General features: G+C 61.5%; 55 protein-coding genes and 1 tRNA gene (1 of these 56 only partly in view). 31 read left to right on the top strand and 25 right to left on the bottom strand.

The genetic code is table 11. From position 1 onward, the window contains the following. Positions 1-229 precede the first annotated feature (229 nt). On the top strand, positions 230-667 hold the full coding sequence (locus C6Y62_RS12530) for a universal stress protein (RefSeq protein ID WP_173954188.1): 438 nt from the start codon (positions 230-232) through the stop codon (positions 665-667). A 432-nt stretch (positions 668-1,099) separates the two neighbouring features. Here the strand turns inward: C6Y62_RS12530 and C6Y62_RS12525 are convergent, their stop codons facing one another. Together C6Y62_RS12525 and C6Y62_RS12520 are read right to left on the bottom strand one after the other, a co-directional pair. Then, complete coding sequence (locus C6Y62_RS12525) at positions 1,100-2,719, bottom strand: sugar transferase (protein ID WP_173954187.1); 1,620 nt, start codon at positions 2,717-2,719, stop codon at positions 1,100-1,102. A gap of 217 nt (positions 2,720-2,936) precedes the next feature. Beyond that, positions 2,937-3,416 (bottom strand): hypothetical protein, encoded by a 480-nt coding sequence (locus C6Y62_RS12520; RefSeq protein WP_173954186.1) that lies wholly within the window; start codon positions 3,414-3,416, stop codon positions 2,937-2,939. A 347-nt stretch (positions 3,417-3,763) separates the two neighbouring features. Here C6Y62_RS12520 and C6Y62_RS12515 point away from each other — a divergent pair, with 347 nt between their 5' ends. Together C6Y62_RS12515 and C6Y62_RS12510 are read left to right on the top strand one after the other, a co-directional pair. Beyond that, positions 3,764-4,285: a hypothetical protein gene (locus tag C6Y62_RS12515; RefSeq protein ID WP_173954185.1), complete on the top strand. Its 522-nt coding sequence runs from the start codon at positions 3,764-3,766 to the stop codon at positions 4,283-4,285. Positions 4,286-4,511: 226 nt separating this feature from the next. Then, a complete protein-coding gene (locus C6Y62_RS12510) occupies positions 4,512-5,306 on the top strand; it encodes a hypothetical protein (protein ID WP_173954184.1) in 795 nt (264 codons plus the stop codon). A gap of 40 nt (positions 5,307-5,346) precedes the next feature. Here the strand turns inward: C6Y62_RS12510 and C6Y62_RS12505 are convergent, their stop codons facing one another. Both C6Y62_RS12505 and C6Y62_RS12500 read right to left on the bottom strand, forming a co-directional pair. Further along, positions 5,347-6,693: a PQQ-dependent sugar dehydrogenase gene (locus tag C6Y62_RS12505; RefSeq protein WP_173954183.1), complete on the bottom strand. Its 1,347-nt coding sequence runs from the start codon at positions 6,691-6,693 to the stop codon at positions 5,347-5,349. An 11-nt stretch (positions 6,694-6,704) separates the two neighbouring features. Beyond that, on the bottom strand, positions 6,705-6,911 hold the full coding sequence (locus C6Y62_RS12500; RefSeq protein ID WP_173954182.1) for a hypothetical protein: 207 nt from the start codon (positions 6,909-6,911) through the stop codon (positions 6,705-6,707). Between the two features lie 474 nt (positions 6,912-7,385). Between C6Y62_RS12500 and C6Y62_RS12495 the strand changes: the two genes are divergently transcribed. The 5 genes from C6Y62_RS12495 to C6Y62_RS12480 all read left to right on the top strand — a co-directional run bounded on the left by C6Y62_RS12495 (position 7,386) and on the right by C6Y62_RS12480 (position 10,819). Further along, on the top strand, positions 7,386-8,969 hold the full coding sequence (locus C6Y62_RS12495; RefSeq protein WP_173954181.1) for an AMP-binding protein: 1,584 nt from the start codon (positions 7,386-7,388) through the stop codon (positions 8,967-8,969). A 350-nt stretch (positions 8,970-9,319) separates the two neighbouring features. Further along, positions 9,320-9,520 carry a hypothetical protein gene (locus C6Y62_RS12490; protein ID WP_068461208.1) on the top strand — a complete coding sequence of 67 codons (201 nt, stop codon included), beginning with the start codon at positions 9,320-9,322 and terminating at the stop codon, positions 9,518-9,520. Between the two features lie 184 nt (positions 9,521-9,704). Then, a complete protein-coding gene (locus tag C6Y62_RS16655; protein ID WP_276510022.1) occupies positions 9,705-9,833 on the top strand; it encodes a hypothetical protein in 129 nt (42 codons plus the stop codon). A gap of 268 nt (positions 9,834-10,101) precedes the next feature. Next, on the top strand, positions 10,102-10,491 hold the full coding sequence (locus C6Y62_RS12485) for a VOC family protein (protein WP_173954180.1): 390 nt from the start codon (positions 10,102-10,104) through the stop codon (positions 10,489-10,491). Between the two features lie 7 nt (positions 10,492-10,498). Then, positions 10,499-10,819 (top strand): DUF1801 domain-containing protein, encoded by a 321-nt coding sequence (locus tag C6Y62_RS12480; protein ID WP_173954179.1) that lies wholly within the window; start codon positions 10,499-10,501, stop codon positions 10,817-10,819. On the opposite strand, the gene C6Y62_RS16840 is transcribed toward C6Y62_RS12480, so the two are convergent. Continuing rightward, positions 10,799-11,038 carry a helix-turn-helix domain-containing protein gene (locus C6Y62_RS16840; RefSeq protein WP_420844162.1) on the bottom strand — a complete coding sequence of 80 codons (240 nt, stop codon included), beginning with the start codon at positions 11,036-11,038 and terminating at the stop codon, positions 10,799-10,801. The two genes, C6Y62_RS12480 and C6Y62_RS16840, sit on opposite strands and share 21 nt — an antisense overlap. Positions 11,039-11,198: 160 nt before the next feature. Between C6Y62_RS16840 and C6Y62_RS12470 the strand changes: the two genes are divergently transcribed. Beyond that, complete coding sequence (locus tag C6Y62_RS12470) at positions 11,199-11,942, top strand: arginyltransferase (RefSeq protein WP_173954177.1); 744 nt, start codon at positions 11,199-11,201, stop codon at positions 11,940-11,942. A gap of 100 nt (positions 11,943-12,042) precedes the next feature. On the opposite strand, the gene C6Y62_RS12465 is transcribed toward C6Y62_RS12470, so the two are convergent. After that, on the bottom strand, positions 12,043-12,750 hold the full coding sequence (locus C6Y62_RS12465; RefSeq protein ID WP_173954176.1) for a hypothetical protein: 708 nt from the start codon (positions 12,748-12,750) through the stop codon (positions 12,043-12,045). A 432-nt stretch (positions 12,751-13,182) separates the two neighbouring features. Between C6Y62_RS12465 and C6Y62_RS12460 the strand changes: the two genes are divergently transcribed. Then, the gene (locus C6Y62_RS12460; RefSeq protein WP_068461352.1) at positions 13,183-13,470 is read left to right on the top strand and encodes a DNA methyltransferase; all 288 of its coding nucleotides are present in this window, start codon (positions 13,183-13,185) and stop codon (positions 13,468-13,470) included. Between the two features lie 498 nt (positions 13,471-13,968). Here the strand turns inward: C6Y62_RS12460 and parC are convergent, their stop codons facing one another. The 5 genes from parC to C6Y62_RS12435 form a co-directional block, all read right to left on the bottom strand. Next, entirely contained in the window at positions 13,969-16,224 is a 2,256-nt protein-coding gene (gene parC, locus C6Y62_RS12455) for a DNA topoisomerase IV subunit A (RefSeq protein WP_173954175.1), read from the bottom strand. A gap of 177 nt (positions 16,225-16,401) precedes the next feature. Beyond that, positions 16,402-17,208 (bottom strand): tellurite resistance TerB family protein, encoded by an 807-nt coding sequence (locus C6Y62_RS12450; protein ID WP_173954174.1) that lies wholly within the window; start codon positions 17,206-17,208, stop codon positions 16,402-16,404. Positions 17,209-17,389: 181 nt separating this feature from the next. Beyond that, on the bottom strand, positions 17,390-17,839 hold the full coding sequence (locus C6Y62_RS12445; RefSeq protein WP_173954173.1) for a CoA-binding protein: 450 nt from the start codon (positions 17,837-17,839) through the stop codon (positions 17,390-17,392). Between the two features lie 40 nt (positions 17,840-17,879). After that, entirely contained in the window at positions 17,880-18,719 is an 840-nt protein-coding gene (locus C6Y62_RS12440; protein ID WP_173954172.1) for an enoyl-CoA hydratase, read from the bottom strand. Between the two features lie 90 nt (positions 18,720-18,809). Further along, complete coding sequence (locus tag C6Y62_RS12435; RefSeq protein WP_198491404.1) at positions 18,810-19,364, bottom strand: hypothetical protein; 555 nt, start codon at positions 19,362-19,364, stop codon at positions 18,810-18,812. Positions 19,365-19,729: 365 nt separating this feature from the next. Between C6Y62_RS12435 and rplM the strand changes: the two genes are divergently transcribed. The 4 genes from rplM (at position 19,730) to argC (ending at position 22,701) form a co-directional block, all read left to right on the top strand. Beyond that, a complete protein-coding gene (gene rplM, locus C6Y62_RS12430; RefSeq protein ID WP_068461163.1) occupies positions 19,730-20,191 on the top strand; it encodes a 50S ribosomal protein L13 in 462 nt (153 codons plus the stop codon). Positions 20,192-20,196: 5 nt separating this feature from the next. Then, positions 20,197-20,676: a 30S ribosomal protein S9 gene (rpsI, locus tag C6Y62_RS12425; RefSeq protein WP_068461161.1), complete on the top strand. Its 480-nt coding sequence runs from the start codon at positions 20,197-20,199 to the stop codon at positions 20,674-20,676. A gap of 296 nt (positions 20,677-20,972) precedes the next feature. Further along, on the top strand, positions 20,973-21,614 hold the full coding sequence (locus tag C6Y62_RS12420) for a TerC family protein (protein WP_246274707.1): 642 nt from the start codon (positions 20,973-20,975) through the stop codon (positions 21,612-21,614). Between the two features lie 151 nt (positions 21,615-21,765). Next, on the top strand, positions 21,766-22,701 hold the full coding sequence (argC, locus tag C6Y62_RS12415; RefSeq protein WP_173954169.1) for an N-acetyl-gamma-glutamyl-phosphate reductase: 936 nt from the start codon (positions 21,766-21,768) through the stop codon (positions 22,699-22,701). A 127-nt stretch (positions 22,702-22,828) separates the two neighbouring features. On the opposite strand, the gene C6Y62_RS12410 is transcribed toward argC, so the two are convergent. The 3 genes from C6Y62_RS12410 to C6Y62_RS12400 form a co-directional block, all read right to left on the bottom strand. Next, on the bottom strand, positions 22,829-23,908 hold the full coding sequence (locus tag C6Y62_RS12410; RefSeq protein WP_246274662.1) for a COX15/CtaA family protein: 1,080 nt from the start codon (positions 23,906-23,908) through the stop codon (positions 22,829-22,831). Positions 23,909-24,147: 239 nt separating this feature from the next. Continuing rightward, a complete protein-coding gene (locus C6Y62_RS12405; RefSeq protein WP_173954168.1) occupies positions 24,148-25,215 on the bottom strand; it encodes a polysaccharide deacetylase family protein in 1,068 nt (355 codons plus the stop codon). A gap of 178 nt (positions 25,216-25,393) precedes the next feature. Then, positions 25,394-27,517, bottom strand: coding sequence for a GumC family protein (locus C6Y62_RS12400; RefSeq protein ID WP_173954167.1), 2,124 nt, complete (start codon positions 27,515-27,517; stop codon positions 25,394-25,396). Between the two features lie 157 nt (positions 27,518-27,674). Here C6Y62_RS12400 and C6Y62_RS16470 point away from each other — a divergent pair, with 157 nt between their 5' ends. The 4 genes from C6Y62_RS16470 to C6Y62_RS12380 all read left to right on the top strand — a co-directional run bounded on the left by C6Y62_RS16470 (position 27,675) and on the right by C6Y62_RS12380 (position 32,913). Then, positions 27,675-28,652 (top strand): polysaccharide biosynthesis/export family protein, encoded by a 978-nt coding sequence (locus C6Y62_RS16470; protein ID WP_246274660.1) that lies wholly within the window; start codon positions 27,675-27,677, stop codon positions 28,650-28,652. A 96-nt stretch (positions 28,653-28,748) separates the two neighbouring features. After that, on the top strand, positions 28,749-29,858 hold the full coding sequence (locus C6Y62_RS12390; protein WP_173954354.1) for a glycosyltransferase: 1,110 nt from the start codon (positions 28,749-28,751) through the stop codon (positions 29,856-29,858). 105 nt (positions 29,859-29,963) lie between these two features. Next, the gene (locus tag C6Y62_RS12385; protein WP_173954166.1) at positions 29,964-31,466 is read left to right on the top strand and encodes an undecaprenyl-phosphate glucose phosphotransferase; all 1,503 of its coding nucleotides are present in this window, start codon (positions 29,964-29,966) and stop codon (positions 31,464-31,466) included. A gap of 37 nt (positions 31,467-31,503) precedes the next feature. Continuing rightward, entirely contained in the window at positions 31,504-32,913 is a 1,410-nt protein-coding gene (locus tag C6Y62_RS12380; RefSeq protein WP_198491405.1) for an O-antigen ligase family protein, read from the top strand. Between the two features lie 24 nt (positions 32,914-32,937). Here C6Y62_RS12380 and C6Y62_RS12375 read toward each other — a convergent pair whose 3' ends face one another. Both C6Y62_RS12375 and C6Y62_RS12370 read right to left on the bottom strand, forming a co-directional pair. After that, on the bottom strand, positions 32,938-34,086 hold the full coding sequence (locus C6Y62_RS12375) for a DUF1513 domain-containing protein (RefSeq protein ID WP_173954164.1): 1,149 nt from the start codon (positions 34,084-34,086) through the stop codon (positions 32,938-32,940). Further along, entirely contained in the window at positions 34,076-35,185 is a 1,110-nt protein-coding gene (locus tag C6Y62_RS12370; protein WP_173954163.1) for an imelysin family protein, read from the bottom strand. Before C6Y62_RS12370 ends, C6Y62_RS12375 begins: the two co-directional genes overlap by 11 nt. Positions 35,186-35,490: 305 nt before the next feature. Between C6Y62_RS12370 and C6Y62_RS12365 the strand changes: the two genes are divergently transcribed. Together C6Y62_RS12365 and C6Y62_RS12360 are read left to right on the top strand one after the other, a co-directional pair. Continuing rightward, entirely contained in the window at positions 35,491-36,759 is a 1,269-nt protein-coding gene (locus tag C6Y62_RS12365) for an imelysin family protein (protein ID WP_420844166.1), read from the top strand. Positions 36,760-36,803: 44 nt separating this feature from the next. Next, on the top strand, positions 36,804-38,264 hold the full coding sequence (locus C6Y62_RS12360) for a di-heme oxidoreductase family protein (RefSeq protein WP_173954353.1): 1,461 nt from the start codon (positions 36,804-36,806) through the stop codon (positions 38,262-38,264). A 67-nt stretch (positions 38,265-38,331) separates the two neighbouring features. Here the strand turns inward: C6Y62_RS12360 and pgi are convergent, their stop codons facing one another. Continuing rightward, complete coding sequence (gene pgi, locus C6Y62_RS12355) at positions 38,332-39,978, bottom strand: glucose-6-phosphate isomerase (protein ID WP_173954161.1); 1,647 nt, start codon at positions 39,976-39,978, stop codon at positions 38,332-38,334. A 217-nt stretch (positions 39,979-40,195) separates the two neighbouring features. Beyond that, entirely contained in the window at positions 40,196-41,272 is a 1,077-nt protein-coding gene (tal, locus tag C6Y62_RS12350) for a transaldolase (RefSeq protein ID WP_173954160.1), read from the bottom strand. Between the two features lie 442 nt (positions 41,273-41,714). Between tal and C6Y62_RS12345 the strand changes: the two genes are divergently transcribed. From C6Y62_RS12345 to C6Y62_RS12310, 8 genes are all read left to right on the top strand, one after another. Further along, positions 41,715-42,743: an aldo/keto reductase gene (locus C6Y62_RS12345; protein ID WP_173954159.1), complete on the top strand. Its 1,029-nt coding sequence runs from the start codon at positions 41,715-41,717 to the stop codon at positions 42,741-42,743. A gap of 253 nt (positions 42,744-42,996) precedes the next feature. Next, complete coding sequence (locus C6Y62_RS12340) at positions 42,997-43,827, top strand: alpha/beta fold hydrolase (RefSeq protein ID WP_173954158.1); 831 nt, start codon at positions 42,997-42,999, stop codon at positions 43,825-43,827. 318 nt (positions 43,828-44,145) lie between these two features. Then, entirely contained in the window at positions 44,146-46,053 is a 1,908-nt protein-coding gene (locus C6Y62_RS12335; RefSeq protein WP_173954157.1) for a methanol/ethanol family PQQ-dependent dehydrogenase, read from the top strand. Positions 46,054-46,192: 139 nt separating this feature from the next. Continuing rightward, positions 46,193-46,879, top strand: a complete 687-nt coding sequence (locus tag C6Y62_RS12330) for a pentapeptide repeat-containing protein (RefSeq protein ID WP_173954156.1) — start codon at positions 46,193-46,195, stop codon at positions 46,877-46,879. A 71-nt stretch (positions 46,880-46,950) separates the two neighbouring features. Beyond that, positions 46,951-47,367 carry a hypothetical protein gene (locus C6Y62_RS12325; protein ID WP_157066667.1) on the top strand — a complete coding sequence of 139 codons (417 nt, stop codon included), beginning with the start codon at positions 46,951-46,953 and terminating at the stop codon, positions 47,365-47,367. After that, on the top strand, positions 47,364-47,792 hold the full coding sequence (gene pedF, locus C6Y62_RS12320; RefSeq protein ID WP_068461134.1) for a cytochrome c-550 PedF: 429 nt from the start codon (positions 47,364-47,366) through the stop codon (positions 47,790-47,792). The genes C6Y62_RS12325 and pedF overlap by 4 nt, the downstream gene beginning before the upstream one ends. An 18-nt stretch (positions 47,793-47,810) precedes the next feature. Continuing rightward, positions 47,811-48,611, top strand: coding sequence for a quinoprotein dehydrogenase-associated SoxYZ-like carrier (locus C6Y62_RS12315; protein WP_173954155.1), 801 nt, complete (start codon positions 47,811-47,813; stop codon positions 48,609-48,611). 23 nt (positions 48,612-48,634) lie between these two features. Next, entirely contained in the window at positions 48,635-48,940 is a 306-nt protein-coding gene (locus C6Y62_RS12310) for a hypothetical protein (protein WP_210258061.1), read from the top strand. Positions 48,941-49,017: 77 nt separating this feature from the next. Here C6Y62_RS12310 and C6Y62_RS12305 read toward each other — a convergent pair whose 3' ends face one another. The 5 genes from C6Y62_RS12305 to C6Y62_RS12285 all read right to left on the bottom strand — a co-directional run bounded on the left by C6Y62_RS12305 (position 49,018) and on the right by C6Y62_RS12285 (position 52,564). Beyond that, complete coding sequence (locus C6Y62_RS12305; protein WP_173954153.1) at positions 49,018-49,215, bottom strand: cation transporter; 198 nt, start codon at positions 49,213-49,215, stop codon at positions 49,018-49,020. A gap of 53 nt (positions 49,216-49,268) precedes the next feature. Next, the gene (locus C6Y62_RS12300) at positions 49,269-50,006 is read right to left on the bottom strand and encodes an outer membrane protein (protein WP_173954152.1); all 738 of its coding nucleotides are present in this window, start codon (positions 50,004-50,006) and stop codon (positions 49,269-49,271) included. A 794-nt stretch (positions 50,007-50,800) separates the two neighbouring features. Next, the gene (locus C6Y62_RS12295; protein ID WP_068461121.1) at positions 50,801-51,136 is read right to left on the bottom strand and encodes a P-II family nitrogen regulator; all 336 of its coding nucleotides are present in this window, start codon (positions 51,134-51,136) and stop codon (positions 50,801-50,803) included. 4 nt (positions 51,137-51,140) lie between these two features. Next, complete coding sequence (locus C6Y62_RS12290; protein ID WP_246274658.1) at positions 51,141-51,872, bottom strand: DUF1538 domain-containing protein; 732 nt, start codon at positions 51,870-51,872, stop codon at positions 51,141-51,143. Beyond that, positions 51,869-52,564, bottom strand: coding sequence for a DUF1538 domain-containing protein (locus tag C6Y62_RS12285; protein ID WP_173954151.1), 696 nt, complete (start codon positions 52,562-52,564; stop codon positions 51,869-51,871). The genes C6Y62_RS12290 and C6Y62_RS12285 overlap by 4 nt, the downstream gene beginning before the upstream one ends. Before the next feature lie 366 nt (positions 52,565-52,930). On the opposite strand from C6Y62_RS12285, the gene gad reads away from it, so the two are divergent. Together gad and C6Y62_RS12275 are read left to right on the top strand one after the other, a co-directional pair. Further along, on the top strand, positions 52,931-54,343 hold the full coding sequence (gad, locus tag C6Y62_RS12280) for a glutamate decarboxylase (protein ID WP_173954150.1): 1,413 nt from the start codon (positions 52,931-52,933) through the stop codon (positions 54,341-54,343). Between the two features lie 200 nt (positions 54,344-54,543). Next, positions 54,544-54,618: transfer RNA gene (locus C6Y62_RS12275), tRNA-Lys, on the top strand. Between the two features lie 10 nt (positions 54,619-54,628). On the opposite strand, the gene C6Y62_RS12270 is transcribed toward C6Y62_RS12275, so the two are convergent. Beyond that, positions 54,629-55,423: a pseudouridine synthase gene (locus C6Y62_RS12270; protein ID WP_173954149.1), complete on the bottom strand. Its 795-nt coding sequence runs from the start codon at positions 55,421-55,423 to the stop codon at positions 54,629-54,631. A gap of 371 nt (positions 55,424-55,794) precedes the next feature. Between C6Y62_RS12270 and C6Y62_RS12265 the strand changes: the two genes are divergently transcribed. Next, positions 55,795-56,778, top strand: coding sequence for a DMT family transporter (locus C6Y62_RS12265; protein WP_173954148.1), 984 nt, complete (start codon positions 55,795-55,797; stop codon positions 56,776-56,778). An 8-nt stretch (positions 56,779-56,786) separates the two neighbouring features. On the opposite strand, the gene tgt is transcribed toward C6Y62_RS12265, so the two are convergent. Next, positions 56,787-57,391: the 3' portion of a tRNA guanosine(34) transglycosylase Tgt gene (tgt, locus tag C6Y62_RS12260; protein ID WP_173954351.1), read on the bottom strand. 529 nt of this gene lie beyond the right edge of the window; 605 of the gene's 1,134 nt are visible here — the last part of the coding sequence; the start codon falls outside the window, past its right edge; the stop codon is at positions 56,787-56,789.

The raw sequence follows: 57,391 nt of genomic DNA, 5'->3' as shown, positions 1-57,391 counted from the left end.
ATCCCTCGCGTTGTGAGCCCGCAGCACGATCCCCAGTTGCAAACCGTTAGGGAAGATCGGGTTAGCAACTTAGGTGCGAGAGCCGATGCCACGCATTGAATGATTGTGCAGGCGGTTGATGCAGCGCAATGGCGGTGCCACCGAACTGACTATGAATGGACATCGGCCACATTAAGCCGCGCTCGCGTTGCAGTACCACCCAGCAATGCCTTCATCAGTGGAGCTCCCGATGTATTCCCACATTCTGATTGCCACGGACGGATCGGAACTGGCGCAGCGTGCCGTCGAACAGGGTCTGGCGCTGGCCAAGGCGCTGAACGCCAAGGTGACCGCGATTACCGTTACGGAGCCATGGACGGCCGCTGTCTCCGGCGAATGGGCCGTTTCATTCCCGATCGAGGAATACGAAAAGGGTGCCGCCGCAGGCGCGGAGAAAATTCTTGTCGCCGTGCAGGAAACCGCTGAGCGCATGGGCGTTCAATGCAATGGCGTTCACATCAAGGATCAATATCCCGCCGAAGGCATCGTCGAGGAAGCCAAGGCCCTCGGCTGCGATCTGATCGTCATGTCATCGCACGGCCGGCGCGGCATCGCCAAGTTCATGCTTGGCAGCCAGGCATCGCGCGTGCTGGCACAAACAGCCGTGCCGCTGCTGATCGTCCGTTAAGGCGATCAGACAACAGCGCCGCGCGTGTATTGCACGCGATTGGGCTGTTACAGTTCTTCATGGTGCGGAGGACGATGACCTTCGCACCATCCTCAACGCAGCGTCATACAAGCCACTGCGCGTCTGCCGGTGCGCAAATGGCGGCCGGGCTAATACACAGCGAGGCCGCAACGACGCTCACCGAACTCACGCCGAACCAAATTCGATTGCACATTCTGTCCGAAACCGCAGCAGTCGGATGAGCATGCTTGTTGCGCGCCATACGCACTTGGGCGTCGTCGCCTCGCTAGCACGACTTCAATGCCATCGAACAAGGTGTTCGACAACGTGAAGCACCGGCGACACGGCTCCTCTCAATCCATCTGCACAAACCAGCGCGTGCGCCTAAATACTAAGCGGCGGTCGGCGATCAACGGCAGCGGTGCAACGAACTTAAGGCTTCGCTTGCGATCCTAAATCCTTCAGCGGTCCAATATCTTGCCACGCGTCACTGATCGCCTTCTGATTGGTCCGATCGCCAAACAGGACGAGCGGCACAGTCCGCGTGACGACCTTCAGATCCGTCTTAAAAGACGCGTTCCGAATATAACTGATGTCGAGAGCGGCTTTATCCAACGGGGATATCTCGCGTCCGCCGGCCACCTGGGCCAAGCCTGTCAGGCCCGGTCGCACCAGTAATCTGGCCTCGTAGCCTGGACTTTGATCAATCGGGAGTAAGGGCCTCGGACCGACGAAAGACATGTCCCCGATCAGAATGTTGTAGAGCTGCGGGATCTCGTCCAGTCGCGTGCGGCGAAGGAAATGCCCGACGGCAGACACCCGCTCTTCGTCGCTGAGCTTGCGCCCCGATGGATCATAAGCGCGCCCCATGGTGCGGAACTTGCACAGCCAGAACGGGCGCCCGTTCTTCCCCGGACGTCGCTGCCAGAACAAAACCGGCATTCCCACATCCACCGCGGCTATCAGAGCAACAGTCAGCGCCAACGGCAGCGTGACGACAGAAAGTGCAAGAGCGCCCAGTACGTCAAACAGGCGCTTGACCGCGAAGTATGGGCGTCGGCTCAAGCCGTCGACGGCACGAATACTGTCATTGGTTGCTGCCGACATTGACGTTTCGCTCGGCTTCTCGAGCCATGGCGCTTCCAACGCCGTAAACCCCAGTTTCTCGGCAATAAACTCAACCTTGACATTGCCTTGCTCTGTGACGGTGCAAAGTGCGTTGCGCGCCAGCTCGGACAACTCCTCAAGCTTCATCAGTACGATGATGCGCTTGACGGCAATGCCTTGAACCGCAAGCGATTTCATAACTTCATTGACGTCTTCAGGACGGCCCAGAACCGGCAGCGAATGGATTTGGCGTCTCTCTTGTCGTGCGCCGTATCCAAGAATGCCCACGACATCATCGCGGCCACCACCCATCTGGACCAGCGCGCGCAGATACAGGTCTGTCAGCGGCCCCGTGCCAACAAGAAGATCCGACGCATGATCAAAACGCGGAACGGATGAGGCCTGAAGCGCAGACCTACGACGCACATGGTGCAAGCGACGCATCACGCGCAAGCTGACAAGCACAGCGGCCATCAAGAGGAATTGGACGATAGGAAGCGATTGCGGCACCGCGTCCCAGAGCTGCATCCAGAACGTTATCCCCGTCGCCAGAATGACGACTATAAAGGCCATACCGACAATGCGTAGATAGTCACCCAAACCACTGAATCGCCAGATATACCGATAGCTGCCGATCCACACGAAGACTGGAAGTGACACAGCCAGCGTAACCGTCAGATAGCTTGCGACTGCGCTGGTTGCGTAAATAGCGAAATCCATATTGCTGCAAACTATGAAGGCAAGGATTGTGGCAATTACCACTGCAGCAAGGTCAATAAGTAAAACAAGCGGGCGATAAATAAGCCCTCGCGAGATCAATCTCGACACAACAAATACCCCCGTATAGCCAAAAGCGGCGTTTTTTACAGGATGCAACCACTGATATACATCGAGTAGCGAATGCGTTCGAGACGCGCCGCAGCAACTATCAACAACAAACGACATGCGGTACGCAGCAGGCGGCCGCTCCATCACACCTATGGGTTGAACGCCGCTGTTGCTCCGGACCGACGCGACCAGCCCGCACCGAGACGCTATGCTCCTGAGGGTCGTGCCAGGCACAGGGCGCGACGCGCGGTCGTTGGCAAGCCGGAGCGTGCATAGGACGGGCGAGCCAGCCACCGCTCGCCCCGGCCGAAGCATCTAGCCTTGAGCTGCTCCGTTATGGGCTGGCGGGCTTGTCTGAACCGCCACCCTGACTGAGGGCAATGGCTGCGGCTACGGCGCCGCCTGCGATCAACCCGCCCACAACGAGCGTAGTGGTGCCGATGCCGCCCTCTGCCGCCGGAGCGCCATCGGTACCAACACCCGGAAAATCCTCAGCGTTTCCAACGTCCGGCGCGCCCTGATTCATGCGGACGGCGAAATCTAGCGTTTCGCTCTCGGCCCCACACGGCTGCTTGGCCAGCACATCCCAAACCCCCGATCCGAGCCGCACCCGGCAGGTTGTCGAATAGACGAGCAGCGCCTTTGCTTCGGAAGCGACGAGAATTTTTGAACCGGGCAGCAGCACCGTAGGCGCACCAACGGGACGATATCCATTGCCGAAGTTGACATGAACCGCACCCGCCTCCGGGTACAGGCTGGCGGCCGAAGCTGCCGTTACACCAGCACTCAAAACGGCCAGGATGACCGTCCCCAACCTGCGCATCTCACACCCCATCATGCCAATGTTGCACGTTAACACATACAGCCTATGGTTGACTCACAACACAATGTCAACGTGCATCAAGAGCACGTTAACAACCCATCCGCGTGCTACGCCGATGGGGGCTGGAGATCCGCTCGCCCGAATGCTGGTACCCCCCTAAGGTTGCATAATCTTTTTTGCATTAAACTCCTAAAGCTATATCGGTTGTTGTTTATTGGGCAACTCAATTGCTGTGTTTATGTTTTTCAGTATTTATTTTAAAAGGCCCATTGCTCGCATGTTTCATCTGCTCCATTCAGAGAAACATTGTTTTTTTGATTCTATGGAGTGCTAGGGCAATGAAGGCCTTTTATCTGGCTGCTGGCGCATCGTTCCTGATGATTTCGACCTCGTACGCTGCGACCGTAAAAGTTGCGGAAGGAACCGTTTTACTCCAGGATGGGCATGGCAATTTTAAATCCGTTGTTTTTGGAACAACCTCTGTCAATCCGGGCGACAAAATCGTTATTCGCTCCGGCGGGGTCGCTGTCGTCGACTACGGCAACGCCTGCACGGTGCGTCTGCCCGCAGGTATCTGGACCATCAAAGCCGCAGCGCCCTGCAATGACAGCGCGGCTAACATCGATTTTACATCCAGAATGAACCAGGCTGGGCCGCCGGAAGGCGGAGACCTGCCGATTGAGGACACCGCGTCAGCTCCCGCCGCCGACATGACACCGTGGATCATTGGTGGCTTGGCTGTGGCAGGTGGCGTCGGCATCGCGATTGCCGTGAGCAACAGTGGCAACGATAAGGATGATCCGGCACCACCGACGCCGGATGTAACCCCAACACCCCGCGACCTCCCTATCAGCCCTTAGCTGAGCCGTTGTCGGCAACGTGCTCAAAAGCTGGCAAGCGCGCCCTGCGTCTTTCCAGACAGCGCTGTTGTGTCAGCCGATGTGTCGATTGATACGCATCAACTTGCCCGACTGTTTCCGCCTGCTAGTGTCGTGCGGAACAGATCAGCGACGGCGCATGCATCGCGTGCATCGCACCCGCTGAACATTAGCGGGGCGCCACCGCCGGGTAGCAAGGATGCGCACAATGTCTGGCAACTTCATATTCCGCACAGCCACCGCGATAACGCTGACGGCGGCGCTGGTTCTTTCAGCAAGCGCACTTTCCGCAAGCGCGGAGCCAACAGACATCACCGTGCGCGTGCTGAGCAAGGATGCCAAGTTCATCGGCACCAGCATGGGCAGCGTCCGCGTCACCATACGGGATGCTGACACAGGCGAGCTGCTTGCTTCCGGTCTGACGCAGGGCGGAACGGGCGACACTAAGCGGCTTATGCATACCGATGCTGGCAGACGCTCGCCCCTTGCAGATGACAGCGCCGCAAAATTCAGCGCGACCATTGACCTCGACGCCCCGCGCCGCATTGAAGTGGAAGCCTATGGACCGCTTGCCCAGGCTCAGTCCGCCCAGCGCGCCAGCTCGACGCAGTGGGTCATTCCCGGCAAGCATGTCAGCGGCGGTGACGGCTGGACGCTGGAGTTGCCGGGATTCGCCGTGGACGTTCTTGCTCCGCCCGCGCATCAGAGCATCACAGGCCCGACAACGGTGAACGTGCGTGCCAACGTGGTCATGATGTGCGGCTGCCCCATCACACCCGGCGGGCTGTGGGACGCGAATGGTTATGAGGTTGAAGCCATCGTGCTCCGCAACGGCAAACAGATCGGTCGGATGCCGATGAAATACGCCGGCGAACCAAGCCAGTTTGCAGGCGATGTGGAGGTCACCGAGCCGGGCATGTACGAAGTTGTCGTTTACGCTCACGATCCGGCAAACGGAAACACCGGATTGGACCGCACGACGTTCAACGTCGCAACCAAGTAGCCCCGCGGGACGAGCCGCAACGTCGGATGTTGCACAGCGGTCATTCCGATGATGGCACTAGCCGCCAAACTTTGCCGGTCGAACCGTAAGGCCCCATGGTCTCGTTGGTCAGCACATAGATCTCGCCATCGCGATCTGCGCTCAGCCCGATGATGCGTGAATCAGATTGCAGCAATTGCTCCAGCGGCCACAACCCGTCTTCGCTGGCTGCTGCCGGATCGGCGACGAAAAGTTGACCAGACGGCTGCTTGAAATCGGCACTCCAGTCTGAAACCAGCAACTTGCCGCGCAAGGCAGTTGTCTTCTCGCCGTCATACTTGCGTGCACCGGTGATCGCGGTTCCCAACCCCTTACGCCCGACATTTGTATCGGGATGCGATGCCTGCATGTTGGGATATTCAACAACCGGCAGCTGGAGCGGATCGCCTGCTGCATCTTTGCGGGCGCAGTCCGCTGGCGGCTGGCGCGGCTTAAGGCGGTCGATGCAATGGGTGCCTTCGAGCAGCGGCCAACCATAGTTGCCGGGCGCGCTGACCTGATAGGCGGCCTCCCAAAGTGTTTCAGCCGTCGCGGTGGCATAGAGCCCGCCAGCCTTGTCGAACGCCAGCCGATAGGGGTTGCGAAACCCTGACGCCCATACCTCCGGCATACCGCGTCCCGCAGCCGATGCGCCTGATGCAAACGGGTTGTCGGGCGGAATTGCATAGCCGGGAAAGCCGTGATCGACATCAATGCGCAGGATCTTGCCAAACGGCGAATGCATATCCTGCGCAACGCGATCCCACGTCAACGCTTCGGCGGGCACGTTGAAGGCATCCCACGTCACATCTTTGCCGATGCCATGCGAGGCGCCGCCATCGCCAAGGCCGATGTAAAGATTGCCGTCCGGCCCAAACGCCAGACCGCCGCCGTTGTGTTTGCGGCTGGGCCAGTCAACCTCCAGCAGCACGCGCTCAGACGCCGGATCTATTCGGGACAGATCGCCGGGCCTCGCGGTGAATTCCGACACGCGGCGGGTGTGGTTCCAGCCTTGCGGCGCACCGGCCCGCAACGGCGCTGAATAGGATGCGAACACGCGTCCGTTGCGCGCGAAATCGGGATGCAGCGCAAAGCCCAACAGCCCGCGCTCTTCAAAGTCCTGCTGCAACGGCAACAGGCGATCGCGCAGGTCAAGAAACGGTTCGGGCTGCAATTTGCCATCCCGGTCGAGCACGCGGACAACGCCATCCTGCTGCGCGATCAATCGGCGGCCGCTGCCATCGTCGGGTTCTTCAAGCTGGATGGGTGCTGTCAAACCGGAGGCGACCGGCTCAAGCTGCACGCCCGCGCCCATCGCCACGTGAGCTTGAAAGACGACAGCGCAGACGACAACGAAAAACCAGCGCATGGCACATCCCGCTAACATTGATGCTGCGCGCCGGCGGTCACTGCATCATCAACCGGATCAGATGGCGCGCGATACATAATGAGATCGGGCGTGGTCGTTACTCGCACAATGGCATCGATCACGCAAAACCCTGTGAAATTTGCCCGGATGTAATTGGCAGGGGAAGAACGGCCTTCGCTGCGGACAAATTGTTGAAAATATTCATATAGATGACGCATCAGGTTATGCATGAGGGGACGCGCAGCGCAGCGTCCTGCGCTTCACTTCAATCCCGCAATGCCTGCCAGATATCGTCTTCGGCAGCGTTGCGTGTTGCCGATGCGCGCTGGCCCTTGGATCGACAAGGAGCGCAATGCCCATCCGGACGACCACCGCGCTTACAGTTCTTTCATTGATGTCGATGTCGGCCAGCGCGCGCTGACGGTACCGTTTGCTCCAGCGCCTCAGAGCCTTACAACTGGAGCGGCGCTTATGTCGGCGGAACATTCAGCTGTAAGCGCGCTGGCGCATGGCACAGGTCGAGGCAGGTTTGCGCTGATGGCGCGGCGCGTTGATTTTCTGCGGAATTACCAGGGTGTGCGATGCCTAGCGAGGTTGTCTTGGTCCCGGTATGACGATCGGTGATTGCGCTGCGCCGTCCAGCCGTTACAACGGAGGACGATGTCAACGCAGAGTGCCAGATCGATCCGATAATGACCGCACCGTTCAATGCCGCCGATGCGCGCCGCAGCCTGTTCTCCGGCCTTGTAGCCGCCGCCACTGCCTATGGCCGCGATGGCAAGGGTGAGCGTGTCATTCTTGAGGATGCCGACGGCAATACGCTGACCTACAAGCGGCTGATCCTGTCCAGCCTGGTGCTGGGGCGAAGGCTGGCGAAGCTTGCGCGCGAGGGTGAGAACGTCGGCGTGCTGCTGCCCAACGCTGCCGGGTTGCCGGTGACGATACTGGGCCTCAACGCCTATGGCCGCGTTGCTGCGATCTTAAACTTTTCGGCCGGGCGGCGCGCGCTGACCTCCGCCATCGCCACCGCACAACTGCGTACGGTTTTGACGTCGCGACGGTTCATTGAAGCAGGCGGCTTCGAGGATCTGATCGCAGCCCTTTCAGCGGCGGAATATGCGCCCGGACAAAAGACGCGCATCGTCTATCTGGAGGATGTGCGGGCCAGCATCGGCATCGTCGACAAGATCGCGGGCGCCCTGCGCGCATTGCGGGCGAAAAGCATCTATCGCGCCAATCCGGCCGATGCGGACCGCCCCGCCGTGGTGCTGTTCACCTCCGGCACCGAGGGCGCGCCCAAGGGCGTGGTGCTGACCAACGGCAATATCGTTGCCAACGTCAATCAATCGCGCGCGCATCTGGGCAAGGTACTGTCGCCGGGCGAGGCGCTGCTCAATCCACTGCCGATCTTCCATTCCTTTGGACTGACCGCTGGAACGTTTGTGCCGATCTTCGCCGGGGTGAAGTGTGCGCTATATCCCAGCCCGCTGCATTACAAGCAGATCCCCAAATCCATCCGGAAGACGCAGGCGACGCTGATGGTGGCGACGGACACGTTTGTGTCGGCCTATGCGCGCGCGGCGGAGCCCGGCGTGAAATATGCCGTGTGCGGCGCCGAGAAGGTGAAGGAGCCGACACGCCAGCTTGTGGCGCCGACCGGCGTTGAAATTCTGGAAGGTTATGGCGTCACGGAGACGTCGCCGGTGCTGGCCTGCAATCTGCCGGAGACGAACCGCTACGGCACCGTTGGCCGTCTGCTGCCGGGCATGGAGGTGCGGCTGGAGGATGTGCCGGGCCTCAGCGACGGCAAGCGGCTTTATATTCGCGGGCCGAACGTGATGGCCGGATACCTGCTGCCGGATCAGCCCGGCGTTCTCGTGCGCCCGCGCGATGGCTGGCATGACACCGGCGATATCGTTTCCATCGACGACGGCTTCGTGAGCATTCGCGGCCGCGCCAAGCGCTTCGCCAAGCTGGGCGGCGAGATGGTGTCGCTGGCGGCGGTGGAAAGCCTCGCCTGCGCGCTGTGGCCGGATGCGCAGCATGTGGTGCTGAGCTTCCCCGATCCGCGCAAGGGCGAGCAGCTGCTGCTTGTCACCGACCAGCCAAACGCGAGCAAGGACGCCCTGCTGGCCCACGCCCGAGGCGAAGGCTTCTCGGAGTTGTGGGTGCCGAAATCCATCCTGATCGTCGATGCCGTACCTTTGCTGGCGACCGGCAAGGTCGACCTGCAGGCAACGGTTGAAATGGCCCGCCCCGCGCAACCGGCGCTGTAGACGAAGCCCGAGAATCGCGCATCGGCACGGGCGAATTGAGATCGGCTATGCTCCGGCAGCCGATGGGTCTGCACGTACCCAAGTCAATGATATTACGCGTATTTACGGCAACGCCAAAGCCGCACTTGGGCACGAACTCAACGCCTGTCGGAGGGGCATTGATATATCGTGCAGTGCGCAAGCGTTGCTGCGCCACCACGGGCCAACGGGAGATCGCGCCAGCCTCGTTAAGAATTCTTGACCCCGGCCCCGCCGTTCTTCATGGATGTTGATAACAGGTGCAGCGCTCAAGCGTTTCGCCTTGGGGAAACACCAAGAAATTTCCACACACAACGAGAGTACGAACAGCCATGTCGACGACCACGGCGCCTGCGCGCGTTGAGGGCACGGATGTTGTTCTGCGGCGTCCGACGCTGCAGTGGGCGCTGAAGCGCGCAATTCTTGGTTTCGTGATCCTGTTCGTAACCGTAGCGGCGGCGGCTACGCTGCTGCACGCCTCCATCGACCCAGATGACGAGGCCGCATCGCAGGCGGAGCTGACGTCCCTGTAATTGGGATACCCAGCGCAGCGGGCTAACGTGGGCTGTTAAAAGCCAGCCACGCAGCGCTGGATCAGATTACGTCGGCCATTATTCCAGCAATGGCGACGTATTCAGCGACCGGATTGAATTATCTGAAACATCTAATGTTGAGAGGAAAGTCTCGACATTTTCGGGCGGCCATTCGATCGATGTCGTGAACACACTTCACGTTCACACGGGCATCACCGCCAACGTGAACATCATGGTGCAGGAATTTATCCGCCAGGCTGCGGGGTACAACATCCGCGGCAACCTGCACCGTGGCGGACACAGAGCCGATTGAGCTGACTGCGGACGAGCGCGCCATCGCGACTCAGGCCGCCGCCGCCCTGGGTCTCAACGTTTTCAGTGCCGGCAGCTTGCGCTCATAGCATGGCCGCCAAACGGCAATTTCCAATCCATTGCAGGCATCCACGATCATCCTCGCAACGACTGCTTCGAGCCCAAAAAGACGATCGGGGCACTGCCGACGAATGTCGGCTTTCTTCAAGACATGTCATGTCGATCGGCTGTAATGCCAATTTGCGCCAACCTGTCTGAGGCTCTTAGAAATGATCTTTCGCTATACAATATTATACGTGGATGACGTCCCGGCGTCGGTGAACTTCTTCGAAAAGGCATTCGGATTTGAACGAGCGTTCGTTCACGAAAGCGGCGACTACGGTGAACTCGTGACCGGGGCGACCAAGCTGGCCTTTTCCTCAAAAGAGCTGATGCGCCAGCTGGACAAGAATCCGGCTGCACCCAGACCGGACGCCCCTACATTCGAGATCGCTTTCGAAACTGATGACGTCGCGGGTGCTTTGGAAAGGGCCGTCAATGCCGGTGCGACGCTGATTCAGGACGTGCGGGATGAGCCATGGGGGCAGACAACCTCATACGTGGCCGATCCGAATGGCTATCTGATCGAGATTTGCTCTGCCGTACGGCTGCCCGGGTAACGCCAAGATGGAAGCGATTATCGAGCGGTTGAAGGCCGTGATCCTGATGGTTGATCCGGATGCGGCCTTCGTCAAAAAGTATGGCGGCCTCGTTGTCGAGAGCATCCCCGGACAACCCAAATCGCAGTTCTGCGGTATCTTTGCCTACACACGCCACGTGTCCCTGGAGTTCACCCATGGTTCGCATCTGGATGACCCGGACCGAATTCTGGAAGGCAGTGGCCAACATCGCCGTCACATCAAATTTGCCCGCCTGTCTGACATCACCGAGAAGCGATGCGACGGCTTTCTCCGTCAGGCCCGCCGGCTACAGGGCAATTTCCTCTGACCAGTTGCCCAGACCAGGCTGCAGAAGATCGCTCATAGCGCTTGGGTTCTGGCGTAGCTTTTCCGGCGACCGTCCGAACCACCGCACGAACTCCCGTGTCATATGGGCCTGATCGCTATAGCCATATTCCATCGCGATTTCCGAGAGTGGAACTGAGCAGAACGCCTGCCATGGAAAAACTGCGACCAAAGGTAACGGATAGGGTTGTGCGAATGGCACAACTGCCCGCAGGACGCGAGCTTTCGGGGCTTTTCCTGCCAGTGCCGCGCCGGCAGAACCCCAAGCCCACCTTGATTGCCCCCCAAGGCCTCAACTATCCTGCTCCTTCAGAGGCCGGCGCATCCCCGACCCGAACTTTTCTGGCGAGGACAGCCCGCGAATGTCGGAACAGCAAAAGCACTTTCCTGAGTTCTACGTCACCGCCCCACAACCGTGCCCCTATCTCGCCGGACGCCAGGAACGAAAGCTCTTCACGCATCTGACGCACGAGAAGCCTGCCAGCGTGATCGATAATCTGCTGCGCGGCGGCTTCCGTCGCAGCCAGAACATTGCCTACATGCCGTACTGCGAAGGCTGCCAGGCGTGCGTGTCGATCCGGCTCGTTATTGATGAGTTGCACATCGGCCGCTCAATGCGGCGCACGCTGGACAAGGGCCGCTGCCTGGGCGCCAAACGCGTGCCGCCCGAGCCAACTTCGGAGCAGTTCGCGTTGTTCCGCCACTACATCGACACGCGCCACTCCGACGGCGGCATGGCCGACATGACGGTGCTGGACTATGCGATGATGGTCGAGGACAGCGTGATCAACACGTTCGTCACTGAGTATCGACGCAAGCCGGAAGATCCGCTCGACACCGATGTCGAGAGCTGGCCACTGGTGGCTGTTGCGCTGTGCGATCTGCTGTCGGACGGCATATCGATGGTCTACAGCTTCTACGATCCCGACATCGCGCATTCCAGCCTCGGCACCTACATGATCCTTGAGCACGCGGAATACACGCGCTCGCTCGGGCTGCCATATCTCTATCTCGGCTACTGGATCGATGGCTCGCCGAAGATGAACTACAAGATGCGCTTCCAGCCGCAGGAGCGACTGGGCCCCAACGGCTGGGTCCGCGTTTAAATAACGTACGTTTGCGCGCGACAGCCGGGCGTGCAGAGACGCGTTTGGAATCTCGTCGCCTAGCTAGGGCCTTGGATGGCCCCAGCGTTACATCGCAGTGCTATTGCTTGAGCGCGGCATCCAGCTTCTGGAACATGTAGCCCCACTTCGCACTCTGCGTGTCGACGAGTTGCTGCATCCGTGACTTGAGATCCGCCAGCAGGGCGCAATCGGGCGTCGCGGCCTCAGCCCCTTCCTGACCCATTGTTGAAATATCGGTCAGCAGCCGTTCCGAATCCCGGTCATAGACGGCGATTTTTTCATCGCGAACGAACGGCGCGGCGGCGGCCAGAAACTCGTCGTGGCTCCAGCCGCGCTTGTCTTTCAGCTGACGCAGACGCTCCTGAAACAGCGGCTTGTTCTGCATGTTGAGATCGCGCAGCGCACCGGCCGCGTCGTCAACAACGGCTTCGAAATCCGTTTTCTGGCAAGCACCCGCAACAGGCGCGGGCGCGCTGTCCTTGGGTGCCGGTGGCTGCGCACCGTTGTTGCTGCCCGCATCCGGCGAGGCAGATGATTTGCCCAGATCCAGCGGCGCCCAACCTTTAGGTGCCGGTGCCGGAGACGGTGAGGACTGGGCTTTTGACGACGACGATGCAGGCGTCTTGGTGGCCGGCGCAGAAGGGAGAGGCAAGTCGGCCTCGGCCTGCACATCCGCGGTGCCCCAATCGGACGCAGCCGACTGCGCGCGCACCGATGCGCCGCCGGCAACTGCGACCAGCGCAACGAGCAGAGCTGCAAAAATGCGAATAGTCCCCGTGCCGTGCATGGGACACTCCTAGCGGGCCGCTGGTTTCGCAGCAAGATGCAGGCGAACCATTCCAGGAAGGATCGGAGCAGACCGGCGCCGCTGCAACAGTTTGCATCCGCCGATGCGCAATGATTGTGCGGCCGTGGCCTGGACGCCCCAGCGCAGACGATGGCGGCACCCACTGAGTCCGCCACGAATCTCTCATTCGACGATCTGTCCGGTGTCACGAATCATTGGCGCTGCGATGCATCAATTCGCTGCCAGTGTGGAATGCGCGTCGGTTGCCGGCAGAAAGCTGTGCAATTCGGCCAAATCCAACAGGATCGGATTAGTGCTCGCTGTTTAAGCAAAGCGGGATCGAGATATGCTAAACTCAAGCAATCCGGTGTTGTCGGGCGCCGCGGCTCCGGGTTCACGGCTTTCCATCAGCGAGGCGCCGAGGGCAACTGCATGGATATCTCGCAGCTTCTGATTCAGGCCATCAGCGGCGCGGTTGGTGGCAATGCCGCCGGCGCCGTTTCCAAGGACACCGGACTGGGCACGCTCGGCAACACGATCGCCGGTGCATTGGGCGGCGGCGTGGGCGGTCAGATCCTCAACTCCGTGCTCGGACTTGGCGGCACGGCGGCCGCTTCGGGCATGGATATCGGCTCCATCATTTCCGCGTTTGCGACCGGTGGCGTCTCCGGCGGCCTGACGGCGCTGGTGCTCGGTTATCTGAAGTCGCGCGTCGCCTGATCTGCCAGAGCTCGATCCAACCGATTGAGATTGGCATCGGGCCAACCACAGTACCCATTGGCGGGCTAATCTGAGCATTTGGATGCAAGCGGGCGCCACCGCACGGCTGTTTTGACAGTAGGCGCCCGCAACGCTTTTTAATGGCGCTCGGCGACTGCGCTTTTGTGGCGCTCGGCGACTGCGCTCCGCGCAGCCGGCCGCCGAGCGCGTGATTTCGCGCTAGAGACTCTCCTTGGGAGAGCCGGCCGCGAGCGCTGATTGGTGCACGCTGCCCCGCGTCTCCTCTCTACTCTCTACGTACTCCCGACGCAGGTCGCGATCCACGCCAGCTTTGATGCGCTCGGCGACACCCCTCCGGGGCGCCGGCCGCCGAGCGTGGGAATATTCTTAAATGGCGCTCGGCGACACCGCTTTTGTGGCGCTCGGCGACTGCGCTCCGCACAGCCGGCCGCCGAGCGCGTAACGGAGCCGAGCGCCGGTGATTGCGGAATGCGCTAATCAGAACGATGGGCCGAACGAGTTCGAGCGCGGGAAGCCCTTCGGCACCGTGGCGCCCGACTGCGCGCGCTGCCCCACCCACTCCTTCAGGTCCGCCCATTGCAGCGTGAACGTGCGGCCGGCAGCATCCGTCCAAGTCAAACCTTCGCTGCGCTTGAACACGCGCGCATCAAGCACGCTCGCGCCCTTGGAGCGCTGCAGGATGACACCCTTGCCGCGTGTCATCTCGTTCACTTCCTCAAGCTTGAAGACGAGCATCTTGCGGTTGTCGCTGATGACGGCAACGCGGTCGGCACCATGTGGCACCGGCACGATGATGCGAGCTTCATCGGGTTCCGATACATTTAGAACCTGCTTGCCCTTGCGCGTGGAGGCGACGATGTCGTCCTCGGGCACGACAAAGCCATAGCCGCCGGTTGACGCGATCAGCAGCTTGCGGCCCGTTTGGTAGACAAACGCGGCGGCGATGTCGTGGTTTTCTTCCAGGTCGATCATCAACCGCACCGGCTCGCCGTGACCACGGCCTCCGGGAAGCTGCGACGCCTCCAGCGTGAACACCTTGCCGTTGGTGGCCAGCAGCAGCAGCTTGTCGGTCGTGTGCGCCTTCACCGCCGTCTTGAGTTTATCGCCCTGCTTGAAGTCGAGCTTCGACAGATCGTCGACGTGGCCCTTCAGTGCGCGCACCCAACCCTTGTCGGACAGGATTAGGGTGATCGGCTCCTTTTCGATCAGCGCGGCGTCGAGATCGACGTCAATCTCCGGTGCATCGGCAAACGATGTGCGGCGGCGTCCCAGAGCCGTGGCCTTGGAGTAGCGCTCGCGCACGTCCTTCACTTCGCTGGAGATGCGCTCCCACTGGAGGGATTCCGACGCGAGCAATTCTTCAAGGTTGCGCTTTTCTTCCGACAGCTTGTCGTGCTCGGCGCGGATCTCGATCTCTTCAAGCTTCGACAGCGACTTCAAACGCAGATTGAGGATCGCGTCGGCCTGCACTTCGCTGAGCTTGAAGCGCGACATCAGCTTGGCTTTTGGATTGTCCTCATGGCGGACGATCCGGATCACCTCGTCGATGTTCAGGTAGGCGACGAGGTAACCATCCAGCACCTCAAGCCGATGCTCGATCTTTTTCAGGCGATACTGCGAGCGTCGCACCAGCACTTCGACGCGGTGTTCCAGCCACTGCCACAGCACATCGCGCAGGCTGAGTACGCCCGGAATCTGCCCGGCCGACAGCACGTTCATGTTGAGGCCGAAGCGGACCTCCAGCTCCGAATAGCGGAACAGGCTTTCCATCAGCAGCAGCGGATCGACCGCGCGCGTCTTCGGCTCCAGCACGAGGCGGATTTCCTCCGCGCTTTCGTCGCGGATGTCGCCCAGCAGTGGCAGCTTCTTCTCGGTCAGCAGTTCGGCGATGCGCTCGACCAGCTTGGCCTTCTGCACCTGGTAGGGAATTTCGGTGACGACGATCTGATAGCCGCCGCGGCCAGCCTCTTCCTTTTCCCACTTGGCGCGAATGCGGAAACTGCCGCGACCGGTCTTGTAGGATTCAAGGATGGACTCGCGCGTTTCGACAATGACACCACCGGTCGGAAAATCCGGACCGGGGATCATCTCGACGAGCTTCTCGATGGACGCGTTCGGATGCTTGATGAGATGCAGCAGGCCAGCGCAAAGCTCATCGACGTTGTGCGGCGGAATGTTTGTCGCCATGCCGACAGCGATGCCGGACGCACCATTGGCCAGCAGGTTCGGGAACGCGGCCGGCAGCACCACCGGCTCCTGCTTGCGTTCGTCGTAGTTGGGACGGAAGTCGACCGTGTCTTCTTCCAGACCTTCCATCAGGTCGGCAGCAGTACGGGTGATGCGCGCTTCAGTATAACGCTCGGCGGCCGGGTTATCGCCGTCGATGTTGCCGAAGTTGCCCTGCCCGTCGATCAGCGGATAGCGGACGGCAAAATCCTGCGCCAGACGCGCCAGCGCATCGTAGATCGCCTGATTGCCGTGCGGGTGATAATCGCCCATCGCGTCGCCGACGATCTTGGCGCACTTCAGGAAGCCGCCATCGGGCGACAGCCGCAACTGGTGCATCGCATAGAGAATGCGACGGTGCACAGGCTTCAGGCCATCGCGCACGTCGGGCAGTGCGCGATGCATGATGGTCGACAGCGCATACTTGAGGTAGCGCTCCTCTAGCGCTTCCTTAAGGTTCACTGGCTCGATGCCATCGGGGCCGGGAAGAATCGGTTTTTCGCTCATGCCGATGGGCTAGCGCGCGGCGCGCCCGGCGGCAAGGGCAAGGTTGGCTATGCACGACCTTGCCGCACATTCAGCCGCGGATGCGCGCGGCCTAAAACGACGAAAACGCCGCCACGTCCTGAGACCATGGCGGCGTTGTATAGAGAGGGTTTGATCGCCCCGATGTGAAACCGGTGCTCAGACCGTGAGAGTGGGCACCGCGCCGGACTTTGCCTGCCGCACAGCATCCTCAAGATGCGCCACAAGCTGCGCATCGAGGCCGAGCGTGGCCGCCAGATAATTCAGGTACGCGCGTTCAGCGTCAGTGTCGGCGTCGATGGCCAGCGACGACGCGAGATAGATCTCGGCCCGCTGCTCCGGCACCGGGGTTGAAGCTGCAAATTGCGCCGGCGACCACGGGCGGGCGATTTCGGCCTCCAGAAAACTCTGCTCCTCGGAGGTGATGCCAAGCGCCGCCAGACGGCCGACGATGGCCTCCCGCTCCGTCGCGTCCACGACGCCATCGGACATGGCCGCGGCGATCATCGCCCGCACCAGCACCAATGCGTGCTCGTTGATGGCGGCCCTGGGAACGGCAGGCGGCGCAGCAACAGGCGGCACCGATGCACCCGCAGGCACACCACCAGCGGTCCCGCCAACGGTCTGGCCGGCGCGATAATTGTTGTAAGCGCGATAGGCCAATCCACCGAGCGCAGCGGCCGCGCCGAGCTTCAGCGCATCGCCGGCCAATTCGCGACCGGCCTTGGAGCCAAGCAGCAGCGACGTGATCGCGCCAGCCGCGACACCACCCGCAACGCCGCCGCCGAAACCGCCCGGAATGGCGCCCGTGACGTTGCCGAGTATGCCGCGCGCACGCTCCACCAGATCGTTGGCACCGGCCCCGCCCTGCGGCTGTGCAGCGGGTTGGCCACCCGGCTGCTGCGGGACAACACCGCCCTGCTGTCCGCCGACCAGAAGGTCTAAAATGCGCGTTGCGTCGATCATCCTGTTTCCTCGCTCAAGCCGCCTCCCTAGGTAGGGAGTGGCCCGCGCGCGACAAGAGGGAACGGGAACGGAACTTTCCGGGAGCAATAGGAGAGCAGTCGCAGGCGATCACGTAACGGCGGGTGAAAATGTCCGCTTGGGAATGTCGGCGACTAAGGCACTCGCATCAGTATTGTCAGTGTTAGTCGCGCGAGATGGCCTGCTCCAGCCTGCCGTATTCAATCTTTGGACAGCGGTTCATCACCACCTGCAAACCGGCGGCTTCCGCCTCTCGCGCGGCGTCGGCATCGCTCAAACCGAGTTGCATCCAGACTGCGCCGATACCGAGCCGATCCTTGTCGGCAATGGCCTGCCGCGTGGCATCGAGCAACGCGTTTTGATTGCGGAAAATGTCGACGAGATCAACCGGCGCTGGAACATCGGCAAGACGTGCATAAACGGTGCGACCCAGGATGGTGCCGCCGGCGTGGCCGGGATTGACGGGATGCACGGTGTATCCCTTGCCGATGAGAAACTGCATCACGCCATAACTTGGCCGCGCGGGATTGGGCGAAGCGCCGAGCACCGCAATCACGCGCGCGGCGCGCAAGATGTCGGCGACGTAATCGTCGCTGTAATGGTCGTGGTACATGTGTAGCCTGTGTGAAGCGCACGCGAGCGCACCGCGTAACTCAGCAGCCTTTCCATTCCGGCTTGCGCTTGCCCAGGAACGCGCCGATGCCCTCTTCGGCGTCACGCGCCAGCATGTTCCGCACCATCACGTCAGCGGTGTAGGCATAGGCTTCGGCCAGCGGCATCTGCGCCTGCTCGTAAAACGCGCGCTTGCCGATGGATACGGTGAGCGGCGATTTGACCGCGATTTTCTCCGCCATCGCCAGCGCGTGCTCCAGCGCCTGCCCTTGCGGCACGACGCGATTGACGAGCCCGTGCGCTGCCGCCTGCTCAGCGGTTATCATCTCGCCTAGCAGCAGCATTTCCATCGCGATCTTGCGCGATACGTTGCGCGACAGCGCCACCATTGGCGTTGAACAGAACAGCCCGATGTTGACGCCCGGCGTTGCGAAGTGCGCATTTTCAGCCGCGACGGCCAGATCGCACGTTGCCACGAGCTGGCAACCGGCCGCAGTCGCAGTGCCCTGCACTGCCGCTATGACCGGCTTCGGACACGCAATGATAGCCTGCATGACGGAAGCACAACGCGTCATCGTCTCGGTGAAGAACGCGAGGCCCGCATCGGTGTCGGCGCGATGGGCGGTGAGTTCCTTCAGATCGTGACCCGATGAAAACACCGGCCCGGCCGCCGCAATCACGATCACGCTGATATCGTCGTCGCGGCCCAGCGCTTCGACTGCCGACTGCAATGCCTCAAGCAACGCGAGCGACAGCGCATTGCGCGCCGCCGGACGGTTGAGCGTGAGCAGCGCAACCCGCGGCACCGGGCGCTCCAGCAGCAGCAAAACCTCGCTGTGCGCGGCGCTGTCGGTTGAAGCTTCTTCGGGCTGGTGTTGCATTGCTCTTGGTCCTGCGGCGCGCCGCTGCACATTCACATTTGCGTCTGTCGCGTCCCGGTGGGCGACGATGCGTTGCGTGGGATCGGGTTGTCAGTCCTGCAGCGACTTTTCAATCTCGTCCCAGTGCTGCTTCACCAGCTCAACGTTTTCCATGAACTGGAGTTTCGGCGTCGTGCTGATGGCCTCGTTCAGTTCATCGACGAGCTGCTTCTTGTCTTCGTCGGTCAACGATGTATCGGCGTTCACCTCTTCGAGCTCTTTTTTAAGAGCGTCGACAGGTTCGATAAATTCGCCGGTCTTGGAATCCAGCCCCGCCATGACGATCGAGATGTTGGCCGCTACGTCGTCCAGCTCGGCGAAGTCGGAGAAGCCATGCTTACGGGCCATCTCGTCGAGTTCGTTCTGGAGCTCGGGCTCAATGGTGTCGTCGGCGCCCTGCAGCTTGGAAGTTACGGTGGTCAGGTCAGGCTGTGCAGCGATGAAATTCTTCACCTGCTCTTCGGTGAGACGCATCTGCTTGATCGGCTCGTCCGCCGCGTCCTGATCCTCTGCGAGAACTGGCGCGGAGAACGCGACGAAAGCAAGCATCGCCGCCAGACAGGGAGCCAATAGCTTTGAGATCGAACCAGATAGTGCCTGCCGCATAGCGTTCCGTTCCTCCGCTGGATTATGTAGCCGCTGAAGCCATCGATGGCATTCGAATCAACAGTATGCGGCGCTTCCGTTGCATTTAATACGCAGACCACAGGATTGGCACCCCGTTGCCACGCCTGGGGCTTCATTTTGAGCATTAGCTCGGCGGAAATGTGCTCCAACCGGGCAACGCTGGCCGGAATATCGAAGCGGTATTATAATACCACATTGCGCAACATATTGTTTTTGCTTGTGTTTTCATTTTTCATTGCATTGTCGATTGACAGATTCCAGGCAATCTGATTTCAAGGCGCCACTCGCGCCTGCTGAGATGGCATCTGTCGTCCGTCTGGCGCCCCTATCAGGAGCCTCCGACTATGACGACATTCGTCGCCAAGCCCGCCGAGGTGGAGAAGAAGTGGATCCTGATCGACGCTGAAGGTCTCGTCGTCGGTCGTCTCGCCGCTCTCATCGCCACCCGTCTCAAGGGCAAGCACAAGCCGATCTACACCCCGCACGTTGATTGCGGCGACAACATTGTCGTCATCAATGCGGACAAGGTGATTTTCTCCGGCAACAAGCTCACCGACAAGGTCTATTACCGCCACACCGGTCATCCGGGCGGCATCAAGGAGACCACCCCGCGCCGCCTGCTCGAAGGCCGGTTCCCGGAGCGCGTTGTCGTCAAGGCCGTTGAGCGCATGCTGAAGCGCGGTCCGCTGCAGCGTCAGCTTATGCGTAACCTGAAGGTCTACAAGGGTAACGAGCACCCCCACGAGGCACAGCAGCCGGAGCTGCTCGACGTGGCTGGCCTCAACCGCAAGAACAAGAGGGGCTAAGGACAATGGCACAAGAAACCAAGTCTTTGGAAGACCTCGGCGAAATCAAGGGCGTTGTGGCTGCGGAAGCCCCCGTCCATGTGCAGAAGCTGGACAGCCTCGGCCGCGCCTATGCCACCGGCAAGCGCAAGAACGCCGTCGCCCGCGTCTGGATCAAGCCGGGTCGTGGCACCATCACCGTCAACGCGAAGGACTACACCGCATACTTCGCACGTCCGGTGCTGCAGATGCTGCTTCAGCAGCCGCTGGCCGCCGCTAACCGCGCCACCCAGTATGACATCAACGTGACCGTTCACGGTGGTGGTCTGTCCGGTCAGGCCGGCGCCGTCCGTCACGGTATCTCCAAGGCCCTCACCTACTTCGAGCCGGACCTGCGTTCGGTGCTGAAGAAGGGCGGCTTCCTTACCCGCGACAGCCGCGTGGTGGAACGCAAGAAGTATGGCCGCGCAAAGGCCCGCCGCAGCTTCCAGTTCTCGAAGCGCTAAGGCGACGGCATTTTCGCCACTACCGACATTGCAACGGGCTGCCCATCGGGCGGCCCGTTCTGCTTATGACGGCTATTTGAAGGCGTTTTTTGCGCCGCGCCCACTTGCCCGCTTCTGGCTGCGGTGCCACATACCCGCGGGGATGGAAGTTGGGCCTGCCACGCGCGGCCCGACATAACACAGGGTGCAGGATGGACTGGCTATTACAGGACCTCAGCTATCTTTATGGGGTCATCGCGGAAGAAGCACAGCATCTTGTTTCGCCGGAGTGGTACCGCCAGAACTTCGTTCCACTGATGAACATCATCATGATCGATCTGGTGCTGGCGGGCGATAACGCCATCATCGTCGGTCTGGCAGCCTCGCGCGTGCCCAAGGAAATGCGCAGCCGCGTTATTTTCTGGGGTATCACCGCCGCTGTTGTGCTGCGCATCTTCTTTGCGGCCATAACGGTTCAGCTCCTCGGCATCATCGGCCTGACGCTTGCCGGCGGCATCCTGCTGCTGTGGGTGTGCTGGAAGATGTATCTCCAGATCAAAACCGGCAGCCACCACGGTGACGCCGATAGCGTTGCCGGATCAGGCAACGGCGATGACGGCGACATGAGTTTCTGGTCCGCTGTCGGTCTTATCATCATCGCCGACGTCTCAATGTCGCTCGATAACGTGCTGGCGGTGGCTGGCGCGGCCAAGGGCTCGACGCTGGTGCTGGTCATCGGCCTTGCAGTTGCGATCATCCTGATGGCGGTTGCCTCGGCCTACATCGCCAAGCTGCTGGTTAAGTATCCCTGGATCACGTGGATCGGCCTGCTGGTCATCCTGTGGGTGGCGCTGGAGATGATCTACAAGGGCTCCCACGAGGTTACGTGCCAGGCGTTCAACTTCGGCTGCTCCGAAACCCTGTGGCAGGGCATCAAGCACCGATTGGGCTTTTCATAACAGCCGCGCCGCATGGCCTTGTTTTCCGGCCATAGCAACGTAGGCAGGTAGTTTACTTACAGGGCGCGGCAGAATAAGCCGCGCCCCAAGTGTTTCGAGGCAGGCTATCGCTTTCGAACAGGGCAACTTAAGAGCACAGGGCAATGCCGCCATGGGCACACAGGCCAAACCAGCGCAGATCTTCATTGACGGTGAAGCCGGAACCACCGGCCTGCAGATCCGCGAACGACTGGCGGACATGCAGGGCATTGAGGTGCTGAGCATCGATCCGGCTCTGCGCAAGGACAACGCTGCGCGCATGGAACTGTTGCGGGCCGCCGATCTGGTGGTGCTGTGCCTGCCGGACGATGCCGCGCGCGAAGCCGTGGCGATGGCCGACAGCCTTGGCGATGAAGCGCCGCGCATTCTCGATGCCTCCACCGCGCACCGCACCGGAGCCGGATGGGCCTATGGCTTTCCCGAGCTGAACCGCGCCCAGGCCGACGCCGTGCGCTCAGCGGCGCGGGTAGCTAATCCGGGTTGCTATCCGACCGGCGCCATCGCGTTGATCCGGCCGCTGGTCGACGCCGGGCTGGTGCCTGCGGATCACCCCATCACTGTCAACGCCGTCAGCGGTTACTCCGGCGGCGGGCGTTCAATGATCGAAGCTTACGAGGCTGGCACCGCGCCCGCTTTCGAGCTCTATGCGCTTGGGCTTGAGCACAAGCATGTGCCGGAGCTGATGACCTATGGCGGGCTGACGCGGCGGCCTATTTTCGTGCCGTCGGTGGGCAATTTCCGGCAAGGCATGATCGTCTCGATACCGCTGCATCTCGACGTGCTGCCGGGCAAGCCCTGCCTGCGCGATCTGGAGCTGGCCCTCGATGTGCATTACGCCGGGCAGGAGCGCGTGAGCGTTGCGCGCGAGCCGGCGGCAAATCTCAACCGGCTGGCTGCGGACGAGATCGAGGGCCAGGACGGCATGGAGCTTTATGTGTTCGGCAGCGCCGCGCACAATCAGGCCGTGCTGATGGCGCGGCTCGACAATCTCGGCAAGGGCGCTGCCGGCGCAGCGGTTCAGAACATACGGCTGATGCTGGGTCTGTAAAGCGCACTCGCGGCAGCTTTTTTGGCGCTCAGCGACTCCCGTTCCGGGAGCCGGGCCGCCGAGCGCGTTTTAGGTAGCGCTGGCGACTCCCGTTCCGGGAGCCGGTCGCCGAGCGCCATAAAAAAGCTCAGGCTTTCGACGCGCTGGCAATCCGATGCAGGTGCAGCGTCGCGACCGCAATGACGATCGCCGCCCCGCCCTGATGCGCGAGCCCCAGCGACAGCGGCACCACAGCCAGGAGCGTCCAGATACCGAGCAGCATCTGGGCCAGCAGGCATATCGCCAGCAGCGCACCCGACCGGACGATGCGCTCATCATCCGCCGAACGCACCAGCGTCACGAAGTGGATCAGCCCCAGCGTGACGACCGCATAGGCCACCATGCGGTGATCGAATTGAACGGTGGTGATGTTCTCGAAAAAGTTGATGTACCACGGATGCTGCATGAACAGCCCGTCCGGCACGATCCTGCCGTCCATCAGCGGCCAGGTGTTGTAGGTCAGGCCGGCGTTAAGTCCGGCCACCAGCGCCCCCAGCGCCGACTGAAAAAATATGAGAACGAACAGCGCAATCGCGGTCAGGCGCTGTGCCGGCGTGACATTGAGAAAGCGTATGCGCTCGCCCTCCGGCGCCGCACTCAAGGCGAGCCATACCAGCAGCGAAAGGATCGCGAATGCGGTGATGAGGTGCAGCGTTAGCCGATACTGGCTGACGTCCACGCGGTCCACCAGCCCGGACTTGACCATATACCAGCCGATGAAGCCCTGCAGTCCGCCAAGCGCAAAAACACCAAGGCACTTGAGCGCGAAGCCGCCACGCACGCGGCCCGACAGCCAGAAGAACAGGAACGGCAGCCCGAATGCGAGCCCGATGAAGCGGCCGAGGAAACGGTGCGCCCACTCCCACCAGTAGATCGCCTTGAAGTCCTCAAGCGACATGCCCGCGTTCATGACCGAGTACTGCGGAATGCCTTTGTACTTCTCGAAGGCGGTGTGCCAGTCGGCATCGTTGAGCGGCGGGATTGCACCCAGCAGCGGCTGCCATTCGGTGATGGAAAGACCGCTGTCCGTCAGGCGCGTTGCGCCGCCGACAACGATCATCGCGAAAACCAGCGCGGCACAGAACCAGAGCCAGACCCGCACGGCGCTGCCGGAGACAGCCGGCTGAATATCAGCACCGGTCCCAGGCGATGAAATTGAAACGGCCAACTGCGCATGCCCCCAGATTGTACCCTACCGTCTGATAACGGCCCCACGCGCGGCGATCAACAGCCGTGGTGTGCACCGCAAGCAGGGGCATGCTGCAGTGCATCGCTCTAGCGCGCGACGTCAGCCAGCCGATCAAACGTGCTTTTTCAGGGATGTGCAAGGTTGCGATGGGAGGCGCACGCAAAAACGGGCGGCCTCGTGGATCGCGCATCCGGCGAGCGCGGGCAAGGCGCTAGGCGCTAGGCAGGCACGCGACGACCGCTGAATTTCTTCAGTGTGTTCATAAGCGCGAACGGCACGCCGGACAGCAGCGCCTTCACATAGCGCATATCCTGATAGTCGCCATTCAGCGACAGCCGTGGCAGCGCCATCATATCCTGAGCGTTTTCCGGATATAGCAGGCCCTTGCGGGTTGTGACCGCGGTTTCGAGTTCCAGCCCTTCGGCAATACGGAACTCCCGCTCGCCTGCGCTGCCCTCATCGCCGTAGGGATAGCTGAAGTGGCGGCACGGCAACCCCAGTTCGGCCTCGATACGCAGGACGCTTTCCGTCATTTCATCGCGGGCGCGCGGCTCGTCAAGCTTGGCGAGCGCATAGTGCCCGCGCGTGTGGGCGCCTATCGTGACCAGCGGATCGGTCGACAGATCGCGCAACTCGTCCCACGACATAATGAGATCCTGATGCGCCAGCTTGGGATTGATGCCATAGGCCGCCGCCAGCTCAGCAACGACTGCACGCGCCTGATCCTCAGGGATGCGGCGCAGCCACCAATAGATTGCATGGTGGGCGGCGTATTTCTCGGCGGCGTTTGCAAGCCTGAAGTGATGCGTTTCGCCGCCCATCGCCAGCGTGATCTGCGGGGCGGCGCGCAGCACCTTCTCCAGCGTCAACCACCAGAAGTCACCGTTGCCGTCGGCGAAGTCGGTTGGAACATAGATCGTGAACGGCACGCCGTGGCGCCGGAAAATCGGCAACGCGTATTCGCGATTGTCGCGATAGCCGTCATCGAAGGTGAAACAGGCGAACGGCTTGGCCGGCCTTGGTGCTTCAAGGCGCGCACGCACCTCATCAAGCGCAATGACATCGAAGCCGGCATCGATGACATTGGCGACGACTTCGTCGAGGAAGCGCGGCGTCACCTTGAGAATGCGGTTGGGCTCGAACTCGTGCGGTGGCGCCGGGTCCACCTGATGCAGCATGAAGATGACACCGGAGCCGGCGGTATAGGGCGCAAGAAGATTGCCGGCGCCCGAATAATGCACCGCTGCCAGCGCCGTCTTCAGAAGCGTTGCCGTGCGTCTGCTCATGCCGCCCTCGTGCCGTCAGCAGACGACGGACGCGCGCTGCGACGTCCACCACCCAACTGCGAGATTGTCGTTCGCGGCACTATGCGCACCGGGTGTTCGCTCGACATTAAATTGAGCCGACAACAGACCGTTTTGACTAACGGTCTGTTACTTGCGCAGGTCGAGCCCGCTGAGGGTCTCAACTGATCCGTGCTTCCAGCCGCCCCTTGGCGCCGACTCGGGCCAGCCGCTCGCGCGCAATCTCGGTCGTTTTGCTGCGCTCTAGCCGGAACAGCTCGATATCGGTGACATCGAAGCCAAGGAACGTGCCGCCGCCCTGCACGGTAGCGGGCCGACGACGCGCTTCGCTGACGATGATGCCGGCATCGAAGCGGCCTTGAATGGCTTCGAACAGAGCCCGCGCTACGTCGGTGCGGCCAACGACGAGGATCTGATCGTAGGCGGTGTCCAGCGCGTCGAGCGTGAGGTTAAGGCGGTCGGGATCGAACACGATGTCGCGGTCGTGCACGGGGGCACCGGCGGCAATGAAGTGGGCACCGCTGGCTGGAATGCGCGTGACAACTGCTTCGAACGTAGCCTTGCCCTGCAGCAGCTCATTGAGGCCCGGCCGCGGCACGATGCCCAGAGCTTCCGCCAGGCCGTGGCCTTCCGGCGCCCAGTCCAGCACGATGACATCGCTGCCGGCGTCCGACATCGCTTTGGCGAGATCGATGCCCTCCGTGCCGATGTCCATCTGTTCGCTCGATCCGGTCATCAGCGCGCGGAAACCGCCAATGTCCTGCGGATGCGCCGCAAGCTGATATGCAAGGTCGGCGACCGATTTCACAACATGCACGCGCGAGGCATCACGGGCCAGCACGGGCGCAAGTTCTCCGGTTGCAAGCTCCGCCACCGCAGGCTCAAACACTTCATGCTCGGCAGTTGACCCACGGGCCGCCGTGAAGAGCGCCTTGGTGACAACAATAGCAATGCCGAACAGCAGCGTCGCGAGGCTGACGAGAATTGCGTAAGGCAACGGCTTGGGGAAGCTCGGCACACTGGTGGGACGGGCGACAGAAACGATCTGTGCCTCGACCGGAACCGCGCGCCGGTCGGCTGCAATGCGGTTGGACTCATAGCGTGCCTGCAGACGATCCAGCTCGGCGCGCTTGGAACGAGCTACGGCTTCAAGCTGACGGAGCTGAACTTCATCTTCGCCCGTGCCTGCGGTTTCCTTTTTGACCTGCTCAAGGCTGCGTCGTACCGAAGCCTCGCGCGAAGCCGCAATCGAAGCGCCCTTCTCGATGCCTTCGACGATCTTGCCAACCTCAGACTTGATCTGACGCTCAAGGCCCTGAAGGTCGGCGCGCAACTGACGCATGCGGGGATGGGCCGGGAGCAGCGTGGCCGAGAGTTCAGACAGCTGACGTTCAACACGCACACGCTGCTGCACGAGGTTCTGGATCAGCGGCGAGCGCTGCACATCGGGCAACGATTCGGCGTTTCCAGCACGCACCATTTCGCGCACCGACTGCGCACGCGCGTCAGCTTCGCTGCGTGCGGCCTGCGCGCGCGTCAGTTCCGTGTTGAGATCGGCAAGCTGCTGCTGATTGAGACCGGTGTTGTTCGGTCCGCCCTTGAAAATATCCGCTTTGGCGCGGAACTTTTCGACCGCCGCTTCAGCATCGGCGACCTCGTTCATCAGCTTGTCGATCTTCGGCTGCAACGCCTGCTGCACTTCATCAGTTTGCGATAAAGAGCGGGTGGCGAGCGACGTGCGATAAGCTTCTGCGATGCGATTGGCGACTTCAGCGGCAAGCGCCGGATCGCTTGAGGTAAAGCGGATGCCGATGACGCGGCTTTCGCGCGGCGAATAAACATCAAGGCGGCTGTTGAATGCCTTCAGCACCCGATCCTGTTCGCTCTCGGAATCGGTGCCGCCGAGGCCAACAGCATTCTTTATCCGCTGCAGCAGGCCGGGCGTACCAATTGCGTCATTGAACTCGGGATTTTTGTCGAGCTTTTCCTCGGCGATAATCTGCAGCGCAAGATCCGGCGACAGCAGACTGCGAAGATGCGTGTTGATCGCTTCCCGATCGAGACGGGACGCAACCGATTCAGCACTACGGTCAGCGCCGTTAGCATCGCGCGGCGCCACGACCTGAATCTGCGCCTCCGATGTATAACGGGGCGGAAACTGCGATAGCACTGCATAGGTCAGCGCACCGGTCAGCAAACTGAGCAGCACAAGTTTCGGCATCGCGCGCTTCAGCGAGCGCCAGATTGCTCCGATATCGATATCGTCAGGGGCGGCGGTGGCCATGATCTTCCGCTTCAAGGAAACTAATCGTTGCCTCAAATTAGATCGCTTACCGGTTGCGATTTCATTAAGCGTTCCACAGCAAGACACACGCTCAGGTTTTATTAACCGATAGCGCGCAGAGTGCAGCAAGCGAAACATACCGCGTTGGCTGCACACCATGTCTCAATTGCGCATACACAGTCTGCTGATACTCGGCGCCGCCCTGCTGGGCGGTTGCGCGCAGACGCCGCTGGTTGGGGAACTTGCGTCGGATATCGCATCACTCACAGCCCCCGCGCCAGCCTGGCAGTCCCCATCCGCCGGACGCATGATTGAGCACGGCACTGAGACCAACACCACTGCCGCGAACGCAACTTCTGTCGATATTATTGGCGATGGCCCCAATGCGGTGAACGGCAGCGTGCGGCCGACCTCGGTGTGGGGTGAAGCCACGGTGCACAAGGCCGCCGCGACGCTCGATTTGCCGGTGGAAACGCAGCTGAAGGCCGATGGCAACAGCACGGCCAAGCCGACCGACAAGCCAGTTCAGGTTGCCGACGGCTGGCACGCGCCCTCGCGCCGGGTGGTCTCGCCGGCGCCGATGGCCCCTGCTCCGATGCCGATGGCGGCCGCGCCGGTGGCCTGGGGCCCGGCCGTGGTTGTATCTGGCGACATTACCGGCGGACCGACGGGACACGAGGCATACATCCTCGATACCGGCGACCGCCTGCGCGTGTTCGTCTATGGACAGCCGAACCTGTCGCGCCTCTACACGGTCGATCAGGTCGGCAACATCGCTGTGCCGCTTATCGGCTCTGTGCGCGCCCGTGGCCGCAGCACGGTGGAACTGGGCCGCGCCATCGCGCAGCGGCTGGCCAGGGAATACGTGAAAGATCCGCAAGTCACGGTGGATGTGGCGCAGAACCGGCCGTTCTTCATCCTGGGTGAAGTGCGCCAGCCGGGCCAGTTCCCCTACGTTTCCGGCATGACCATCGAGCAGGCGATCGCAATCGCGGGCGGTTACACGGAACGGGCCAGCCACCGCCGCTTCCGCATCACGCGCAAGCTTGGGCCGCTCGTTGACCAAATCGAAGCCCCTTCCGACTACCCATTGCTGCCGGGCGACACCGTCTACGTGTTCGAGCGCTTCTTCTAGGGCACGATTGCTTCGTGCTCAAAGCACCGGGCGCGCCGACAGTTGGCGCGTCCTGCCCGCAGCGCGATCTATCGTGGGAGTGAACAATTGCGGATCATGCACTGCCTGCGGGCGCCGGTGGGCGGCCTGTTCCGCCATGTGCTCGACCTCAGCTCCGAGCAGGCAGCGCGCGGCCATGCGGTTGGATACATCGTTGATTCAACCGTCGCCGATGCGTTGACCGAAGACCGCCTCGCCCACGCGGAACAGCATCTCCAGCTTGGCATCACGCGCATGCCGATGGGACGGCTGCCCGGTCCGAAGGATCTGGCGACGAGCCGCGCGATCAGCGATGTCGTTGCCGCGATGAACGTCGACGTGTTGCATGGCCATGGTGCCAAGGGCGGAGCCTATGCGCGGCTGGCCGGACGCTCTCTGAAGCGCGGCGGACAGAAAACAGCGGTGTTTTATACGCCGCACGGCGGCAGCCTGCACTACAGCACCCGCTCGCCACAGGGCATCATCTACCTCGCGGTTGAGCGGTTTCTGGCCCGATATACGGACGGGCTGATCTTCGAGAGCGATTTCATCCGCCGCGTTTACGACGCCAAGGTTGGCGCAAATGCAGTGCCGCAGCGTGTCATTCCAAACGCTCTGCAGCCGGATGATTTCAGGCCGCACGCACCCAATGCAAACGCCGCTGATTTTCTGTTCATCGGCGAGCTGCGGCAGTTGAAGGGTGTGGATGTGCTGCTGGAAGCGCTGGCAGGCATACGGGCCAGGCAGCGCGACGTGCGCGCGGTCATCGTCGGTGGCGGTCCGGATTCCGGCACGTTCAAAGCGAAAGCGGAACGGCTTGGACTTGCCGGTGCGGTAACATTTCCCGGCGCCATGCCAGCGCGCAAGGCATTTGCGCTCGGGCGCTGTCTCGTTGTGCCATCGCGCGCCGAAAGCATGCCTTACATCGTCCTGGAGGCCGCCGCCGCCGCCATGCCACTGATCGCAACCAACGTGGGCGGCATCCCGGAAATTGTCGACGGCAGCGACACGGCGCTTATTGCGCCCGGCGATGTTCCCGTTTTGAAACACGCCATGACATCATTTCTGGATGACCCGGCCGCAGCAAAGGCCCGTGCCGCGCGCCTGAGAGACGCTGTTTCAGCCCGTTTTACAGTGGCCCGCGCGGTTGATGACGTGATCGCGTTCTATCGCGAGATACTTCGCTAACCTTAACTGACAAGCTTACCGACAGATCGGCAAATTTTAGGCACCTGGCATGGATGCTGCTCTTACAAGGACAGCATCCACCGTCGTTTGCCAGGATCGTCCGGAATGTCCCAAATCGGTAATGCCTCTGTTCCAAACCCGCTCGGGCTTCCAACCCCCGAACCGCGTTTGGCCGACTTCCGGACTGACGACAACACCAGCCTTGTTTCGATGGTGGTGATCCGCGGCGTGGTTCGCACGCTGGACGTGTTCATCGCAGCGATGGTCGGTCTGGCCGTCGCGCTGTTCTACGTCGACGATCCCGAGATCTTCGCCAATCCCTATTACATGGCCGCCATTCCGTTCACCGCGATGGTGGTGGCGCTCGGCTTCGACATGCTGGGCCTTTATTCCCGCGTCTCGTTCAGCTCATTCCTGCGGCAGATGCCGCGCGTGATCCTGATCTGGACGATCGCATTCGCGCTGATGCTGGCCGCAGCGTTCTTTCTTAAGGCGGGCCATGAGCTGTCGCGCGTCTGGCTGGCAACCTGGTACGCCAGCGGCCTCGTGCTGCTGCTAGCCGAGCGCGCTGCCGTTACCGCGTGCGTGCGCCACTGGATCCGCGAAGGTCGTCTGTTCCGTCGCGCTGCCATTTACGGCGGCAGCCACATCTCCGAGAAGCTGATCACCGACCTTGAAAAGGATGTCGACAGCGACATTCGCATCATCGGCGTGTTCGACGACCGCGGCAACAAGCGCATCGGCAGCATGACCTCCGGCTATCCGCATCTCGGCAGCCTGAAGAATCTTGTCTCGTATGCGCGCCACTCACGCCTCGACATGATCATCGTGGCGCTGCCGATCACGGCCGAAAAGCGCGTGCTTGAAATCACCCATTCGCTGGCTGTTCTGCCCGCTGAGGTGAAACTTCCGGCCGGTTCGAGCGCACTGCGCTTCACGCCAAACACCTATTCGCACGTTGGCAACGTTGCGATGATCGACCTGCTGGAGAAGCCGATTGCCGATTGGGGCGCGGTTTCGAAGTGGCTGTTCGACAAGATCGTGGCCACCCTGGCGCTGATCGTGCTTTCGCCGGTCATGCTAGCCGTCGCCATCGCGATCAAGCTCGACAGCCGCGGACCGGTGCTGTTCCGGCAGAAGCGCTATGGCTTCAACAACGAGCTGATTCAGGTTTTCAAGTTTCGCTCGATGTACACCGATCGCTGCGACGCCAACGCATCCAAGCTCGTCACCAAGGACGATCCGCGCGTGACCCGCGTCGGCCGCTTCATCCGCAAGACAAGCCTGGATGAGCTGCCGCAGCTTTTCAACGTGCTGATCGGCAATCTGTCGCTGGTTGGCCCGCGCCCGCATGCACTGGAAGCGAAGGCCGCCGGCAACCTGTACGACGAAGTGGTCGATGGCTATTTCGCCCGTCACAAGGTGAAGCCGGGCATCACAGGCTGGGCGCAGATCAACGGCTGGCGCGGCGAGACCGACACGCCGGAGAAGATCCTGAAGCGCGTCGAATGCGACATCTATTATATCGAGCACTGGTCGCTGCTGCTGGACACCTACATCCTGCTTAAAACGCCGTTTGCGCTGATGAAGTCGGAAAACGCTTACTGATCGGGATTTCGCTCTCGCGGGAAAGTTTCAGTAGTTCATGGTCAGCGTTGCCGCCGATATCGGGATGGGAAGTGCCGCACCATCCGTGCCGCAACAACGGCATCGGCGCGGCCTGATCACCCTGCTCGCGCTGGCCGCTGTTGCACTGACGATCGCGGTTTCGGGCGTTGTGTTTTCCGAACCCGCACCCGTCGATGCCCTCACGATGGGCCTGATCGTTCTGCTGCCGGTGATCGGGCTGGTGCACTTCACGCCGACGCTGGTTTCGTTCGCCGCGCTGTGGCTGCTGGCGGCGACGGGCGCGCTGCTGGGCATGGCGTTCTCTCAAGATCTTTCCGGCACCGGCATTCACGTCGCGGTGACGCTGTATCTTTATGCAGCGTGCGCGGTGTTGGCTGCGTTCGTTGCCTACGATCCGCCGCGCCATGCCAGGCTGCTTCTCAATGCGTGGTCGTTCGCGGCGCTGGTGGCTGCAAGCGCAGCATTGCTGGGCTACTTCCACATCATTCCGGGCGGCTATGAGCTGTTCACGGAGTATGGTCGCGCCACCGGTACGTTCAAAGACCCCAACGTCTTCGCGCCATTCCTGATCGTACCGCTGCTGTATCTCATCAATGTCGCGCTTGAGCGCCCGTTGCGCGGCATGGTGCTGCCGCTGGCTCTCGCAGCCATCCTGACGCTCGGCGTGTTTTTCAGCTTTTCACGCGGCGCGTGGATCAATCTTGCGCTGTCGCTGGCGCTCTATGGCTATCTGCTGCTCGTCACCACCCGCAAGGCGCGCGTGCGGCTAAAGCTGCTGTCGCTGTTGCTGCTGGGCGCACTTTTCGCGGCCCTCGCCGTCATGGCTGCGTTAAGCTCGAACGAGATATCATCGCTACTGCTGCAGCGCGCCAGCTTCGATCAGTCGTATGACCTTGGCGAAGAAGGCCGCTTCGGAGGTCAGGAAAAAGCGCTCGGCATGATCGCAGAAAAGCCGCTTGGCATCGGCGCGCTGGAATTCGGTCAGCGTTACCATCCGGAAGCTGCGCATAACGTCTACCTGACGATGTTCCTCAATTCCGGCTGGCTGGGTGGCGGAACCTATCTGCTGCTGGTGCTGCTGTCGCTTGTGTTCGGCATGCGCTTTGCCATGCGCGGCACCGAAATACGGCCGATGTTTCTTGCGGTCTATGCAGCGTTCGTCGGCACGGCCGGTGAAGGCATCATCATCGACAGCGACCACTGGCGGCACTTCTATGTGCTGATGGCGCTGCTGTGGGGCATGATGGCCGCTGAGTATTCCAGCTCCGGCAGGGCAATTGTTGCGGGTGATGGCGCCAAGCCTGACAAACGCAATGCGCGTGGGCGACGGGCGCCGCGCCTGCTGGCGTCAGCAGACGAAGGCAAAGGCCCTGCAAAGCCGCGCCGCCTGCCAACGATTGTCGGCGCACAGGTGCCAGCGACGTAAACCACGCGCAGGCTGGGACAAGCTTCAGCCGATGACGCGCACATGGTTGTCAAACGCGCGCCCGGGAAACGTTGTCGTTGTCAGATGGGTATGGTCGGGCTGATCCGTCTGCACGATGCCGTGGCCGGACGTCATCGCAAAGCCCGGCCCCTCGATGCCGGCGATGCCGCAGCTATCGGCAAGCTGGCTTTCGCCCACCACCTGCTGGCGCTCGGTATCGATGTAGACGATGCGGCCTGCGCGCGGTGCCGATGCCGCCAGCAAACGGCCATCGCCGCTGACAGCAACCGAACCGATATAGCCCGCCAATGATGCGCCCATCGGCTTTGGCGGCGCGATGATACGCAGCGGCGCGTCGAGCCCGGCGCAACCAACCAGATCGGGCGAGTCGACGTTCTCGCCTTCCCACTGGCATCCGAACCACACCGTACCGCGTGCATCCTGCGCCAGATGCCGGATGGAAAGACGGTGCAGTTCCGCGCTTTGCTTGTGCTGTGCCAGCAGCCGGCCATTGCGACGATCAACGAATGCGAGCGAAGGCTCCATCGAAGAAAGGTTGAGCTTCTCACGACCGGTTTCAACGTGCGTTTCAATGCCGCCATTGGCGATGGCCAGCGTGGTGTCGTCGGCGAGCAAAATCACCTCGTGCGGGCCGATGCCGTAGCTGGGAAATTCGCCGATGCGCCGGAAGCCGCCCGCGACGTCATAAACGCCGATGAGGCCGTCGCGCGTGTCGTTGTCGTGCTCGGTTGCATACAGCAGCCGGCCATCGCGCGAAAACACGCCATGACCGTAAAAGTGCCGGTTGGCGGGCGTGGTGAACACTGAAGGCGGTTGCCGGTCGTGGATGTCCAAGCTGAGCGCGAAAGTGCCGGGCCGGCGCGCAAACACAACAGCGCGGCCGCTGGCGTGATCGAGCGCGATGTCATGCCCGCGCCCTTCCAGCGGCACTTCATGCAGCAAGGTGCCGTCGAGCGACATGATGACGACCGAATAGCCGCCATCGGGACGGCGGCACGCGGCGATGAGATCGCCCGGCATGATACCGCTGTCGAATGCGCTGTCATCAGCGGCGGCCGCCGACGCAATCGCGGTGCCGAAATGCGCCGCCGTAGTTGTCGAAGCCAGACAAACCGCAGCACCGATCAGAAGCTGTCGCCGATCAATCGCCATCAAGTTCATTGAACCCTATTGTCAGCCCGGCGAGTGTTGCCATCTCTCGCCCGACCAGTTTGCGAATGCCGTCTATCTGGAACCGCAGGATGCGCAATCGACGCGAGCGCACCTCGCCGGTTGTCTCCGTATTGGAGATCGCATCGGGTACCTCGTCGGACAACCTGTCGAACGCGCCGGAAATCCAGCGCGACATCCAGCCTTTGTCTTTCGGTACGGTGGCTGCCAGATCCATTGCATCATAGAGCTGCTTCAGCGACTGCATTTTGGCAACGATGTAGCGCGCGGTGAGACCGGAGCGCGCAAACACCAGCAGCGGCTTGCGCGCCGGATTAACGGCGGCATATTCCATCTGCACAATCTCGCGATCGAGGATCATCTGCAGGCCGGTGATGAATGCGCGCGCAAAATCTGCGGTTACTTCATCGGTGGTTTTATACGGACTGTTGCCGACGCCAGGCTGCAGCAGCTGCGTGCGCCATCCATCCGCGCCACTCCACGCTGCAATGACCTCCAGCGTCTCAGCCTGAACGGCCTCGGCGGCGGCGATGGCGAGACGGCAACGATAACGGCCATCGTCCGTCGTGTCGGTAATGGGCCGTTTGTCGTCGTAGAGCAGCAGCTCAAGCGCGCCGAGCCCCTGCACCGCCGCGCTCTTCTTCAGCAGCACCTGCGGATCGAGCGCGCTTTCATCGCGACTGGCAACGAGACGCCCAACCTGACGCGGCGTGACGTTGCGCGCATCGGGCCAGAAATGAAAACGCTCCGCGCGGCCGATCTGGGCCATCGGGCCCATACGCAGAAAATCCACCGCCGCCCATGACAGCGCTGTTTTCTCGAACTCGCCACGGGCATCGGCCAGCTTGGCAGCGTCACCCGCGCACACACCGGCGATGATGCCGCCCAGCAATGCGCTCTCATCTGCCAGCGTCTGGAAGTGAGGCAGCAGATAGCTGTCGATGATGCGTTCGTTGATCTTGGCGAAGTCTTCGTTTGCCGCCGATGCTGGCGATCCTGCTATGCCGCAGCCGAGAAGCACAAGCCCCAGCGCTGCCGCGCAGACCACCGCCATTCTCAGAACGCTAGCGCGCGAACGCATGCATTTCCCCAGGCACAATCATCCCCACCGAGGCCTATAGCAGCACTTTCACGTGAACGCGCGCATTCTGCGTTGTCGCGATCCGCGCCTACGCCTTATTTCATGCTTTTGCTAGCCTGATGTCGGGGCAAAATATTCTTGACTTATGCTGTCCGCAATCATTGTGATCGGCCTGGTCAACAGTTCCCGGCACGCCCGTTTGACCGACATCAGATCGGCCCATTATTGCTATCGGTGCTGCGGCGCTTGCCGTAACCCGCACATCACTCCAACCACCAAGGAAGGCTTCGCGCATGTTCAACAGGCTGGCTAGAACCCTGATGGCCACCGCCGTCATCGCTTTTGCTACCGGAGCGTGCGCAGTGGCACAGGAGGCGCCCAGCGTGGCGGCAGTCTCCAAGACGTACGCAGACATCGCCGAAGCTGGCTATTCAGATTCCCTCACTGGCGCGAAGGCATTGAAAGTCGCCGTCGATGCGCTCATTGCCAAGCCATCGGAAGACACGCTGAAGGCCGCACGCGCGGCCTGGATCACGGCGCGCAAGTCGTACGCGCAAACGGAAGCCTTCCGGTTCGGCAACAAGATCGTTGATGACTGGGAGCCGCGCGTCAACGCATGGCCGCTGGACGAAGGGCTGATCGACTACGTCTCGCAGGAGTATGCCGATCAGGGTCTGCCAAACGATTTCTACCTCGCCAACGTGATTGCCAATCCCAAGATCAAGATCGGCGGCGAGGAAATTGACGCCAGCGTCATCAGCAAGGAACTGCTGAGCGACAAACTGCAGGAAGCGGGCGGCGTCGAATCCAACGTGGCGACCGGCTATCACGCGATTGAATTTCTGCTGTGGGGCCAGGATCTGAACGGCAACGAAGCCGGTGCCGGCAATCGGCCCGCGACCGATTATGACACCGCAAACTGCTCCAACGGCAATTGCGATCGCCGCGCGCAGTATCTGAGCGTCGTCACCGATCTGCTGATTGACGATCTGACGTGGATGGTCGGCCAGTGGGGGGAGAACGGCGATGCGCGCAAGACGGTGATGTTCGACAGCGGCAACGTTGGCTTGTCAGCAATCTTCCGCGGCCTCGGCAGCCTTTCATACGGCGAGCTGGCGGGCGAGCGCATGAAGCTTGGCCTGCTGATCCACGATCCGGAGGAAGAGCAGGACTGCTTCTCCGACAACACCCACAACGCCCATTACAACAACGCTCTGGGCATCCGGAACATTTATCTGGGCAGCTACCAACGCCCCGATGGAACGATCGTTTCCGGCCCCAGCGCATCCGATCTCGTGCGGGCAAAATCCGCTGAAGCTGATGACGCAACACGTGCGGCACTCGACACGACGATGGAGCGCATGCAGGCTATCGTCGACCGCGCGGAAGGCGGCGAAGCCTATGACCAGATGATCGGCGAAGGTAATGCCGAGGGCAACGAGCTGGTCGAGAAGGCCATTCAGGCGCTGATTGCGCAGGCCAAGGCGCTGGAGCGTGATGTCGGCGTTTTACAGCTCAAGGCTATTCAGTTCGAGGGCTCCGAAAGCCTCGACAATCCCGGCGGCGTGAGGTGAGGCAATCGCCGCTGTGCGGGTTGGCGATATTGGTTCCGGGGCTGATGGCCATCGCAATGGCCGCCGCCTCGGCTCCGACCGCGCAACCGCACGACGCAAACGCTTTGCACGCTGTTGCTGCCTTTCCAGACGATGATGCGGCTGAGGCATTGCCGGGCGGCAACGCAACGACGCGCGAAAGCTTCGACAATCCCGGCGCATTTTCGCATCCCTCGCACGGCATCGGCCTTGAGGGGGAAGCGAAATTCAAGGTCGGGAACGGCGTATTTCGCAAGCTTTGGGTGTCGGCGCCATCGTCAACGAAAAGCTCCGACGGGCTAGGCCCGCTGTTCAACTCGCGCTCGTGTCAGAACTGCCATCTGAAGGATGGTCGCGGCCACCCTCCGCCCGCCAATCGCCCGGATGCAACGGCGGAATCGATGGTGCTGCGGCTGTCGATTCCACCGCAGAACGATGAGCAAAGGCGTTTGCTGGCGGAACGGCGCGTCAACACCATCGACGAACCAACCTACGGCGAGCAACTGCAGAACATGGCTGTGCGCGGGCTCGACAACGAAGGCCACATGCACATCTCCTATGACGAAGTACCGGTGACCTTGAAAGACGGCACGCAGGTGAGCCTGCGCCGCCCGACGTACCGCGTTGAGGCGCTTAAAGCCGGACCGCTGCACGCTGATACGATGCTGTCGCCGCGCGTTGCTCCGCAGATGATCGGCATCGGGCTGCTGGAAGCCATCCCCGACGCGCAGATCCAGGCGCACGCCGATCCGAACGACAGCGATGGCGACGGCATATCGGGCCGCGTCAACGAGGTGTGGTCGGCGCAACGGAAAGACGTTGCGATCGGGCGTTTCGGCTGGAAGGCGGGCAAGGCAACCGTCGCCGATCAGACCGCGAGCGCGTTTGCCGGCGACATGGGGCTCTCGACGCATCTCGATCCGCGCAACGCAGGCGATTGCACCACGCAGCAGCCCATCTGCCAAAATGCGCACCACGGTGCGCGGGAACGCGATGGCGGTGTCGAGGTTGGCGCCAAGCTGTTCGACCATGTTGTGTTCTATGCGCAGAACGTTGCCGTGCCGCTGCGCCGGAACATGGACGATCCGCAGGTCAGGCGCGGCAAGGCGGTGTTCCATGCGCTCGGTTGCCAGAGCTGTCACGTGCCGTCGTTCGTGACCGGCGATGTTGACGGCCAGCCGCATCTCAGCCGCCAGCGTATCTGGCCTTACACCGACCTGCTGCTGCACGACATGGGCACAGGGCTTGCGGACAACAGGCCGGAGGGCGTTGCCGATGGCCGCGAATGGCGCACCGCGCCGCTGTGGGGCATCGGGCTGACGCAAATCGTGAGCGGCCACACGCTGTTTCTGCACGATGGCCGCGCGCGTTCAATCGAGGAAGCCATTCTCTGGCACGGCGGCGAAGCGCAAAGCGCCCGTGATGGCTATGCCGAGCTGGCACGCGAAGATCGCGACGCGCTGGTGCGATTTGTTGAATCGCTTTGACCACGGTGCAACTATAGCGCGATGACGCCACGCACGTTACGTCGACGCATGCGCGCCAACACAGCCATCACGATTGGTGGCGCGCGTTCCGATAACGCTGAATCAGCGCGTTGGTTGAAGCATCGTGCTGCAAGTCCGGCGCGGACGTAGTGGTGATTTCCGCCGCGATCTTGCCCGCCAGCACCTTGCCGAGTTCCACGCCCCACTGGTCGAACGGACCGATGCCCCAGATTGCGCCCTGCACGAACACGCGATGCTCGTAGAGCGCAATCAGCGCGCCCAGCGTGCGCGGGTCCAGCCGATCCGCAAGCAGCATGTTACTGGGACGATTGCCTTCCATGACTCGGAATGGCGCGTCGGCCGCGCTGACGCCGCTGGCTTCGACCTCAGCAAGCGTGCGACCGAACGCCAGGCCTTCCGCCTGCGCGAACAGGTTGGCCATCAGCAGATCGTGCGGCGCGGCGAGCGGGCTCAGCGGCTGCAGGAAGCCGATGAAATCCGCCGGCACAAGGTGCGTGCCCTGATGCAGCAGCTGATAGAACGAGTGCTGACCATCGGTGCCGGGCTCGCCCCACAGAACAGCGCTGGTCGCGAAATCAACGCGGCGCCGTTCAAGATCGACGCTCTTGCCGCAACTCTCCATTTGCAATTGCTGCAAATAGGCCGGGAAGCGCGCAAGGTTCTGCGCATAGGGCAGCACGGCCTGCGTCGCGGCGCTGAAGAAGTCGGCATACCAGACGCTCAGCAGCCCCAGAATAACCGGTAGGTTTTGCTGTAGAGGCGCGGTGCGGAAATGCACGTCCATATCCGCGAACCCCGCCAGCATGGCGCGGAAGTTTTCCGGACCGACAGCGAGCATAGTGGAAAGACCGATGGCGGACGGCAGCGAATAGCGCCCGCCAACCCAGTCCCAGAACGCGAACATGTTAGCGGTGTCGATGCCGAACTCGGCCACCTTCTGCGCGTTCGTTGAAACCGCAACGAAGTGTTTGGCAACTGCGCGTTCATCGCCCAGCCGTTCGATCAGCCATTGCCGCGCGAGATGCGCGTTGCTCATCGTTTCCTGCGTCGTGAAGGTTTTCGACGACACGACGAACAGCGTCTCTGCCGGATCGAGATCGTGCGTTGCTTCCGTGAACGCCGCGCCATCGACATTGGCGACGAACCGGAACCGCATATCGCGTGCGCTGTAGGGGCGCAGCGCCAGATAGGCCATTTCCGGCCCCAGATGCGAGCCGCCGATGCCAATGTTGACGACATTGCGGATCGGCTGCCCGGTGTGGCCGATCAGATTTCCGGCACGCACGCGATCGGCAAACGAGGCCATGCGATCCAGAACGCCGTGCACGTCCGGCACGACGTTGCGCCCGTCCACCTCGATCACCGCATCGGCGGGTGCGCGCAACGCTGAATGCAGCACGGCGCGGTTTTCGGTGGTGTTGATCCGGTCGCCGCGAAACATCGCATCACGACAGGCCGTAAGTTGGCGTTCCTCGGCCAGCTGGAACAGCAGCGCCATGGTTTCAGCGGTGATGCGGTTCTTCGAATAATCGAGAACTAGCCCCGCGCCCTCAACGGTGAAACGGGCCGCACGCTCGGGATCGGTGGCGAACAGATCGCGCAACATCGCATCCTTGACGGCGGCGTAGTGATCGGAGAGCGCGCGCCACGTGGGAGCGGTGGTCAGCGGTGCAACGGCAATGGCCTCGGTCATCGGATCGGTTCTTTCGCAAGCCAGTAATTGGAGAGCAAATGTAGGCGAACTGCGCGCAAAACCGCACGGGCCTTCAGTCAACGAGGCCCCGTGCGGATGCGTGACTATGATCCGGAAAATGGGCCAGAGGGAGAAACGGTTCCGGCCCACTTGTTGATGATATCAAATCGCGATGGGTTGCATGCACATTTGCAGGCGTGCAACCGACCGCCATACGCTACGCAAGCGCCTTCGTCTTCGAGGCAATCGAAGCCAGCAGATCGCGCCACGAAGCAACAAACGCCTTGGCGCCATCCGCCTGCAGCTTGCGGCCCAGCGCCTCGACATCGACGCCCGCTTCCGCGTGCGCGGCAAAGATCGCGTCGCAATCACCACCGTTGGCGGCAAGCAGATCGCTCGCCGTGCCATGATCGGCGAACGCGCGCAGCGTATCCTCCGGCATCGTGTTGACGGTGTTGGGTGCCGCCAGCTTGTCGATATACAGCGTATCGGTGGCGCGCTTGTCCTTGCTCGAGGTGCTGGCGAACAGCAGCCGCTGCGGCCGCGCGCCGGCATTCTCCAGCCGCTGCCAACGGTCGGATGCGATCAACTCGCGGTAAGCGCGGTAGGCGCTCTGGCCGATAGCAATGCCAAGCCGGTTCTTGATGGCGTCGGGCACATCTTCAACGATGGCGCGATCCCAACGGGAGATGAAAACCGAAGCGACGGAGCGCACATTGGCATCGAGGCCAGCAGCGACGCGCCGCTCCAGGCCGCGCACATAGGCTTCAGCGGCCGCGAGATAATCGCCGGTTGTGAAAAGCAGCGTCACGTTCACGGGCACACCGGCAAAGGTGGCGGCTTCGATAGCGGGCAGGCCTTCATGCGTGCCGGGAATCTTGATGAAGAGATTGGGGCGATCGGCCTTCGCATAAAGACGCTTGGCTTCGGCGATGGTTGCATCGGCGTCGTAGGCAAGCAGCGGCGAAACTTCGAGCGAAACCCAACCGTCAACGCCGCTGGTGCGATCATAGATCGGCCGGAACAGGTCGGCGGCGCGGCGCAGGTCATCCAGCGCCAGCTCGAAGAACAGCTCTTCGTCGGACAGGCCCTTGCGCACCAGCGCTTCAGCGGCCGCATCGTAATCCGATCCGCTGCCGATCGCCTTTTCAAAGATGGTCGGGTTGGAGGTGAGCCCGGTGACGGAAAATTCTGCGATCATCTTCGCCAGACGCCCGCTGTCGAGCATCGAGCGGGTGATGTCGTCAATCCAGATGCTTTGGCCGGCTTGGTGCAGTTCTTTCGTCGCCGTCACGGCGGTCTCCAATCATTCCTGCCAGGGGAAAATTCAGCCCCTGAGATAAAGCGCGTTACGATGCTGAGGTTCTAACCGAAAGCAGCGACAATTCGAAGCGCAATGAGCGATGAGCCCTAATCGCGGATCGCAGGGCCGAGAACGACGAACTTTCGGGCATTTCAAACCATTAGCCCTTGCCGCCGGGCGCTCCGGCAATCTTTGGCATGAATTGGGGCGCCAATGGGGATTGCATAGAAAGTAATCAGATTAGCCCCTGCCCGGCGCCCTGCTATCTTCAGCGGGCGAAATGCCCACCGACTTGCTGGCGCGATCGCAGCTTTCGTCGCCGCGTATCCCGGCACTTCGGATGCGGGTCAGCCACACGGCCAACTTGCAGTCCCAAGCCCGCTCCCTATCTAGGCGTTAACCTCGCCTCCCACGCCCATCAGAGGAACCAGCCATGGAATATCGCCGTCTCGGCCGCTCCGGCCTCACCGTGCCCGCACTCAGCTTCGGCACCGGAACATTCGGGGGCGTGGGCAAGCTGTTCTCCGCCTGGGGCGACACCGATGTTGCCGAAGCCCGTCGGCTGATCGACATCTGCCTCGATGCCGGCGTCAATATGTTCGACACAGCCGACATCTACTCGCAGGGCGAGTCCGAGCGCATTCTGGGCGAAGCGCTGAAGGGCAAGCGCGACAGGGCCATCATCTCAACCAAGGCGACGTTCCGCTTCAACGACGAACCCAACAACGTCGGCTCGTCACGCCAGCATCTGATCGCCACCGTTGAAGCGCAATTGAAGCGTTTGCAGACCGATCACATCGATCTGTTCCAGTTGCATGCCTATGACGCGCTGACACCGCAGGAAGAAGTGTTGTCGACGCTGGATACGCTCGTGCGTGCGGGGAAGATCCGCTACACCGGCGTTTCGAATTTCTCCGGCTGGCATCTGATGAAATCGCTGTCGGTGGCCGACCGGTATGGCTATCCGCGCCACGTTGCCAACCAGACCTACTATTCGCTGATCGGCCGCGAATACGAGTGGGAGCTGATGCCACTCGGGCTTGAGGAAGGCATCGGCGCGGTAGTGTGGAGCCCGCTCGGCTGGGGCCGCCTGACCGGCAAGATCCGTCGCGGTACCGGCATTCCCAAGGAAAGCAGATTGCATGGTTCGGCTGATGCCGGCCCGCAGGTGAGCGATGAGTATCTGTTCCGTGTCGTCGATGCGCTGGAGGACGTCGCGAACGAAACCGGCAAAACGGTGCCGCAGATTGCACTGAACTGGCTGTTACAGCGCCCCACGGTTTCCAGCGTCATCATCGGCGCGCGCAACGAAGAACAACTGCGCCAGAACCTTGACGCCGTGGGCTGGAACCTGACACCGGAGCAGGTCGCCAAACTGGACAAGGCGAGCGAGATCCCCCTCACCTATCCTTACTGGCATCAGCGCGGCACGTTCCTGGAGCGCAACCCCGCTCCGGTTTGATGGCGCAATCCGCCGCCGCAGGATGATGCCAGCGGCAAGATGATGATGACGGCGGCGCCGTGCCCGACGCCTATTCGTTGAGCAGATTATTCCCCCGGTGACGCCATTGTGCGCACCGGGGGTTCTTGTTTGCGCGCCATGCCCATGCACGCCATGTCGCGAAAGATAAAGCTGCGCCTATTCTGTTCGTCGTCGATAAATGCTCCGCACGCATACCTTGATGCGCAGATGCGGCCTTTGCGGAGAGCGAGCCATGGACACGATCACCACCAAGGATGGCGTTAAGATTTTCTACAAGGATTGGGGTCCGAAGACCGCACAGCCGATCGTGTTCCACCATGGCTGGCCATTGAGCGCCGACGACTGGGATACGCAGATGCTGTTTTTTCTCGCCAACGGCTATCGCGTTATTGCGCTCGACCGGCGCGGACACGGGCGCTCAACACAGACCGCCGATGGCAACGACATGGACACCTATGCCGCCGATGTCGCCGCGCTGACGGATGCGCTCGATCTGAAAGATGCAATCCACATCGGCCATTCGACCGGAGGCGGCGAAGTTGCGCGCTACGTTGCGCGGGCCAAACCGGGGCGCGTTGCAAAAGCCGTGCTAATCAGCGCAGTGCCACCGGTGATGCTCAAGTCGGGCAAGAATCCGGGCGGACTGCCGATGGAAGTGTTTGACGGTTATCGCAGCGCGCTGGCCGCAAACCGCGCGCAGTTCTATCGCGATGTCGCCGCCGGTCCGTTCTACGGCTACAACCGTTCCGGCGCCAAACCGCAGGAAGGCATTATCCAGAACTGGTGGCGGCAGGGCATGATGGGCGGCGCTAAGGCGCACTACGACTGCATCGCTGCGTTTTCAGAAACCGATTTCACCGACGACCTGAAAGCAATCGACGTTCCGGTGCTGGTGCTGCATGGCGATGACGATCAGGTCGTTCCGTACCAGGACGCCGGCGTGCTGTCGGCAAAGCTCCTGAAGAACGCGACGCTGAAAATATATCCGGGATTTCCGCATGGCATGCCGACAACCCATGCGGATGTCATAAACGCCGATATACTGGCGTTTGTGACGCGCTGACGTTTGTCCGCCGACAACGACTTCACGGCGATTTATCGGCGCTAACCGGGCTGCGATTCTGCTGTCACCGGGTGCGCGCGAGTTCGCGGCGCTCTCCCTCGACTCCATTTGCCATTTATGCGCGGCGCGATGCGGGACTTCCTCCCGATGCCAAGGTGATTATCCCGCGCTTTGCATTGGCCCTTAGTCGAAGGGGTGCCGTTTTTACGATCCCATTTGGCCAAAAGGCGAATGGACGCAAATCCATTTTTCTCCAAGTTGGAGCAAGGCGCGGCCAAACGCTGCACCTTCAAACATAACGATATTGGAGAAACGCCCATGCAACGTCGGCTCCCCGTCCGGGGCGTCAACGCGACGCTTTTTGCCGCCGCCTCGACCCTGGCCATTGCAGCTTTCGCCTGTAGCTTTCCGGCCGCTTCTGAAGCCGCTGAGCAGCGCCCCGTAACCTGGGAAGACATCCTCAACGACGAAAAGACCACCGACGACGTCGTGAGCTGGGGTATGGGCGTTCGCAATCACCGCTACAGCACGCTCGACAAGATCAACGTCAACAATATCGCCAACATGAAGCCGGCGTGGTCGTTCTCGTTCGGCGACGAGAAGCAGCGCGGCCAGGAAACCCAGGCGCTGGTTCGCGACGGCGTGATCTATGTGACCGCTTCCTATTCGCGCGCCTTCGCTCTCGATGCGAAGACGGGCAAGCGCCTGTGGAGCTACACGCACCGCCTGCCCGACGACATTCGTCCGTGCTGTGACGTTGTGAACCGTGGCGGCGCGCTGTACGGCGACAAGCTCTACATGGGCACGCTGGACGCAGGCATCGTTGCCCTCGACATCAAGACCGGCAAGCAGGTTTGGTTCAAGAAGTTCGAAGACCACACCGCTGGCTACACGATGACCGGCGCTCCGAACATCATCAAAGACCAGAAGACCGGCAAAGTGCTGCTGATCCACGGTTCTTCGGGTGACGAATTCGGTGTTGTCGGCCGCCTCTATGCACGCGATCCGGAGACGGGCGAAGAAATCTGGATGCGTCCGCTGGTCGAAGGCCACATGGGCCGCCTGAACGGCAAGGACTCCACGACGACGGGCGACGCAAGCGCACCTTCGTGGCCGAACGCCAAGGACGGCAAGAAGGTTGAAGCCTGGAACCAGGGCGGCGGCGCTCCGTGGCAGTCTGCCACCTATGACGAGAAGACCAACACCATCGTCATCGGCACCGGCAACCCGGCTCCGTGGAACCACCATTACCGCTCCGGCCCGAACGGCGACTGGAAGCCCTACGACAGCCTCTACACGTCCGGTCAGGTTTACATCGAGCCGTCGACGGGTGAGCCGGTTGGCTTCTTCCAGCACACGCCGAACGACGCGTGGGATTACTCGGGCAACAACCCGATCACGCTGTTCGAAATGGAGAAGGACGGCAAGACTGTTCGCGCCGGCGCCCACGCTGACCGCAACGGCTTCCTGTTCATCACCGACCTCGACAAGCTGACCGCCCGCGACGGCAAGATCTCCAAGCAGGCCGGTTCTGCTCTGGGCATCTATCCGATGGTTCCAGACATTTCGTGGGCCACCGGCTGGGATCTGGCAACGGGTCGTCCGCACGAAGTTGAAGGCCAACGTCCGCCGGCCCCGGCCGAGGGCGAAGCCAAGGGCAAGACCATTCAGGTGACGCCGAACTTCCTCGGTGGCACGAACTGGATGCCGATGGCCTACAGTCAGGACACCAAGCTGTTCTACATCCCGACCAACGACTGGATGGAAGACTACTGGACCGAAAACGTCACCTACAAGAAGGGTGCTGCTTATCTCGGTCAGGGCTTCCGCATCAAGCGCCAGTTCGACACGCACGTCGGCGTGCTGCGCGCGATGGATCCCACCAACGGTAAGGTCGTCTGGGAACACAAGGAAGCTATGCCTCTGTGGGCTGGTGTTCTCACCACCAAGGGCGGCTTCGTGCTCACGGGCACCAGCGACGGCTACGTGAAGGCGTTCGACGCTAAGGACGGCAAGGAACTGTGGAAGTTCCAGACCGGTTCGGGCGTTGTTTCGCAGCCTGTCACCTGGGAAATGGACGGCAAGCAGTACATCGGCATCACGTCCGGTTACGGCGGTGCTGTTCCGCTCTGGGGCGGCGACATGGCCGACCAGACCAAGCAGGTGAGCCAGGGTGGTTCGTTCTGGGTATTTGAAGTTCCCCAGACCACGGCCGCTGCAGAGTAACGGCACGCCCCATGCGGGTTCTGGCTTCCGCATGGGTTCGCTCCCTACGGCGAGGGCAGTCGGTGATGAACCGGCTGCCCAAGCCGCACCCTGGACGTGAGCGTCGCTCGTCTCCTGACTGAACTCTAAGGTGCCATCAATGGCTTTTCACCGTTGCGGCCGTCGTGCCGTTTTTGCGGTTGTCGCTGTCATCACCGGCGCTGCGGCGACGATGAGCGGAGCGCTCGCACAGAGCTATCCCGTGATTGAAAACACGGAAGACAGACCCGATCCGTGGATCATCAACGGCTGCGTTATCGCGCCGAAGACGGTTTGTCATAATGCTGATCTCCGTCATGCCGATCTCAGGCATGCAAATCTCGAAGGCGCCGACCTCAAAGGCGCGAACATGGCGCGTGCGGATCTGCGTCACGCCAATCTGAATGGTGCCGATCTGAGCGGCACCAACCTCGATGGCGCCGACATGCTCATCGCATTTATGGCACGTACGAATCTGAACGGTGCCTCATTGCGTGGCGCAAACTTCAAATCTGCGCGGTTGCCGAAGGCCGACCTTTCCAACACCGATCTCACCGCTGCGAGCCTCGAAAATGCCTGGGTGAAGGAAGCGCGCTTCAAGAACGCACGCTTCATCAACACCGATCTGCAGGAAACCAAGTTCTACGGCGCGGATCTCTCCAACGCCGTGTTCGATGGTGTGCGCATACGCTTCGCGATCTTCCAGGATGCGTTCATGGAAGGCTGCAAGGGCTGCCCGCACGACTGGCAGACCGGCGTGGCGCAGTGGAGTCAGGATCCGGCGCGGTGGGAACCGGGCCCGCAATGATGGGAATGCGGCGCGCAGCTTGGCTCATGTGCTCCGGCGGTTGGGCTACGGTTGCGCGCGCATGCGTTGTCGTGACGCTCACAGCTTTTGCGGCCGCCGCACCGGCCAAGGCGCAGGCGCAAGATGACATGCGCACATGCGCCGCAATCGCAGACAATGCCGAACGCCTTGCCTGCTTCGACAGCGCCGTGCGCAAACTCACGGCGCCGAAATTCGAAGGGCGTCTCAGCACCACAACAGAACGCTTTCACATCGATCAGCCAACGCAGCTTCGCTACGAAAGCGACGGTCCGATCTTCGTTCTTTACCTGAAAGCCGACGACGGCAGCATCATCCAGAACCTGCACATCGGCGGCGGTGGCCAGGCCACGTATCTCATCGAGAACCCCGGCACGTACTTTCTGGACGTGAGCGGCAGCGAGACGTGGCGCATCTGGCTTGAACCGCCGTCCACCACAAATGCCAACCAACGAGGCCCTTCACTATGACGTTCCGCGCATTCCTGGTCGCAGTCATGCTGCTGCCCGTTCTTCCCATCGCAGCCGTCTATGGTCATGGCGATGGCGCGCCGCAGCCGGTTGACACCTCCGGCCTGCCGCCGCTCGGCGAGCAGTGGCTGGCAACCAATCCTTACCGCAACGATGAAGCGCTGCGCGCAACCGCCATCGAGATCGGCTCGCGCGGTTACAATTCCAATTGCGCGCGCTGCCATGGCCTGGAAGTGAAGTCCGGCGGCATGGCTCCGGATCTGCGCGAACTCGGCGAAGGCGAAAGCGAAGATGCCTGGTTCATCGCCCGCGTACTTGGTGGCGCAACCGTCGGCGGACGTCAGAAGATGCCGCCCTTTGACGGCCTGCTGAATCAGGAAGCCATCTGGGCCATCCGCACGTACATTGACTCGCAGCCGGAATAACGACGCAAGGAACACACCATGTCCGCCACGCGCTTCATCATTTGCGTTGCCGCCGCGTTCCTTTTCAGCTTCTCGGCTGCGCTCGCTGATGACAGCGCGTGGGGCTCGATCCGCAAGGAGTTGTTCGGCGATCGACCGATCAGCGAAGACAGCGGCATGGTACGCGTGGTTGCACCCAAGCGAGCGGAAGATGCCGCCGTTGTTCCAATCACGATCTACATCTCCGGCGAGATCGCCAATCGCGCGAAACGCCTGTCGCTGATCATCGACGAGAACCCTGCTCCACTGGCGGCTGCGATAAACTTCGACACCGCTTATCGTGAGGGTGGAAACATTGGCGATCGCACAATCGAAGCGCGCGTGCGGCTCAACGACATGAGCGCTGTGCGCGCGGTGCTGGAAACCGACGATGGGGTGCTTCACGCTGCCAACCAATATGTCACCGGCGCCGGCGGCTGCACGTCAACGACGCTGAAGGACATGGACGAAGCAATGGCATCGCTGGGCAAGACGCTGCTGCGCGTCTATGACGATGCGACGCGTGGCGAAGCGTGGCGTGACCTTCAAATTCAGATCCGGCATCCGAATTTCTCCGGCATGCAGATCGACACCAAGACCAACACGTATCTGCCCGCGCACTTCGTTGAACGCGTGGACGTGACCGTCGCTGAGCGCCCGTTTGTACAGATCGAGAGCGGTATGTCGGTGTCGGAAAATCCAAGCTTCCGCATCAGCTTTGGTCGCCACGGCCGCTTTCCTGTCAAAGCCGTGGTGCGCGACACCAACGGCAATCTGTTCGACGCCAGCAACGGTTCGTGATGGGAAATGCGGTTAGGCTGCCCGTGCGCAGCGCTATGGTTGCACTTGCATTCGGCATTGCAGCAGCAAATTCAAACGCGCGCGCAGAGATCAAGGACTACATGATCCTGCGCCTGTTGTATCTGGATACGAGTTGCGGCGTTGACCATCTGGAGCGGCTTGAACCGGACGCCGACGGCAATCAGCGCTTCAGTGCCAAATGCCGTAATGTCAGCAGCTATCCCGACGGCCTTGAGGTGCTGTGCACCGACGCCGATGACGACCGCTCGTGCCGGGTGACGACCCCCGAAAAGACGTACAAACATCTGGAACTGCTGCAGCCGCGCTAACCGCAGCTCCAGCATGGCGAGCGACGCGCTGGTCGTACAAGCGAAGCGCGGTGAGGAGCTGCGAAGCCAAACAGGCCTCACTCCACCACGCGCGCCTCCCAACCAGCATCCACCAGCCGCTGTTTGACGGCATCCGCAGCGGCGGATGTTGTTATGCTGACGATGCGATCATCAACATTCGCGGCAACTTTCGCCTCCGGGTCGAGCATGGCGACGACCTTCTCGACTGCCTTGGCACAACCGCCGCAGGTCATGTTTTCAATGTGAAACTGCACGCGATTTCTCCGTTGCCTAACGCCTGCGCTCACACGGATAGCAGCGCGACGGCCTATTTTAGCGGTGACGCATAGCCACTGTCACCACCGCCGAGTTTGACTGAAATTCGGCCGCGCACGACGTTGAAGGTGTTCTCGATATCGACGACTTCGCCGACCACGCCGGCACCGTCCGACAGCGCAAACTGCTTATCGCGCAGATCAACGCGGATGTACTCAAGCCCGAAGCTGATGCTTGGCGTGATGAGATATTCAAACCCACCGCCGTAGTTCCAGCCGCTTATCTTTTCCTTGCCGCGCAGATCCAGCGGACCACCGCCGGCGTCGATGTCGGCTTTTATGTTCGCGCGGGCGTAACCGGCGGTTCCGTACAGCAGTGTGCGGCCGAACGCATAGCCAAGCCTTGCGTTTGCAAGCAGCAAACCGTTGAGCTCATTGCCGCAGACGCTCGCGCCGCCCGGACAAAAGTCGGCCTGATCGACGTTAAGCGCACCTGAATAGGAAAGCTCAGCACCCAAGACAAAATTGTCCCATTGCTGCTGATAGCCGATCTGACCACCGAACAGGGCGCCAAGAGTGTAATCGGGTGAGGTTCTGCTGCCGTTGGCGAAGGTCCAGTCACTGTCGCCCCAGGCGCCGGCTTCATGGACACCGAGATAGAGCCCGCTCCATGCGTCTCTCGGCGAATAGGACTGATACGAATTAAACGGACCTGCTGCTACTGCCGTTGCAAAACTAACCGGAAGCACACACGCAACAACACCACGCGACAAACGCTTGAATACAGACATATACAAAAACCCCTAAGCTACAAAACTAACGTCAACACCATAGGCGCGAGTGCGCAGCGCGTTCCACGCAACGCGCGGCCCTTATGCACAAACTTGAGCGTTCATGCACAGGCCGCCGACACTCGCACACATCAACAATCAGCAATCAAATGATTTGCCCACCAACAACAGATGCGTGGCGCTGCTTCCAGGACGAATGATTGTATTGAAGCGCTACGCAGCTATCAGACGAGCACGAAGCTCGGACGAGCCGCATTTATCAGCGGCACAGACGAATGCATGTCGGCTGGCACGTCGAACTGACGATATGCGCGCACATGACATTGTCCGCACTCAGGGCAGACATATGCATCACCGTCCCGTGCGTACGACGATGGAACCGGCGCCCAATGGCTAAGCTGATCGGGCGGCACGCAGCGGTGCTCGGCAGCGAAACGATTGCGAAAACGGGCAAATAGCGAGTTCTGCGGCATGGACCTGACAACGCCACGCGCCCGGAAGGCGCCGATTATTGGGACTGCACGCAAAACACTAGTGATTCGTACTAACACAGGCGTGTTCAGCCCGCAGCGCCATCGCCGCCTGCCAGATTCGATTCATGTGGGAAGTGTTGGATAACTCGTGCCGAAATCCGGTCGCTGTGGATGAGCGCTATCGGCCTCCTACCGAAGGCGCTGAACCGGCGCGAAAAATCTGTAAAGATTTTTAGCTGGCCGCTACGGGAGAAATGGCGGCGGTGACGCTGCCTGCAACGTGGCCGGATGCAATCAGGACGAAGCAACGGTGTCACGGCGTCACGCGCTTTTGTCACCGCCATGCCCCAACACATGGGGCACACCTTCCAGGCGGCTGACCGGCACCACAAACGCCAATCCATTGCCGGGCTCATCGAGCTTTGCGGCAGTGACAATGGCATCGAGAATTGCGTCAGCCGCATCGGTGTAGACGAGCGTCAAAACGATTTCCTTCTCCGGCTCAATAGCGATGCCAAGAATGGACTGGTTCTCGTGAATGCCGACACCGCGGCCCAACATCACCGTGCCGCCATGGGCGCCAGCTTTCTTGGAAGCGGTCAGCACCGTATCGCCCCAGCCCTTGCGAACGATACTCACGATCAGCGACGTAGGCATTCGTTCAACCCTTTCGTGCCAGTTTACGGCGTAAAATCAAACCGAGCGTCATCAGCGAGATGACCGGCGCAACTGCAATCAACGCCACGAGTCCCAAGCCGTTTACAATCGGATTGGTATCACCCATCGCGGCCGAAACACCCAGCGCCAGCGCAAGCAGAAACGTGTTGGCCAGCGGACCGGTCGCAACGCCACCCGCATCAACTGCGATCACAACGAAATCGCGTTCACTCAGCCACATGATGACAAGTATCAGCAGATAGCTCGGGATCAGCAGGTAAAGGATCGGGATCTGATAGGCGATCCGCACCATGCCCAGAGCGACGATGAGCGCGACGCCGATGCAGATGGCCTGCAGCACCACAATGCGCCGGATAGAACCGCTGGAAGCATCATCGACCTGATCGGCGAGAATGCGCACCGCCGGTTCGCCCCATGTGGTGACATAGCCAAGAAACAAGCCCGCCGCGACCAGCACCCATGTTTGCCCGTCGGTGCCCAACGCCTCGCCTATCGCACGGCCCACCGGCAAAAATCCGATGCTGACGCCGGCAAGGAAAAAGAACAGGCCCACAGCTGAAAGCGCCGTGCCGATGATGATGTCGACGCAATCCCGAAACGGCAGCTTCAGCACGAAAATCTGGAATGCGGCAAACAGCACAGCCAGCGGGGCCACCGCCAGAACGACACTGACCAGCGTGCTGCGCAGCTCGGCAACCAGATCCAGTTCCATCATGCCAGAATGATCCCCATGATCATGACGGCGATGATCGGACCTATCGATGCAAAACCCAGTAGCCCGAAACCGTCGGCAATGGCCGATCGCCCCGCAAGCACGGAGCTGAGGCCAATCGCGAGTGCTATGACGACGGGCGCAGTCAGCACGCCTGTTGTGACGCTGCCGGCGTCATAGGAAAGCGCCACAAACTCTACCGGCGTGAAAAATGACAGCGCGATGACGGTACCGTAGGCGAGGCTGAGCATGAGCCGCACGGAAAAACCGAAGATGATGCGCGCCATCGCCAGCCCGACGAAAATCGCAACGCCCAGCGCAATGACATAAAGCACCACGTGCTCGCGTATGCTGCCGTTGGAGGTTGCGTCCACCTGCGAGGCCAGCACCAGAACGTCCGGCTCGGCCACGGTTGTTGCAAAACCCATGGCAAATCCGACTGCGATAACCAGCGCGATCGAACCGAGTTTGGGCAGTTCCGCGCCGATGAAACGCCCCATGGGCAGTACGCCGATGTCGAGCCCGGCGAACAGCAGCACCATGCCGAGGATCACCAACGCCGACCCGGCCAGGAACTGTGCCACGATTGCCAGCGGCGCACTTATCATCACGAACAGCAATATGCAGACAACCGCGACAAGCGGTGCTACGGCGCCGACGACTTCCTTCAGTTTTTCAAACAGAAGCGAATACAACGAGGCCCCGCGCGATCATGTTGTGACGATGAAAAGCCAGCGCATTGCTGCGAGCAGACGTCCACGGGCACGAAGTGCAAACGTGCTTTTATGAGTCAACACATCAGCGTGGCCGAAGAGGCGTTTGAAGGTGTAAGTCGGGCGCTTTTTCATGTGGGTGGTGCACTGACACCGCACGCGCGTTGCCATGCTTCGGATTTGACGCCGACAACCGCGCAACCGCCGGCAGAATGTCATTCTGGAACGGCACACAAAACAACATCAACCACAACCATGATCCCCAACCGCGGATGAACCCGATCGCCACCGGTCGATGGCTTTATCGGCTTTGGCTTTCAGTTTGCGGCTATCGGGGAGCGTGCAGTTATGGCTCAGGATCGTTTTGCGGCCAAAGTGGTCTCGGAAACGCTGGATGACGCATTCGATGCGATGTACGGCGCACCGGAGGTGCTCAAACGGCTGCCCACCGCAACCTTTCCGAGTGGCATCGAAGATCCGGACCGTGTTTATGCCGCGCTGCGCGATGAGCTGATGCTCGATGGCAATGCGCGCCAGAACCTGGCGACGTTCTGCCAGACGTGGGAAGAGCCGCAGGTTCATCGCCTGATGAACGACTGCATCGCCAAAAACCTCGTCGACAAAGACGAATACCCGCAGACGGCGGATATTGAGGCGCGCTGCGTGCGCATGATCGGCGATCTGTGGCACGCGCCCGACAGCACGCAGGCGGTTGGCTGCGCCACCACCGGTTCAAGTGAAGCTGCGATGCTGGGCGGCCTGGCGATGAAACGCCGGTGGGAGGCACGCCAGCGCGCGGCCGGCAGGCCCACCGACAAGCCGAACATCGTGACCGGGCCGGTGCAGGTCTGCTGGCACAAGTTCGCGCGTTACTGGGATATCGAGCGGCGTGAGATCCCAATGGACAACGGCCGCCTGCTGATGACACCGGAAGAGGTGCTGAGCCGCTGCGATGAAAACACCATCGGCGTAGTGCCGACGCTCGGCGTCACATTCACCGGCGCGTATGAACCGGTGCAGGCTGTCAGTGATGCGCTTGACGATCTGCAGGCGCGAACCGGCCTCGACATCCCGATCCATGTCGATGGCGCCAGCGGTGGCTTTCTGGCGCCATTCTGCGCGCCGGATCTGATGTGGGATTTCCGCCTGCCGCGCGTGCGTTCCATCAACGCTTCGGGCCATAAATTCGGTCTGGCACCGCTGGGCGTTGGCTGGGTGCTGTGGCGCGAAGCCAAGGATCTGCCGGACGACATGGTGTTCTGGGTGAACTACCTCGGCGGTGAAATGCGCGACATCGCGCTCAACTTCTCGCGCCCCGGCGGTCAGGTGGTCTGCCAGTATTACAACTTCCTGCGGCTCGGTCGCGACGGCTATCGCAGCATCCACTCCGCCTGCTACGCGAGCGCAAAATTCCTGGCCGATGCCATCGCCAAGCTGGGGCCGTTTGAGATCATCTTCGATGGCGACATGGCGCGCGGCATCCCCGCCGTGTCGTGGAAAATCAAGGACGGCGCCGACCCCGGCTTCACGCTGTTTGATCTGGCCGACCGGCTGCGCGTCAACGGCTGGCTGGTGCCAGCGTATACGCTGCCGGCCAACTGTCAGAGCCAGACGGTGCAGCGGATACTGGTGCGCAACGGCGTCAGCCTTGATCTGTGCGCGCTGCTGATGCGCGACATGGCGGCGGCCATCGATCACTTCAAAGCGCATCCGGTGCAAACGCCGCTGACGAGCGACGAAGCCTCCGGGTTTCATCATTAGGCCCCGTGTGGCACGGCGATGAAACAGCGACGCGCGGAACTGCTCCGGTCGATGGCGCAGGCGGCTGGCCGCGCTGGACGCCCGGCGCAATGTTGCAGAGCCACGCTTGGCCGGCTTTTGCCGCAAATTGCAGAAGGTCGCAGGTGTGGGTTCGCCTTGACCGCTCCACCTCCTCCGCCTAAAAGCACGGCTCACCTTGAGGGCCCGTAGCTCAGGGGTAGAGCACCTGACTTTTAATCAGGGTGTCGATGGTTCGATCCCATCCGGGCTCACCAAGGATTTCAGCTAAATCCCGGTTTTCTCCGCGTCTGTGAGCGGGCGCGTCTGGCCCTTGCCGAGATCTCCGAGCTTGACTGACCCAATCCCCACGCGCACGAGACGAAGGACTTCGGCACCCTGCGCCGCGACCATCCTGCGTACCTGCCGGTTGCGACCCTCGGTCAGCACGACCTCAACCCAACTTGAACGGTTACCTGTCCGCAACAGCCGCACCGCAGCCGCGCTGAGCCGCTCGCCGCCATCCTCAACGGGCTGCGTAAGCGCAGCGATGAAATCATCGTCGGCGACCCGGTCGATTTTCACGTGATAGGTTTTGGGAACACCGGATGCCGGGTCGAGCAGATAGTCCGCCCAGCCATTGTCGTTTGTCAGCAGGAGCAGCCCTTCGCTCGCCTTGTCGAGACGGCCGACAGGAGACAGGAACGGCAGGCCCGGAGGCAGACAGTCATAGACTGTCTCCCGCTCGTGCGGGTCACGTCGCGTGGTAACGAAGCCGCGCGGTTTGTTCAGCATCAGATAGATTTTTGCTTCAGCCGCGATGGCGCCGCCGTCGACCGTGATCCGGTCGCGATCGGGATCGACGCGCAGTGTGGCGACGCGGGCGATGCGGCCGTTGACCGATACCCGCCCGGCCTCGATCAAGACGGTGGCTTCAGTGCGCGAACAGAACCCAAGTTTGGAAAGCGCGCGCGGCAGGCTGACGACGGGACGGCGCGATGGACTTGGCGTTCCGGCGCCGTGCGATGGACGAGGCGCGCGCGCCTGATGTCCTGCGCCTTTCCGAAACGGACGATGTGACATGGCGGGCAAGGCTCGCGCCTTGAGGTGCCGCACCCCGACAGGCAAGAAAATTCACAAAGGCAGGATGAGAGCGGCTGCCGGGCATGTCATGACCCCGGACGCGCGATCGCCTCCGGGGTTAGATTCCCGTGATAAGTCTGCCGGCGCGGAAGATGCGGATGAAGCGCTGCTTGCTCATGGGGCATCCTTCGCGCGATCGTGGTATCCCGTCAATTGGTGCTGCTGAAAACGCCGCAGCCTGCCGCCAACTCAGGGCATTGATGCTTAAAGCGATGATGGATCGCACATTTTACAGCGATGCCCACTGTCCCTGACCGATGCGCGTTTTGGCGCACCGGCCACTTTGCGCCGATAGGATATGTACGCGCGCTATGGACGAACCTCGCAGCCAAGAGACCGGCGCCGCCGATACCGGCAGGCGCGTGCAGCCCGCAGCGCAGCCGCGCCGCGAGGTGTTGATTCCGGCTGCGGACCGCCTCAAGGCCATCGGGCTGATGTGTGTTGCCGTTGCGCTGTTTTCTGCGCTCGATACCTCGGCCAAATATCTGGCGACAGCTTCCGGCCTGCCGGTGGTGCAGATCGCGTGGTCGCGCTTCCTCGGTCAGTTCGCCATCATGTTGTCGATGCTATCGGTGCTGCCGATTTCGGCGCTGCTGGGCACGCGCAAGCTCAAGCTTGAACTGCTGCGCTCGCTGCTGATGGTATCAACCACCGCGTTCAACTTTCTGGCCCTGCGCCATCTGCAGCTCGATCAGTCGATCTCGGTCGTCTTCATGGCGCCGCTGCTGGTTGCGCTGCTGGCGGGGCCGCTGCTGGGCGAATGGGTTGGCCTGCGCCGCTTCATCGCCATCGCCGTTGGGTTCATTGGCGTGCTGATCGTCGTGCATCCCGGCGTCGGTGAATTTCATTACGCGTTTATATTCGCGTTCGGCTCCATGCTGGCCTACGCGTTCTTCATGCTGCTGACGCGCTTTCTCGCCGCCCATGATGCGCCGCTGGTGATGCTGTTTTATTCGGTGCTGCTGGGCGCGTTCGGATTAGCGCCGTTCGCGCTATGGAACTGGGTGTGGCCGCCCGATGCTACGGCATGGCTGCTGCTGAGCGTGCTCGGCATCTTCGGCGGCGTTGGACACTATCTGTTCATCCACGCCTACCGGCTGGCGCCCGCGTCCAGCGTCGCGCCGTTCATCTACATCCAGATGCTGACGATGGTGCTGTTCGGTTTCACCGTATTCGGCGACGTGCCCGATGTGTGGACGCTCATTGGCGCGGCCGTCATCATCGCGTCCGGCATCTATCTGCTCAACCGCGAGCGCAGTGTGCGCAAAGCGGTTGCGGAAACCGATCCAATCTGACCAGCAGTTCAGTTCGTGCGTTCAATACGGTCGAGCGTTTCTTCCGCCCAGGTATTGAAGCGACCTTCGGCGATGGCGAGGCGCATGGCCGCCATCAGCTCCTGATAGAATGTGGTGTTGACCCACGACAGCAGCATCGCACCCAGATATTCACCCGAGCGCACGAGGTGATGCAGATAGGCGCGGGAATAATCGCGCGCACCGGGGCACGAGCTTTGCTCGTCCAGCGGCGCAGGGTCGTCCGCGTGCCTGGCGTTACGCAGGTTCACCTTGCCATTCCAGGTGAAGGCGAGGCCATGGCGACCATTGCGCGTCGGCATCACGCAGTCGAACATATCGACGCCACGGGCGACGGACTTGATGAGATCGGACGGCGTGCCAACGCCCATCAGATAACGCGGCTTGTGCGATGGCAGATGCGGCAGCACGCCATCAAGCGTGCGCAGCATAAGCTCCTGCCCCTCGCCCACCGCAAGGCCACCGACAGCATACCCCGGCAGATCCATCGCAACCAACGCTTCCGCCGAGCGCTGACGCAGCTCCGCATCGACGCCGCCCTGCACAATGCCAAACAGCGCCTGCCCCGGCTTCGCCAGATCGGAGAACGCGCGCT

The organism is Hyphomicrobium sulfonivorans (genome assembly GCF_013306565.1).
In the GTDB taxonomy this organism is placed as follows: Bacteria; Pseudomonadota; Alphaproteobacteria; order Rhizobiales; family Hyphomicrobiaceae; genus Hyphomicrobium_A; species Hyphomicrobium_A sulfonivorans.
Note: the sequence above shows the minus strand (reverse complement) of the source record. Positions and strands in the feature narration are given on the sequence as shown.

Coding starts and splice junctions, on each gene's coding strand:
- C6Y62_RS12530 (WP_173954188.1), top strand. CDS start 230: ATGTATTCCCACATTCTGATTGCCACGGACGGATCGGAACTGGCGCAG.
- C6Y62_RS12525 (WP_173954187.1), bottom strand. CDS start 2,719: ATGTCGTTTGTTGTTGATAGTTGCTGCGGCGCGTCTCGAACGCATTCG.
- C6Y62_RS12515 (WP_173954185.1), top strand. CDS start 3,764: ATGAAGGCCTTTTATCTGGCTGCTGGCGCATCGTTCCTGATGATTTCG.
- C6Y62_RS12510 (WP_173954184.1), top strand. CDS start 4,512: ATGTCTGGCAACTTCATATTCCGCACAGCCACCGCGATAACGCTGACG.
- C6Y62_RS12505 (WP_173954183.1), bottom strand. CDS start 6,693: ATGCGCTGGTTTTTCGTTGTCGTCTGCGCTGTCGTCTTTCAAGCTCAC.
- C6Y62_RS12500 (WP_173954182.1), bottom strand. CDS start 6,911: ATGCGTCATCTATATGAATATTTTCAACAATTTGTCCGCAGCGAAGGC.
- C6Y62_RS12495 (WP_173954181.1), top strand. CDS start 7,386: ATGACCGCACCGTTCAATGCCGCCGATGCGCGCCGCAGCCTGTTCTCC.
- C6Y62_RS12490 (WP_068461208.1), top strand. CDS start 9,320: ATGTCGACGACCACGGCGCCTGCGCGCGTTGAGGGCACGGATGTTGTT.
- C6Y62_RS12485 (WP_173954180.1), top strand. CDS start 10,102: ATGATCTTTCGCTATACAATATTATACGTGGATGACGTCCCGGCGTCG.
- C6Y62_RS12480 (WP_173954179.1), top strand. CDS start 10,499: ATGGAAGCGATTATCGAGCGGTTGAAGGCCGTGATCCTGATGGTTGAT.
- C6Y62_RS12470 (WP_173954177.1), top strand. CDS start 11,199: ATGTCGGAACAGCAAAAGCACTTTCCTGAGTTCTACGTCACCGCCCCA.
- C6Y62_RS12465 (WP_173954176.1), bottom strand. CDS start 12,750: ATGCACGGCACGGGGACTATTCGCATTTTTGCAGCTCTGCTCGTTGCG.
- C6Y62_RS12460 (WP_068461352.1), top strand. CDS start 13,183: ATGGATATCTCGCAGCTTCTGATTCAGGCCATCAGCGGCGCGGTTGGT.
- parC (WP_173954175.1), bottom strand. CDS start 16,224: ATGAGCGAAAAACCGATTCTTCCCGGCCCCGATGGCATCGAGCCAGTG.
- C6Y62_RS12450 (WP_173954174.1), bottom strand. CDS start 17,208: ATGATCGACGCAACGCGCATTTTAGACCTTCTGGTCGGCGGACAGCAG.
- C6Y62_RS12445 (WP_173954173.1), bottom strand. CDS start 17,839: ATGTACCACGACCATTACAGCGACGATTACGTCGCCGACATCTTGCGC.
- C6Y62_RS12440 (WP_173954172.1), bottom strand. CDS start 18,719: ATGCAACACCAGCCCGAAGAAGCTTCAACCGACAGCGCCGCGCACAGC.
- C6Y62_RS12435 (WP_198491404.1), bottom strand. CDS start 19,364: ATGCGGCAGGCACTATCTGGTTCGATCTCAAAGCTATTGGCTCCCTGT.
- rplM (WP_068461163.1), top strand. CDS start 19,730: ATGACGACATTCGTCGCCAAGCCCGCCGAGGTGGAGAAGAAGTGGATC.
- rpsI (WP_068461161.1), top strand. CDS start 20,197: ATGGCACAAGAAACCAAGTCTTTGGAAGACCTCGGCGAAATCAAGGGC.
- C6Y62_RS12420 (WP_246274707.1), top strand. CDS start 20,973: ATGAACATCATCATGATCGATCTGGTGCTGGCGGGCGATAACGCCATC.
- argC (WP_173954169.1), top strand. CDS start 21,766: ATGGGCACACAGGCCAAACCAGCGCAGATCTTCATTGACGGTGAAGCC.
- C6Y62_RS12405 (WP_173954168.1), bottom strand. CDS start 25,215: ATGAGCAGACGCACGGCAACGCTTCTGAAGACGGCGCTGGCAGCGGTG.
- C6Y62_RS12400 (WP_173954167.1), bottom strand. CDS start 27,517: ATGGCCACCGCCGCCCCTGACGATATCGATATCGGAGCAATCTGGCGC.
- C6Y62_RS16470 (WP_246274660.1), top strand. CDS start 27,675: ATGTCTCAATTGCGCATACACAGTCTGCTGATACTCGGCGCCGCCCTG.
- C6Y62_RS12390 (WP_173954354.1), top strand. CDS start 28,749: ATGCACTGCCTGCGGGCGCCGGTGGGCGGCCTGTTCCGCCATGTGCTC.
- C6Y62_RS12385 (WP_173954166.1), top strand. CDS start 29,964: ATGTCCCAAATCGGTAATGCCTCTGTTCCAAACCCGCTCGGGCTTCCA.
- C6Y62_RS12380 (WP_198491405.1), top strand. CDS start 31,504: ATGGTCAGCGTTGCCGCCGATATCGGGATGGGAAGTGCCGCACCATCC.
- C6Y62_RS12375 (WP_173954164.1), bottom strand. CDS start 34,086: ATGGCGATTGATCGGCGACAGCTTCTGATCGGTGCTGCGGTTTGTCTG.
- C6Y62_RS12370 (WP_173954163.1), bottom strand. CDS start 35,185: ATGCGTTCGCGCGCTAGCGTTCTGAGAATGGCGGTGGTCTGCGCGGCA.
- C6Y62_RS12360 (WP_173954353.1), top strand. CDS start 36,804: ATGGCCATCGCAATGGCCGCCGCCTCGGCTCCGACCGCGCAACCGCAC.
- pgi (WP_173954161.1), bottom strand. CDS start 39,978: ATGACCGAGGCCATTGCCGTTGCACCGCTGACCACCGCTCCCACGTGG.
- C6Y62_RS12345 (WP_173954159.1), top strand. CDS start 41,715: ATGGAATATCGCCGTCTCGGCCGCTCCGGCCTCACCGTGCCCGCACTC.
- C6Y62_RS12340 (WP_173954158.1), top strand. CDS start 42,997: ATGGACACGATCACCACCAAGGATGGCGTTAAGATTTTCTACAAGGAT.
- C6Y62_RS12335 (WP_173954157.1), top strand. CDS start 44,146: ATGCAACGTCGGCTCCCCGTCCGGGGCGTCAACGCGACGCTTTTTGCC.
- C6Y62_RS12330 (WP_173954156.1), top strand. CDS start 46,193: ATGGCTTTTCACCGTTGCGGCCGTCGTGCCGTTTTTGCGGTTGTCGCT.
- pedF (WP_068461134.1), top strand. CDS start 47,364: ATGACGTTCCGCGCATTCCTGGTCGCAGTCATGCTGCTGCCCGTTCTT.
- C6Y62_RS12315 (WP_173954155.1), top strand. CDS start 47,811: ATGTCCGCCACGCGCTTCATCATTTGCGTTGCCGCCGCGTTCCTTTTC.
- C6Y62_RS12300 (WP_173954152.1), bottom strand. CDS start 50,006: ATGTCTGTATTCAAGCGTTTGTCGCGTGGTGTTGTTGCGTGTGTGCTT.
- C6Y62_RS12295 (WP_068461121.1), bottom strand. CDS start 51,136: ATGCCTACGTCGCTGATCGTGAGTATCGTTCGCAAGGGCTGGGGCGAT.
- C6Y62_RS12290 (WP_246274658.1), bottom strand. CDS start 51,872: ATGATGGAACTGGATCTGGTTGCCGAGCTGCGCAGCACGCTGGTCAGT.
- gad (WP_173954150.1), top strand. CDS start 52,931: ATGGCTCAGGATCGTTTTGCGGCCAAAGTGGTCTCGGAAACGCTGGAT.
- C6Y62_RS12270 (WP_173954149.1), bottom strand. CDS start 55,423: ATGTCACATCGTCCGTTTCGGAAAGGCGCAGGACATCAGGCGCGCGCG.
- C6Y62_RS12265 (WP_173954148.1), top strand. CDS start 55,795: ATGGACGAACCTCGCAGCCAAGAGACCGGCGCCGCCGATACCGGCAGG.